36 protein-coding genes and 2 pseudogenes are annotated in these 41,090 nt (G+C 72.7%); 22 read left to right on the forward strand and 16 right to left on the reverse strand.

Annotated elements, in window-relative coordinates; genetic code table 11:
- Positions 1–580: pseudogene (locus EAD96_RS05840) on the reverse strand (1-acyl-sn-glycerol-3-phosphate acyltransferase); the annotation flags it as partial.
- The gene (locus tag EAD96_RS05845) at positions 581–1,414 is read right to left on the reverse strand and encodes a patatin-like phospholipase family protein (protein ID WP_091422409.1); all 834 of its coding nucleotides are present in this window, start codon (positions 1,412–1,414) and stop codon (positions 581–583) included.
- A 178-nt stretch (positions 1,415–1,592) separates the two neighbouring features.
- Between EAD96_RS05845 and EAD96_RS31775 the strand changes: the two genes are divergently transcribed.
- Positions 1,593–3,128 (forward strand): serine/threonine-protein kinase, encoded by a 1,536-nt coding sequence (locus EAD96_RS31775; RefSeq protein ID WP_121683536.1) that lies wholly within the window; start codon positions 1,593–1,595, stop codon positions 3,126–3,128.
- Between the two features lie 4 nt (positions 3,129–3,132).
- On the opposite strand, the gene EAD96_RS05855 is transcribed toward EAD96_RS31775, so the two are convergent.
- The 9 genes from EAD96_RS05855 to EAD96_RS05895 all read right to left on the reverse strand — a co-directional run bounded on the left by EAD96_RS05855 (position 3,133) and on the right by EAD96_RS05895 (position 12,282).
- Positions 3,133–4,191 carry a glycosyltransferase family 4 protein gene (locus EAD96_RS05855; RefSeq protein WP_233585478.1) on the reverse strand — a complete coding sequence of 353 codons (1,059 nt, stop codon included), beginning with the start codon at positions 4,189–4,191 and terminating at the stop codon, positions 3,133–3,135.
- A 134-nt stretch (positions 4,192–4,325) separates the two neighbouring features.
- Positions 4,326–4,997, reverse strand: coding sequence for a BON domain-containing protein (locus EAD96_RS05860; RefSeq protein WP_121683538.1), 672 nt, complete (start codon positions 4,995–4,997; stop codon positions 4,326–4,328).
- 135 nt (positions 4,998–5,132) lie between these two features.
- On the reverse strand, positions 5,133–6,659 hold the full coding sequence (locus EAD96_RS05865) for a S1C family serine protease (RefSeq protein ID WP_121683539.1): 1,527 nt from the start codon (positions 6,657–6,659) through the stop codon (positions 5,133–5,135).
- 62 nt (positions 6,660–6,721) lie between these two features.
- A complete protein-coding gene (locus EAD96_RS05870; RefSeq protein ID WP_121683540.1) occupies positions 6,722–8,278 on the reverse strand; it encodes a cell wall metabolism sensor histidine kinase WalK in 1,557 nt (518 codons plus the stop codon).
- The gene (locus EAD96_RS05875) at positions 8,275–8,976 is read right to left on the reverse strand and encodes a response regulator transcription factor (protein ID WP_030271847.1); all 702 of its coding nucleotides are present in this window, start codon (positions 8,974–8,976) and stop codon (positions 8,275–8,277) included. Before EAD96_RS05875 ends, EAD96_RS05870 begins: the two co-directional genes overlap by 4 nt.
- Positions 8,977–9,040: 64 nt before the next feature.
- Entirely contained in the window at positions 9,041–9,661 is a 621-nt protein-coding gene (locus EAD96_RS05880) for a PadR family transcriptional regulator (RefSeq protein ID WP_121683541.1), read from the reverse strand.
- Positions 9,658–10,488 (reverse strand): DUF4097 family beta strand repeat-containing protein, encoded by an 831-nt coding sequence (locus tag EAD96_RS05885; RefSeq protein WP_091422383.1) that lies wholly within the window; start codon positions 10,486–10,488, stop codon positions 9,658–9,660. Before EAD96_RS05885 ends, EAD96_RS05880 begins: the two co-directional genes overlap by 4 nt.
- Before the next feature lie 124 nt (positions 10,489–10,612).
- Complete coding sequence (locus EAD96_RS05890; protein WP_199733078.1) at positions 10,613–11,446, reverse strand: 1-acyl-sn-glycerol-3-phosphate acyltransferase; 834 nt, start codon at positions 11,444–11,446, stop codon at positions 10,613–10,615.
- A 59-nt stretch (positions 11,447–11,505) separates the two neighbouring features.
- A complete protein-coding gene (locus tag EAD96_RS05895; RefSeq protein WP_121683543.1) occupies positions 11,506–12,282 on the reverse strand; it encodes a GNAT family N-acetyltransferase in 777 nt (258 codons plus the stop codon).
- 174 nt (positions 12,283–12,456) lie between these two features.
- Here EAD96_RS05895 and EAD96_RS05900 point away from each other — a divergent pair, with 174 nt between their 5' ends.
- From EAD96_RS05900 to EAD96_RS05960, 13 genes are all read left to right on the forward strand, one after another.
- The gene (locus EAD96_RS05900) at positions 12,457–13,113 is read left to right on the forward strand and encodes a hypothetical protein (RefSeq protein ID WP_121683554.1); all 657 of its coding nucleotides are present in this window, start codon (positions 12,457–12,459) and stop codon (positions 13,111–13,113) included.
- A gap of 141 nt (positions 13,114–13,254) precedes the next feature.
- Positions 13,255–14,193, forward strand: a complete 939-nt coding sequence (locus EAD96_RS05905; RefSeq protein WP_120574144.1) for an ABC transporter ATP-binding protein — start codon at positions 13,255–13,257, stop codon at positions 14,191–14,193.
- A complete protein-coding gene (locus EAD96_RS05910) occupies positions 14,190–15,017 on the forward strand; it encodes an ABC transporter permease (protein ID WP_121683544.1) in 828 nt (275 codons plus the stop codon). The genes EAD96_RS05905 and EAD96_RS05910 overlap by 4 nt, the downstream gene beginning before the upstream one ends.
- 258 nt (positions 15,018–15,275) lie before the next feature.
- Positions 15,276–19,022, forward strand: coding sequence for a multifunctional oxoglutarate decarboxylase/oxoglutarate dehydrogenase thiamine pyrophosphate-binding subunit/dihydrolipoyllysine-residue succinyltransferase subunit (locus tag EAD96_RS05915; RefSeq protein ID WP_121683545.1), 3,747 nt, complete (start codon positions 15,276–15,278; stop codon positions 19,020–19,022).
- A gap of 66 nt (positions 19,023–19,088) precedes the next feature.
- Positions 19,089–19,268, forward strand: coding sequence for a DUF6104 family protein (locus tag EAD96_RS05920; RefSeq protein WP_013288341.1), 180 nt, complete (start codon positions 19,089–19,091; stop codon positions 19,266–19,268).
- Between the two features lie 168 nt (positions 19,269–19,436).
- A complete protein-coding gene (locus EAD96_RS05925) occupies positions 19,437–19,778 on the forward strand; it encodes a hypothetical protein (protein ID WP_091415352.1) in 342 nt (113 codons plus the stop codon).
- Between the two features lie 276 nt (positions 19,779–20,054).
- Positions 20,055–21,125, forward strand: coding sequence for a BMP family protein (locus tag EAD96_RS05930; protein ID WP_162959377.1), 1,071 nt, complete (start codon positions 20,055–20,057; stop codon positions 21,123–21,125).
- A 270-nt stretch (positions 21,126–21,395) separates the two neighbouring features.
- Entirely contained in the window at positions 21,396–22,904 is a 1,509-nt protein-coding gene (locus EAD96_RS05935) for an ABC transporter ATP-binding protein (protein ID WP_358193801.1), read from the forward strand.
- Positions 22,901–24,265 carry an ABC transporter permease gene (locus tag EAD96_RS05940; RefSeq protein ID WP_120571695.1) on the forward strand — a complete coding sequence of 455 codons (1,365 nt, stop codon included), beginning with the start codon at positions 22,901–22,903 and terminating at the stop codon, positions 24,263–24,265. The genes EAD96_RS05935 and EAD96_RS05940 overlap by 4 nt, the downstream gene beginning before the upstream one ends.
- A gap of 2 nt (positions 24,266–24,267) precedes the next feature.
- Positions 24,268–25,548 carry an ABC transporter permease gene (locus EAD96_RS05945; protein WP_091415370.1) on the forward strand — a complete coding sequence of 427 codons (1,281 nt, stop codon included), beginning with the start codon at positions 24,268–24,270 and terminating at the stop codon, positions 25,546–25,548.
- 105 nt (positions 25,549–25,653) lie between these two features.
- The gene (locus EAD96_RS05950; RefSeq protein WP_120573979.1) at positions 25,654–26,355 is read left to right on the forward strand and encodes a cytidine deaminase; all 702 of its coding nucleotides are present in this window, start codon (positions 25,654–25,656) and stop codon (positions 26,353–26,355) included.
- Between the two features lie 104 nt (positions 26,356–26,459).
- A complete protein-coding gene (locus EAD96_RS05955; protein ID WP_121683547.1) occupies positions 26,460–27,740 on the forward strand; it encodes a thymidine phosphorylase in 1,281 nt (426 codons plus the stop codon).
- 101 nt (positions 27,741–27,841) lie between these two features.
- Positions 27,842–28,522: a DUF4272 domain-containing protein gene (locus EAD96_RS05960; protein ID WP_091416214.1), complete on the forward strand. Its 681-nt coding sequence runs from the start codon at positions 27,842–27,844 to the stop codon at positions 28,520–28,522.
- A gap of 6 nt (positions 28,523–28,528) precedes the next feature.
- Here the strand turns inward: EAD96_RS05960 and EAD96_RS05965 are convergent, their stop codons facing one another.
- Both EAD96_RS05965 and EAD96_RS05970 read right to left on the reverse strand, forming a co-directional pair.
- Positions 28,529–29,380, reverse strand: a complete 852-nt coding sequence (locus EAD96_RS05965; protein ID WP_121683548.1) for a putative RNA methyltransferase — start codon at positions 29,378–29,380, stop codon at positions 28,529–28,531.
- Between the two features lie 3 nt (positions 29,381–29,383).
- Positions 29,384–29,872, reverse strand: coding sequence for a MarR family winged helix-turn-helix transcriptional regulator (locus EAD96_RS05970; protein ID WP_121683549.1), 489 nt, complete (start codon positions 29,870–29,872; stop codon positions 29,384–29,386).
- 57 nt (positions 29,873–29,929) lie between these two features.
- Here EAD96_RS05970 and EAD96_RS05975 point away from each other — a divergent pair, with 57 nt between their 5' ends.
- From EAD96_RS05975 to EAD96_RS05990, 4 genes are read left to right on the forward strand one after another with little or no spacing between them, the layout of a single operon-like run.
- Positions 29,930–30,556 (forward strand): YitT family protein, encoded by a 627-nt coding sequence (locus EAD96_RS05975; protein WP_120571689.1) that lies wholly within the window; start codon positions 29,930–29,932, stop codon positions 30,554–30,556.
- Positions 30,544–31,113 (forward strand): NADPH-dependent FMN reductase, encoded by a 570-nt coding sequence (locus EAD96_RS05980; RefSeq protein ID WP_121683550.1) that lies wholly within the window; start codon positions 30,544–30,546, stop codon positions 31,111–31,113. The genes EAD96_RS05975 and EAD96_RS05980 overlap by 13 nt, the downstream gene beginning before the upstream one ends.
- Entirely contained in the window at positions 31,110–31,532 is a 423-nt protein-coding gene (locus EAD96_RS05985) for a PPOX class F420-dependent oxidoreductase (protein WP_047892650.1), read from the forward strand. Before EAD96_RS05980 ends, EAD96_RS05985 begins: the two co-directional genes overlap by 4 nt.
- Before the next feature lie 50 nt (positions 31,533–31,582).
- The gene (locus EAD96_RS05990; protein WP_121683551.1) at positions 31,583–32,659 is read left to right on the forward strand and encodes an adenosine deaminase; all 1,077 of its coding nucleotides are present in this window, start codon (positions 31,583–31,585) and stop codon (positions 32,657–32,659) included.
- Here EAD96_RS05990 and EAD96_RS31460 read toward each other — a convergent pair whose 3' ends face one another.
- Complete coding sequence (locus tag EAD96_RS31460; RefSeq protein ID WP_232236649.1) at positions 32,660–33,031, reverse strand: hypothetical protein; 372 nt, start codon at positions 33,029–33,031, stop codon at positions 32,660–32,662.
- Positions 33,032–33,458: 427 nt separating this feature from the next.
- Between EAD96_RS31460 and EAD96_RS06000 the strand changes: the two genes are divergently transcribed.
- From EAD96_RS06000 to EAD96_RS06015, 4 genes are all read left to right on the forward strand, one after another.
- On the forward strand, positions 33,459–37,103 hold the full coding sequence (locus EAD96_RS06000; RefSeq protein ID WP_121683552.1) for a nitrate- and nitrite sensing domain-containing protein: 3,645 nt from the start codon (positions 33,459–33,461) through the stop codon (positions 37,101–37,103).
- Positions 37,100–37,504: a roadblock/LC7 domain-containing protein gene (locus EAD96_RS06005; RefSeq protein WP_013283992.1), complete on the forward strand. Its 405-nt coding sequence runs from the start codon at positions 37,100–37,102 to the stop codon at positions 37,502–37,504. Before EAD96_RS06000 ends, EAD96_RS06005 begins: the two co-directional genes overlap by 4 nt.
- Positions 37,505–37,604: 100 nt before the next feature.
- Positions 37,605–37,979, forward strand: a complete 375-nt coding sequence (locus EAD96_RS06010) for a DUF742 domain-containing protein (protein WP_073827018.1) — start codon at positions 37,605–37,607, stop codon at positions 37,977–37,979.
- Between the two features lies 1 nt (position 37,980).
- Positions 37,981–38,574, forward strand: coding sequence for an ATP/GTP-binding protein (locus tag EAD96_RS06015; protein WP_030501201.1), 594 nt, complete (start codon positions 37,981–37,983; stop codon positions 38,572–38,574).
- Between the two features lie 122 nt (positions 38,575–38,696).
- Here EAD96_RS06015 and EAD96_RS06020 read toward each other — a convergent pair whose 3' ends face one another.
- Both EAD96_RS06020 and EAD96_RS06025 read right to left on the reverse strand, forming a co-directional pair.
- Positions 38,697–39,917 (reverse strand): ABC transporter substrate-binding protein, encoded by a 1,221-nt coding sequence (locus EAD96_RS06020; RefSeq protein WP_121683553.1) that lies wholly within the window; start codon positions 39,915–39,917, stop codon positions 38,697–38,699.
- A gap of 121 nt (positions 39,918–40,038) precedes the next feature.
- Positions 40,039–41,090, reverse strand: a pseudogene (locus tag EAD96_RS06025) (transposase); the annotation flags it as partial.

Genomic DNA, 41,090 nt, shown 5'->3' on the forward strand with positions numbered 1-41,090 from the left:
CCACCGACCCCCGCCCGTCCGGCCCGGCCGCGATGAACCGGTTGGGCAGCCGGTTGAGCAGCACGTCGATGGCCGGATCCCACTGGAGCGTCTCCTTGAGCACGATCCGGGGTTCCCGCTTGAACCAGTTCACCAGCGCGTGGATCAGGATGAACGAGTCGCCGGGCCCGGCGTGCCGGCAGACCACCAGTTCGGGCCGGCCCGGCAGGGCGGTGTCCGGGTCGGTGCCGACCACGTCGATGCTCAGCCGCAGCGTCCACCGAGCCTGCCAGAACATGATCCGCAGGAACCAGCCGGCCAGCACGTAGTGGGCCCGCTGGAAGGCCGGTGCGCGCTTGTACGCGCCGAAGCCCGAGGCGAGCCAGAGCAGGAACAGGGCGAGCAGCGCGGCGGCGTCCCAGACCAGGTAGACGGTGCCGATCCAGAGCAGCCGCAGCGGGCGCAGCCGTCCCGGCACCAGCGGGGACGCGGCGAGCGCCAGCAGCGCCCAGCCGGGCAGCGTGGTCACCACGAGGACGGCCAGCAGCACCACTCCAGGAGCGAGCACCAGCCGGCGTAGCCAGCGGGGTGGCAGCGGCATTCAGCGCTCCAGCGCGGTGTCCAGGTATCGGCGGGAGGCAGTGTACGCCCGGCTGATCCGCCGTCCCACCGCCGCCGTGTCCCGGTACGCCCACGGGCTGTCGTCGCGCGGCTCCAGCCCGCCGGTGGGCAGCACGTGCACCTCGACGTCCTCGGGCAGTGCCGCCATCTCCCGCGCGAACCGGTGCCGGCGGGCAATCTCGAACGCCACCTGGGCGATCTCCCAGGGGCGGCGCGGCGGGCTCAGCTCGCGTTCGATCCGGCCCACCTGGAGTACGAAGATCTGCTTCGCGCCGAGCAGGACCGCCTCGCCGACCGGGATCGAGTTGACCACCCCGCCGTCGATGTAGTGCTGGCCGTCGATCTGGGTCGGGGGCAGCAGACCGGGCACCGAGGCGGACGCGAGCACCGCCGGCACCAGCGGTCCGGTGTGGAACCAGTGCTCGGCCGCACGCTCGATGTTCGCGGCGCAGCAGCGGAACGGCACGGCCAGGTCGGCGAAGGTGGTCTCCTCGCCCAGCGTGCTCTCCAGCAGGCGGTACAGCGGGCGGGGCGAGTGCAGGTGGGTACGGGCGGCGAACCGGCGCAGCTGCCGGGCGACCGAGTCGCCGTACACCTCGCTGGCCTCGGGTGACGCCCAGAGCCGGACCAGCCGGTCGGTGACCGCCTCGGTCGGGTCGGCGGCGACCAGGGCGCCGTTGACCGCGCCGATCGACGTGCCCAGCACCAGGTCGGGTTTGATCCGCGCGCGGAACAGAGCACGCAGCATCCCCACCTCGACCGCGCCGAGCACTCCCCCGCCGCCGAGCACGAACGCCACCGGACCCGCTGCCATGCGTTCATCCTGGCACGCGGCCCACAACCGGCCGGGCGGGCCGTCCCCGCTGGTCCCGGCCGTCACGGCGAGCCATCGCCGACGCACGCCTCGCGATCGGCTCCGTGGGGACTGTTGACAGGTAAGACACATTCACGCAACCTGATAGCGCTCCCGAGCCCAGGCAGGTGCGAGCTAGATGGCGACACTCCAAGCCGGCCGTCTGCTGGCCCGGCGGTACCGGCTCATCGACCGGATCGGCGCCGGTGGCATGTCGGTGATCTGGCGTGCCCGCGACGAGGTGCTCGACCGGGTGGTGGCGGTGAAGGTGCTCGCCCCCTCGCTCGCCGCCGACGCGCGGTTCCGCGACATGGTGCGCGAGGAGGCCCGCTCGGCCGCCCAGCTCGACCATCCGCACGTCACCGCCGTGCACGACTACGGCGAGACGGTGGCCCCGGACGGCTCGATCACCTCGTTCGTGGTGATGGAGCTGCTCAGCGGCGAGGAGCTGGAACACCTGCTGACCCAGGGGCCGCTGCCCTGGCCGACGGCGGTGGAGACCGGCGCGCAGGTGGCCGAGGCGCTGGCCGCGGCACACCGGCTCGGCATCGTGCACCGCGACGTGACCCCGGCCAACGTGATGATGACCGCCACCGGCGCGAAGGTGCTCGACTTCGGCATCGCCACCCGGATCGGCACGCCGGACGACGACGAGGACGGCGGGACGTTCGGCACCCCGGCGTACGTGGCCCCGGAACGGCTCGACGGCGCGCCCGCCCAGCCCGCCACCGACGTGTACTCGCTCGGCGTGCTGCTGTTCGAGACGCTCACCGGGCAGCCGCCGTACCCGGCGGAGACCTGGGAGCAACTGAGCGCGGCGCTGGCGGACAGCCCGGAGCCCACACTGGACGACGTACCGGGACTGCCCGGCCCGGTCGCGGAGATCTGCCTGCGCTGCCTGGCCCGCGACCCGCGTCGCCGGCCCACCGCGCGCCGGGTCGCCGCCGTGCTGCGCGACCAGATGCTGCCCGCGGACCCGCAGGCGGCCACCATGCTGGCGCCGACCATGACGCTGCCCGCGCTGACCTCCCCGCCGCCGGCCGGCCCGGCCGCGCCGCCGGCCCCGGACCAGGTTCCCGCCGCGCCGCCGGTCCCGGAATCGGGGCAGGTTCCCGCCGCGCCGCCGGTTCCGGAGCCGGGACAGGTCCCCGACGCGCCGCCGGTCCCGGCCGCCGCGCCGGGCCGGCGCCGGACCCTCACGCTGGCGGCCGTCGGCGTCGCAGTGGTCGCCGCGGCGGTGCTGCTGGCATCCGCTCTGACACCGGACCGGCCCGCCGACCCCCGGGTGCTGCCGACCGCCGGGCCGGTACAGCCGTCGACGACCGAACCGCCGGTGACCGAGGCGCCGGCCACCACGCCGCCGCCCGCGCCGACTACTCCGCCGTCGACAGGCGGCGCCCGCCCGCCGGCCGCCGGTCAGGCCGACGCCGCCGAACGGGTGGACGGGCTGATCGAGGCCGGGCTGACCGAGGGCCAGATCCGCGAGGACGTCGGGGTGGACCTGCGGAACCTGCTGCGCAACGCGGTCGCCGCGAACGGCGGGACCGAGGTGACCGCCGCCGTGGACCGGCTCCGCAGCAAGATCGACGAGCGTCGCCGCGAGGGCAGCATCAGCCCCGGGTACGCGCGGCGACTCGACGCCGCAGCGGCGGAACTCGTGGCCGGGCAGACCTGACGGGTCAGCCGACGGCCGGCGCGACCGTCCGGGGTGCCCGTGCGGGCTCCCGCACGGCCAGGAAGCCCCGGTAGACCGCCTCGTAGTCGGCGGCCATCCGCTCCACCGAGAAGTTCTCCGCCACGTGCGCCACGCAGTCCGCCGGGTCCAGGTCCGCCGCCGCCCGCAACGCCGCCGGCAGCTCGCCCGGGTCGTCGCAGACGAAACCGGTGACCCCGTCACGGACCAGCTCCGGCACCGCGCCCCGGCCGAGCGCCACCACCGGCGTACCGGTCGCCATCGCCTCCACCATCACCATGCCGAACGGCTCCGCCCACTGGATCGGCATGATCAGGCAGCGGGCGTCCAGCAGCATCCGCAGCGCGGTCGCCCGGTCGGCGTTCACCACGGGCGTCACGTCGTCGCCGAGCAGTGGCCGGACCACCTGCTCCAGGTAGCGGCGCTCGGCCGGCTCGTTGCACTTGCCCGCGAGCGTGAGCGGCAGCCCGGCCGCCCGGCAGGCCGCGATCGCCACGTCCGGGCCCTTGTCCGGACTGAACCGGGCCAACCAGAGCACCGGGCCCGCGCCCGGGCTGCGCTTGCGCGGGATGTCCCGCAGCGGCATCGCGTTGTGCACGGTGCCGGCCCAGGGCAGCCCCGGGTTCGCCCGGCGCTGGGTGTGCGAGATCGCGACCAGTCCCACCCCGTTGTCGGTGTTGCCGAGCACCGTGCCGTACTCGCCGACCGGGTTGCCGTGCACGGTGGCCACGGTGGGCACCCGGCGACGGCCGGCCACCATCGGGCCGATCGTGGTGTGGTCGTGGATCAGGTCGAAGCCGGCCGGGTCGACCAGGCGGTCCACGTGGGCCAGGTGCGCCAGTTCGGGCAGCGACTCGCCCATCCGCTCGTACTGGAGGTCGTCGCAGGTGGAGACGAAGTCGGCGGCGGTTCCGTGCTCGGTGCCGGCGCCGAACAACGTGACGCGGTGCCCCCGGTCGACGAGCGCGTCGACGAGGCCCGCCACCACCGTCTCCAGCCCGCCGTAGCCGGGCGGCGGCACGGACAGCCACGGCGGCACCACCATGGCGATCCGCAAGGGACCGGCCCACGCGCGCTCCGAGGACTGCTGGTTCACGGCCACGAGTCCTCCCCGTCGGTCCCCGGCGTACCCCCGCTGGGCGCGGGTTCCCGACCCGGCCCGCGGTAAACGACAACCGGTCAGCCGGCCACCACGATCCCGACGTGCACCTCCCGTACGCCGGGCAGCGCCCAGGCGGCCCGTTCCGCGTCCTCCCGCTGCCACCAGGCGCTCACCACGCCGTCGAGCACCACCGTGTCGCCGTCGACCCGGGCGTCGATCCGCTCGGTTCCGGTGCGCCGCAGCAGCAGGCTGCGCAGGTCGAGCCGCTTCTGCTCGTCGCTCGGCGGGGTCGGTGGACGCACCTCGACCAGGTTCGTCACGCCGCGTACGCCGCGCAGCCGGCGCAGCTCCCGTTCGGCGGTACGGCGCTGGAAGCCGAACTCGACCTCACCGCGCAGCATCACCCAGCCGTCGGCCACCGTCACGTCCAGCCGCTCGGCGGGCACGAAGCTGTCCCACTCCAGCGCCCGGCTCGCCGCGATCGCGATGTCGGCGTCGGTACGCAGGTCCGTGGCGGGCAGATCGACCGCCAGGTCACTGGCGACCGCCCGTACGCCGCGTACCCGGTGCGCACAGCGCTCGACGGCCCACCGCCGGGCGTAGCTGTCCACCTGCCCGGTGAGCGTGACGACGCCCCGCGACACGGTCACGCCGACCTCGGTGGCCCGGGTCTGCGCGTCCCAGTCCAGTTCGGCGAGGACGTCGCGCTGGATCTCCTGGTCGGTACGCAGGGCGGACGTGGTGGTCATGCCCCGAGCCTGCCGCCGGTACGGGTGAGGCGTGCTCACCCGTACCGGGTGAGAAACGAGGAGGGGCGGCGGGTGACGGAGCCAACCCCCTTGGCTCCGTCACCCGCCGCCCGGGAGGGAGGCAGGTCTTCGGGACTATGACGTCTCGGCGAGCGTCACGGTTGCGTTCTCGGTGGATCCGTTCCGCTTGTACTGCACCTCGACCCGGTCACCGACCTTGCCGGCCTGCACGGCGCCGACCAGGTCGTTCGAGTCGTTGATCACCTTGTCGCCGAACTTGGTGATCACGTCGCCGCGCTGGAGGCCGGCCTTCTCGGCGGGGCTGCCGGGCGTGACGGCGGCGACCAGCGCCCCGCCGTCCTCGGCGCCGTTCACGCTCACCCCGAGCGAGGGGTGGCTGATCTTCTCGCCGCGCTGGAGCTTCTCGGCCACGTCCTTGGCCTTGTTGCTCGGGATGGCGAAGCCGACGCCGATGTTTCCGGTGCTGCCCTGCCCGGCGGTGGCGATGGCGGTGTTGATGCCGATCACCTCGCCCCGGGTGTTGACGAGCGCGCCGCCGGAGTTGCCCGGGTTGATCGGGGCGTCGGTCTGGAGCAGGCCGGAGATCGAGCTGGCGCCCTGCTGCGGGTTCTGCTGGCCGCCCTCCCCCGCCTGGATGGTGCGGTCGCGGGCGCTGAGGATGCCGGCGGTGACCGAGCCCTGGAGGCCGAGCGGGCTGCCCAGGGCGAGCACCTGGTCACCGACCTGCATGGCGTCGCTGTCGCCGAACTTGGCCGCCTTCAGGTCGCTCACGCCGCTGGCCTGGACCACCGCGAGGTCGGTCTTCGGGTCGGTGCCGACGATCTTCGCGGAGGCGCTCTTGCCGTCGGCGAAGACCACCCGCACGGTGTCGCCACCGGCGCCGGCGACGACGTGGTTGTTGGTGAGCACGAACCCGTCGGCGCTGAGGATCACCCCGGAGCCCTCACCGCTGTTCGTCATGATCGTGACGATGCTGTCCTGGACGGAGGCCGCGATCTTGGGCAGGTCGGCGCTGTTGATCACCGGGGCGGCGGAGTAGGTGCGGGTGGGTCCGCCCTCGTCGAGCGCGAGGGCGAGCGCGCCGCCGGCCGCGCCGGAGCCGAGCATCAGGACCAGTGCCAGCGCGCCCGCGCCGACGAACTTCCCGGCCCGGCTGGGGCGGGCCGGCTGCTGCGGGCCCCACTGCGGCATCGGCTGGCCGGGCTGGTACGACTGGTAGCCCTGCTGCGTCTGGTACGGCTGCGCCTGGTACGAGGGCACCGGCCCACCGTGCTGCGTGGCCGGGTAGCCGGTGGCGGCCTGCTGGTTCCAGCCGCCCTGCTGGTGCTGCTGCTGCCCGTACCAGGGGTGGGGCTGCTGCGGCTGCCCCGAGGCCGGGTACGGCGGCGCGGACGGCGTCGCCGGCTGCGGCGGGTACGGCCCGGCGGGCGCGGTGTTCCCGGCGCTCTCCGCCGGGTTCGTGTGCCCGGCGGGCGTGCTGGTTCCGGCGGCCGGGGAGTCGGCCGGAACCGACGCCGCGGCCGGGGTGGTGGAGGAGTCCGACGTCCCGCTCTCGACGCGGGGCAGCTCGGCGGTGTGGTGCGACGGCTCGGCGTCGGCGGGGGCCGGCGACCGCTGCGGATCGGTCTCGTGCTCGGTCATGCCACCAGCTTTCCCCGTTGCACTGTCACCAGCCTGGAATCAGCCTGGAAGTTTTCTGAATGTCACTCGCCCGGCTCGGGCGCCTCGGGCAGCAGCGGCAGCTTCACCCGGAACGTCGCCCCGCCACCGGGCGTCTCCGCCACCTCGACGGTGCCGTGGTGCGCGGCGACGAGCGCGGCCACGATGGCCAGGCCGAGGCCGGTGCTGATCGGTCCGCCGGCCCGGCGGGTCCGCGCGGCGTCCACCCGGTAGAACCGCTCGAAGACCCGCTCGGCCTGCTCCGGGGTGAGCCCGGGACCGGTGTCCGCCACCTCCACCACGGCGAGGTTGCCCGCCTCCGACCGCAGCCGCAGCGTCACCGAGGCGTCCGGCGGGGTGTGGGTGAGCGCGTTCGTCATCAGGTTGCCGATCACCTGGCGCAGCCGGGCGTCGTCGCCGAGCACCACCAGCGGGCCGGAGCCCGGCTCCCGCTCCAGCTCGATCCGCCGGTCCGGGTCGACCACCCGGGCCGCCTCCACCGCGTCCGAGGCGAGCACCGGCAGCTCGACCGGGCTCAACGCGATCGGCCGTTCCCGGTCCATCCGGGCCAGCAGCAGCAGGTCCTCCACCAGCAGACCCATCCGGGACGCCTCGTCCTCGATGCGGCGCAGCAGGTCGGCGGTCTGCTCCGGCGCCCGGGCCGCGCCCTGCCGGTACAGCTCGGCGAAGCCCCGGATGGTGGTCAGTGGCGTGCGCAGCTCGTGCGAGGCGTCGGCGATGAACTGCCGCATCCGCTCCTCGGACCGGCGGGCCCGCGCCTCCGACGCCTGCGCGTACGCGGCGGCGTCCCGCGCGCCCATCTCGGCGCTGCGCGCCGCCGCCTCGGAGGCGGCCCGCGCGGTGAACGCGGCCTCGATCTGCGCCAGCATGGCGTTCAGTGCCCGGGACAGGCGGCCCAGCTCGGAGGTCGGGCACGACCGCCCCTCCTCCGGGTCGGGCACGCGCCGGGTCAGGTCGCCACCGGCGATGGCCGCCGCCGTCCGCTCTATCTCCACCAGCGGCTTCAGGCTGGTGCGGACGATCCCGGCGCCGACGGACGCCAGCGAGATCAGCACCGCGCCCCCGACCAGGAGGTCTATCCACACCAGTCGCCCGACCGCGGAGTCGACGCCGGTGAGGTGCTGCCCGAGCGCGATGATCCGCCCGTCGGGCAGGGCGGTGTAGAGCATCCGCCACCGGCTGCGGCCGTCCTCGGAGCGCACGGTGAACGGGTCACCCACCCGCTCCTGGTAGCCCGCGAATTCGGTGGGGAAGCGGGGCAGTTCCTCTTCGCGCAGGTTCTCGTAGCGCGTCGGCTCTTCCGGCAACTCGCCGGGTGCCATGACGGACGCCACGTAGTCCGACGGAATGGTGATCTTGATCGGGCCGCCGCCGGCCTTGTCGAGCGTGTTGGCCACCGTGTACGCGCCGCCGCGAAGCTGGTCGTCCGCCTGCCCGATCAGGTAGTTGCGCAGCAGGAACGCCGTCAGGCCGCTGATCACGACGAGCGCCACGGCCACGAGCGCGAGGACGGCGGCGACGAGCTTCAGCCGGAGCGGGACGCTGCGCAGCCTGCCCTTCGCGTCGTCGACGACGTTCACGCCGCCGGCTTGCGGAGCACGTAACCCACTCCCCTGAGCGTGTGGATCAGCCGGGGCTGGGTGTTGTCGACCTTGCGCCGCAGGTAGGAGATGTAGGACTCGACGATGTTGTCGTCACCGCGGAAGTCGTAGTTCCAGACGTGGTCGAGGATCTGCGCCTTGCTGAGCACCCGGTTGGCGTTGAGCATCAGGTACCGCAGCAGCTTGAACTCGGTCGGCGACAGCTGCACCCGCTGGCCGGCCCGGTGCACCTCGTGCGTCTCCTCGTCCAGCTCCAGGTCGGCGAAGGTGAGGCGGGACGGTGCCTGCTCGCCGGTCGCGGTACGCCGCAGCACGGCCCGGATCCGCGCGGTCAGCTCCTCCAGGCTGAACGGCTTGGTGACGTAGTCGTCGCCGCCCAGGGTCAGCCCGCGGATCTTGTCGTCGGTGGCGTCGCGCGCGGTCAGGAAGACCACCGGGGTACGGGTTCCGCCCTCGCGCAGCATCCGGATGACCTCGAAGCCGTCCAGGTCGGGCAGCATCACGTCGAGCACCACCAGATCGGGCCGGTGGTCCTTGGCGGCGTTCAGGGCGGCGCTGCCGCTGGTCGCGGTGGCCACGTCGAAGCCCGCGAAGCGCAGGCTCGCGGAGAGCAGTTCGAGGATGTTGGGATCGTCCTCGACGACGAGAAGCCGGGCCTCGGTCTGGGTAGCCGCCATGGCACCCATCATCCGCGCTCCGGCTGCGGTCGCGCTGGGTGCCGGCTGGAAACAACCTGTGAGATCAGCGGAGCAGCCGCCGCAGCCCTTCCAGCGCGCCGTCGAGCAGCCGGATCGCGGTACGGAGCTGGTTGTCGCTGAGCCGCCGGGCCCGGACCAGCGCCCCGACCTCGACGGTGAACGCGGCCAGCCGCTGGTCGAAGTCGGCGAGCAGCGGCGAGTCGTCCGGGCGGGGCGATCCCCCGTCGCCCGCCGGCCGGGCGCCGGCGGACGCCGTCCAGCCGCCCTGCCGGGTCTGCCGGGCCACTTCGCGCAGTTCCCGCTTCAGGTCGCGCACCGAGCCGCGTACCTCGGTGCGGATCTCCCCGGCCAGCGCGGAGAGATCCTCGACGGCGGCACCGATGTCGCTCTCCAGCGTCGACAGCTCGTCGGCGCGCTGCCGCAGTTCGGCGCGGCCCGCCTCGGTGATGTCGTAGACCTTGCGCCCGCCCGCGGCGGTGTGCGTGACGAGCCCTTCCGCCTCCAGTCGTTGCAGGCGCGGGTAGATGGTGCCGGCGCTGGGCGCGTACAGGCCGAGGAAGCGCTCCTCCAGCAGACGGATCAGCTCGTAGCCGTGCTTCGGGCCGTCGTCGAGCAGCTTCAGCAGGTAGAGGCGGAGCCGGCCGTGGCTGAACACGGCGGTCACGGCACGTCCTCCACATGGTCGGCGGGCGCGACCGGGCGGGCGAGCAGCGCGATGCTGCCGGAGGTCGCGGAGGCCCAGAGCCTACCCGCACCCCCACCGAGCACGCCGTGGCTGTCCTTGATCGAGCCGAGGCCGCGCCCACCGCTGTCCACCTGCGGGAAGCCGCTGGTGATCTTGCCGGAGGTGGTGTGCAGGTGCACGGTGAGGTCGCTGTCCTCGCGGACCCGCACGGTGATGCTGCCGGAGATGGCGCTGAGCCGGATCTCGCTGCCGCGCGGGTTGTCCAGGTCGCAGGTGATCGAGCCGGAGACGGCGTGGGCGCGGACCCGCTCGGGCGCGCTGTCGGCCAGGATCAGCTCACCGGAGACCGTCTCCAGGTCCAGGTCGCCGCCGATGCCGAGCGCCTCGACCGGCCCGGAGATGACCTTGGCGCTGGTGCGCCCCCGCAGCCCGCGCAGCGTGACCTGCCCGGAGGTGACGTCGACCCGGGTCTCCCGGCGCAGCCCGGAGGCGACGAGCGCGCCGCTGACCACCGACAGGGTGGCGAGCACGTCCGGCGGAACGGCTACCGACACCTCGGCCCGGATCCGGTTGCCGAACCAGGAGAAGATGCCGAGCAGGCCGGGCTTGCGCTTGTGCCGGATCGTCAGCCGCCCGTCGCGTACCTCGACGAGGAGCGGGCGGTTGCTGATCCGGGTCACGTCGACCCGGGCCGGCCCGTCGGCGCCGACCACGTTCAGCCGGCCGCTGATCAGCTCGGCGTCGAGCCGGGTGATCGGCTCGTCCAGCGTGATGCGCTGCGGGTTGTCGACCGTCCAACTGGCCATGACGCGCTCCCCTCGTCGGCGTGCCGATCCACGGCGCGCCAGGTGTTGCGAGGAGCATAACGCGATACATCGCGACTGAACAAGACACTATCGCGACTGTGTCGCGTCCCTGACGTCCCGCAGGTCAAGCCGCCAGGTCGAGCTGTGTCGCGAGCGGCGGTCGAGGGGACGGATGGATCGCGGCCTCCGCGATCCGGGCCAGCGACCTGCGGTCCGCGCCTTCGCCCGGGTGCAGCGCGGCACTCAGCGTCACCGACACGGTCAGGCCCCGGGCGGCGAGCACCCGGCGTACCGATGCCCAGAGCGTCTCCTCGCCGAGGAAGGCGGGCAGCGTGCTCGGATCGCCCGCGTACCGGTAGCCGATGCGCAACGGCACCACCGGCGCGCCCGCCGCCACGGCGGCCTCGAACATCGCCGGGCGGAAGCCGCCGCTCGGGCGGCAGTCCGTGGCGGCGCCGCACCAGGTCGTACCCTCCGGGAACACCGCCACCGACCGCCCGGATCGCAGCGCGCCGGCCACCTGAGCGACGGTGGCCGGCAGGTCACGCGGCCGGGACCGGTCCACGAAGACGGTGCCCGCCGCGGCGGCCAGGGCGCCCACCAGCGGCCAGCGCCGGACCTCGCGTTTCGCCAGCATCCGGGCCGGCGACACGGCGAGCACCGCCAGGACGTCCAGCCAGGAGACGTGGTTGGCGACCAGCAGCGCGCGCCCGCGCGGCGCCCGCCCGCGGACCAGCAGCCGGACCCCGAGGGTACGCAGCGTCCACAGCGCCCAGCCGCGCAACGCGGCCCGGCCCCGGGCGGCGGGCAGCAGCGGCAGCAGGACGGCCAGACCCGTCCCGGCCAGCAGCATGCCGAGTACGCCGAGCAGCCGTCCCGCCCGGCGCAGCCGCGACACGTCCGGGGCGGCGGGCGGCGGCAGGCAGTCCGGCCCGCAGCCCGAGGCGGGCCGCCACAGACCCGCCCCGTCGACACCGGCGCCCGGGCCCGCGCCGACCTTGGGAACGGCGACGGCGGTCACGACCCGGCCTCGCCGAGGAAGTGCCGCAGGTAGCGCGGGTTCATCCGGTCCAGCGAGAACAACACGTAGAAGTCGGCGCAGCCGAAGTCCCTGTCGTACGCGGGCTCGCCGGCCACCCAGGCGCCGAGCCGCAGGTAGCCGCGCAGCAGCGGCGGCACGAGCGCCCGGCGTTGCGCCGGGGTGAGCGCGGCGAGGTCGGCGGCCGGCGCCTCGGCGAACCAGGGCCGGCGCGGGGTGACCCGCAGCAGCGGCGGGGCGAGGTGCCGGGCGGTGACCTCGGCCCACACCTGCGCGGCGGCGGTCCCGCCGTCCGCGACCGGCACCGAGGCGCAGCCACCGAGCCAGCGGACACCGCGCAGGTGCAGGTAGCGGCAGATCCCGGCCCACATGAGGTTGATCACGGCACCGGTGCGGTGGTCCGGGTGGACGCAGGAGCGGCCCGCCTCGACCAGGTCGTCGCGGAGCGGGGCCAGCGGGCCCAGGTCGAACTCGGCGTCGGCGTAACGGCGGTCGGTGCGGCCGGGCGGCAGCAGCCGGTACGTGCCGACGACCTCGCCGGTGCCCTCGCGCAGCACCACCAGGTGGTCGCAGTACGCGTCGAACTCGTCGGTGTCGAGTCCGGTCGCGGCGGTCGGCACGGTGGCGCCGAGTTCGCCGGCGAACACCTCGTGGCGCAGGCGTTGCGCGGCCGCGACCAGTGCCGGGTCGTCGGCGATCAGCAGGGTGTAACCGCTGGTCGTGAGCGGTGCGCCAGCGGCGTGCAGGACAGCCATGACTCCTGTGTAGGTGCCCCGGGTTGCCACCGGACGGGACGAGGGGTGTCGATCCGGTGAACGACGGCCGGCGGTGGTGTGCGAACCGGGACGGCCGGGGCGGGAGCGGCGTGTGCGAGGCTGCCGGGCGGACCGCCCGCGACGGCGCCGGCGGCGGTGGACCCGGAGGTGCACATGCTGGTCGAGGCCCGCTTCCAGGGACCGGACGGCTCCGGCAACGGCGGCTGGAGCGCCGGGATCTTCGCCGCGCTGATCGACGACCGGGGCCCGGTGGAGGTCACGTTGCGCCGGCCGCCGCCGCTGGACACCCCGCTGACCGCAGCCGACGGCGAGGTACGCGACCCGGACGGCCGCCTGGTCGCCCAGGTACGCCGGGTCGAGCCGGTCGACGCGGTGGTGCCGCCGGTGGACCCGGCGACGGCGGCCGAGGCCGCGCGGGCGTACCCCGGTCTGGTCGACCACCCGTTCCCCCGCTGCTACGTCTGCGGACCCGCGAACCCGGACGGGCTGCGGATCTTCCCGGGGCGGCTGCCGGACGGGCGGACCGCCGCGCCGTTCCGCGCGCCGGCCGCTGTGGTGCCCGCGACGGTGTGGGCGGCGCTGGACTGCCCGGGCGGCTGGGCGGTGCTGGCGCCCGGCCGGCCGTACGTGCTGGGGCGGATCGCCGCGCAGGTCACGGCGCTGCCACGGCCCGGCGACGAGTGCGTGGTGACCGGCCTCGCCGTCGGCGGCGAGGGACGCAAGGCCGAGGTGCACACCAGCCTGTACGGTTCGGACGGCGCGCTGCTCGGCCGCGCCCGGGCCACCTGGGTGGCGCTGCCGACGGCCTGATCTCCTCCCTGAGGAGGACGGCGCGTACGCGTCCCGCCTGATTGACCCCCTTGCGCCGGGTTGGAAGGCTGTTGCGGGGCGCCCCCGCAACGGCGCCCCCACCGGCGCGCGTCGAGCCCGCCGGGGCAGGAGAGGAGAATGATGTCCGACGGGCAGCCACGCCCCAGTGCCGGGACCGGCCAGATCATCGTGTCCGGCCTGACCAAGCAATACAAGACCGTCCGCGCGGTGGACAACCTGTCGTTCACGGTCGAGCCGGGCCGGGTCACCGGCTTCCTCGGCCCCAACGGCGCCGGTAAGACGACCACGCTGCGCATGCTGCTGAACCTGGTGACGCCGAGCGCCGGCACGGCCACCATCGGCGGCAGCCGGTACGCCGACCTGACCGACCCGCTGCGTACTGTCGGCGCGGTGCTGGAGGCGTCCAGCGCGCACAAGGGCCGCACCGGCATCAACCACCTGCGGGTGATCTGCGCGGCGGCGGGCCTGCCGAAGGAGCGCGCCGACGAGGCGCTCGCCCTGGTCGGGCTCTCGCCCGCGGCGAAGCGCAAGTTCAAGGGCTACTCGCTCGGCATGAAGCAGCGGCTCGGCATCGCGGCCGCGATGCTCGGCAACCCGCAGGTGCTGATCCTGGACGAGCCGGCCAACGGCCTGGACCCGGAGGGCATCCGCTGGATGCGCGGCTTCCTCAAGGGGCTGGCCGCCGAGGGGCGTACGGTGCTGGTCTCCAGCCACCTGCTCTCCGAGATGCAGCTGCTCGCCGACGACGTGGTGATCATCGCGGCCGGCAAGCTGGTCCGGCAGGGTCCGGTCGACCAGGTGATGGCCTCGATGACGCACGACGTGCAGGTACGGGTGCGTACCCCGCAGGCCGACGAACTGGCCGCGGCGCTGCGCGAGCAGTCGGCCACCGTCGACACCGACCCGCACGGCGCGCTGCTGGTGACCGGCGTGGACGCGCCGACCGTGGGCCGGGTCGCGCTGGCCGCCAAGGTCGAGCTGCACGAGCTGACCACCGAGCGCCCCGACCTCGAAGGGGTCTTCCTGGAGCTGACGGCCGGAAAGGCGGAGATCCGATGACGCTGGTCCGATCCGAACTGCTCAAGATCCGTACCACCAGCACCTGGTGGATCTTCGGGCTGATCAGCCTGGCGCTGTGGGCGCTCACGCTGTTCTTCAACTGGTTGCAGACCGAGGCGCTGGCCGGCGGGGACTTCGGCGAGGTGCCGGCCGACCAGTCCGACCAGTTGCAGGCCATCTCGGCCGCCGACAACCTGGCCGCCAACCTCTACACCAACGGCCAGTTCTTCGGGCTGCTCATCGTGCTGCTGCTGGGCATCGTGGTGGTGACCAGCGAGTTCTTCCACCAGACGGTGACCACCACGTTCCTCACGGCGCCGCACCGCACCGCGGTGATGCTGGCCAAGTTGGCCGCGGCCGGCGTGCTGGCGCTGCTGTTCTGGCTCGTCACCACCGTGCTGAACCTGATCATCTCGCCGCTGATCCTCAACTCGGTGGACGTCGGCTCGCAGCTCGGCAGCGGCGCCGTCTGGCGGGCGATCGCGCTCAACGGCCTGGCCTACCTGCTCTGGTCGGTGCTCGGCGTCGGGCTCGGCGTGCTGATCCGCAGCCAGATCGGCGCCACGGTGACCGGCATCCTGTTCTACCTGGGCGGCGCGATCGGCGCGGTCATCGTCCTCAGCCTCCTCGCGGCACGGTACGGCGACTGGATCAACAAGCTCCAGCTGCTGGTCCCGTCGCTGGCCTCCGGGCTCATGGTGGGCGGCGACACGGACATCCCGGGCAACCCGCCGCAGTGGGCCGGCGCCCTCGTGCTGATCGGATACGCGGTGGTGGCCGGCGCGATCGGCGTGGCCACGATCCGCAAGCGCGACATCTCCTGACCTCGTGGTCGGGGCGGACCCCGGTCGATGACGGACGTCGTCGGCCGGGGTCCTGCTCGTCTAGCAGGAGTCGGCGGATCACGCAGCGTTTGCCGAACTTCTGGCATCTTCTGTGAAACGGACCACCAGCCGGAGGCGAGAATGCCTGCGCGCAGCGCACGGCGTAGCCTTGGCATCGGTTTACCCAGCGTCGGCAACCGGGGGTCACCGGGGGCCACCGTGACATTCACAACCGCGTGAAAGAGGCGATTAGCGGCCGTGTCGACCCAGCAGACTTCGCAGGAGAACCCACTGGCGGGTTTCGGCCCGAACGAGTGGATCGTCGAGGAGATGTACCAGCGATACCTCGCCGACCCCTCGAGCGTCGATTCGGCCTGGCACGACTTCTTCGCCGACTACCGGCCGGCCCCGGGCGCCGCCACGCCGCGCCCGGACGGGCAGGCCAAGCCGGCCGCGAAGCCGGAGCCGGCCGAGCAGCAGGAAGCAGTGGCCACGGTCAAGGAGCAGCCCGCCGCCAAGGCGGAGCCGAAGGCCGCCCCCAAGGCCGCGCCCGCCCCGGCCAAGCCCGCCGCCAAGCCGGCGGCGAAGGCCCCTGAGCCGGCCAAGAAGTCCGCCCCGGCCAAGCCGGCCGCCAAGGCGCCGACCGCGAGCGCCGCGGGCACCACGCCGCTGCGCGGCGTCGCCGCCAAGATCGTGCAGAACATGGACGCGTCGCTGTCGGTCCCGACCGCCACGAGCGTGCGCGCCGTCCCGGCCAAGCTGCTCGTCGACAACCGCATCGTGATCAACAACCACCTGACCCGCGGTCGCGGTGGCAAGGTCAGCTTCACCCACCTGATCGGGTACGCGCTCGTCCGTGCGGTCGTCGAGCACCCGGAGATGAACAACTCCTTCGCCGAGGTCGACGGCAAGCCGGCGATGGTCCGCCCGGAGCACGTCAACCTGGGCATCGCGATCGACCTGGTCAAGCCGGACGGCTCGCGCAACCTGGTGGTGCCGTCCATCAAGGGCTGCGAGCAGATGGACTTCCGGCAGTTCTGGCAGGCGTACGAGGACGTGGTCCGGCGCGCCCGCCGCAACGAGCTGACCATGGAGGACTACTCCGGCACCACGATCTCGCTGACCAACCCGGGCGGCATCGGCACCGTGCACTCCATCCCGCGCCTGATGCAGGGGCAGAGCGCCATCATCGGCGTCGGCGCGATGGAATACCCGGCCCCCTACCAGGGCATGAGCGAGGCCACGCTGGCCGAGAACGCGGTCAGCAAGGTCATCACGCTGACCAGCACGTACGACCACCGGATCATCCAGGGCGCGCAGTCCGGCGAGTTCCTGAAGGTCATGCACGAGCTGCTGCTCGGCGAGCGCGGCTTCTACGACGGCATCTTCACCTCGCTGCGGATCCCGTACGAGCCGGTGCGCTGGATGCGCGACGTGGCCGTCGACAGCGAGGGCCAGATCAACAAGACCGCGCGGGTGCACGAGCTGATCCACGCGTACCGGGTCCGCGGCCACCTGATGGCCGACACCGACCCGCTGGAGTTCAAGATCCGCAAGCACCCGGACCTGGACGTGCTCCAGCACGGGCTCACGCTGTGGGACCTCGACCGCGTCTTCCCGGTCAACGGCTTCGCCGGTCAGCAGCGGATGAAGCTGCGCTCGATCCTCGGCGTGCTGCGCGACTCGTACTGCCGCCGGGTCGGCATCGAGTACATGCACATCCAGGACCCGGAGGAGCGGCGCTGGATCCAGGAGCGGGTCGAGCGCAAGTACGAGAAGCCCAGCTCCGACGAGCAGAAGCACGTGCTGAACAGGCTCAACGCCGCCGAGGCGTTCGAGACGTTCCTGCAGACCAAGTACGTCGGCCAGAAGCGCTTCTCGCTGGAGGGCGGCGAGTCGCTGATCCCGCTGCTCGGCGAGGTGCTGGAGTGCTCCGCCGAGGCCGGGCTGGACGAGGTCGTCATCGGCATGGCCCACCGCGGCCGGCTCAACGTGCTGGCGAACATCGTCGGCAAGCCGTACGAGAAGATCTTCTCCGAGTTCGAGGGGCACCTCGACCCGCGGTCCACGCAGGGCTCGGGCGACGTGAAGTACCACCTCGGCCAGAACGGCAAGTTCACCACCCCGGACGGCGAGCACGCGGTCAAGGTGTCGGTGGTGGCGAACCCGTCGCACCTGGAGGCCGTCGACCCGGTGCTGGAGGGGATAGTCCGGGCCAAGCAGGACCGGATCGACCTCAAGCTGGAGGGCTACACCGTGCTGCCGCTGGCGGTGCACGGTGACGCCGCCTTCGCCGGCCAGGGCGTGGTCGCCGAGACGCTCAACCTCTCCCAGCTGCGCGGCTACCGCACCGGCGGCACCGTGCACGTGGTCGTCAACAACCAGGTCGGCTTCACCACCGCCCCGGAGTACAGCCGGTCCAGCCTCTACAGCACCGACGTGGCCCGGATGATCCAGGCGCCGATCTTCCACGTGAACGGCGACGACCCGGAGGCCGTGGTCCGGGTGGCCCGGCTCGCGTTCGAGTACCGGCAGGCGTTCAACAAGGACGTCGTGATCGACATGGTCTGCTACCGCCGGCGCGGGCACAACGAGGGCGACGACCCGTCGATGTCCAACCCGCAGATGTACAAGATCATCGACTCGAAGCGGTCGGTCCGGAAGCTCTACACCGAGGAGCTGATCGGGCGCGGCGACATCACCGTGGAGGACGCGGAGGAGCTGCTGCGCGACTACCAGTCGCAGCTGGAGCGGGTCTTCAAGGCCACCCGGGACGCCGCGACCACCCCGCGTCAGCTCAGCCGCCCGGCGCGGGAGGACGAGCCGGAGCCGCAGGTCGACACCGCCACCGACGCCGCCGTGGTCAAGGCGATCGGCGAGGCGCACGTCAACCTGCCGGAGGGCTTCACCCCGCACAAGCGGATCCAGCAGCTGCTGGAGCGGCGTCGCAAGATGTCCGTCGAGGGCGGCATCGACTGGGGCTTCGCCGAGATCATCGCGTTCGGCACGCTGCTGCACGACGGCGTCACCGTCCGGCTCGCCGGGCAGGACTCGCGTCGCGGCACGTTCGTCCAGCGGCACGCCTCGGTGGTCGACGCCAAGACCGGCGAGGACTACCTGCCGCTGAAGTCGCTCACCGCCGACGGCGAGCGGTCGCGCTTCTTCGTCCACGACTCGCTGCTCTCCGAGTACGCGGCCATGGGCTTCGAGTACGGCTACTCGGTGGAGAACATCAACGCGCTGGTGGCCTGGGAGGCCCAGTTCGGTGACTTCGTCAACGGCGCCCAGTCGGTGATCGACGAGTTCATCTCCTCCGGCGAGGTGAAGTGGGGTCAGCGCTCCGCGGTGACCCTGCTGCTGCCGCACGGCCACGAGGGCCAGGGCCCGGACCACACCTCCGGCCGCCCGGAGCGGTTCCTCCAGCTCTGCGCCGAGGACAACATGCGGGTGGCCATCCCGACCACCCCGGCGAACTACTTCCACCTGCTGCGCCGCCAGGCCCTGTCGCCCAAGCGCAAGCCGCTGGTGGTGTTCACGCCGAAGTCGCTGCTGCGGCACAAGCTCTGCGTGTCGCCGGTGGAGGACTTCACCACCGGGACGTTCCAGCCTGTGCTGGCCGACACCGCGGCTCCGGCGCCGGAGCAGGTCAAGCGGGTGCTGCTCTGCTCGGGCAAGGTCTACTACGACCTGTTCCAGGCCCGGCAGGAGCGGGGCGTCACCGACACCGCGATCCTCCGGATGGAGCAGCTCTACCCGCTGCCCGTCGAGGAGGTCCGGGCCGCGCTGGCGCAGTACCCGAACGCCGAGGACTTCGCCTGGGTCCAGGAGGAGCCGGCCAACCAGGGCGCCTGGTCGTTCGTCGCGCTCAACCTGCTGGAGCACCTGCCCGAGGTGCGGCTGCGGCGCATCTCCCGCCCCGCCGCCGCCGCTCCGGCGGTCGGCTCGGCGAAGATGCACGAGGTCGAGCAGAACGCGCTGATCGAGGCGGCTCTCCCCCGCCCGTGACACCACCGGCAGCGGCCCGTCCCGACCCGGGGCGGGCCGCTGCCGTACGACGACGAGAGGAACACCGTGTACTTCACCGACCGTGGCATCGAGGAGCTGGTCGAGCGCCGTGGCGACGAGCAGGTCAGCATGGAGTGGCTGGGCGAGCGGCTGCGTGACTTCATCGACCTGAACCCGGAGTTCGAGACCCCGATCGAGCGGTTCGCCACGTGGCTGGCCCGCCTCGACGACCCGGACGACGACTGACCCCCCTCTCTCCCGCGATCTTGCAGAAATGGCCCACCTCGTGTCCGGTTAGTGGCGTCTGCCGGGGCGGCAACTGCAAGATCGCGGGGAAGGGGAGTGGGTCACGGTATGACGGCGGTCGGCGGGGTGACTACTACGTTGCGTCGTTGATGGGGGAGGATGGGGCGCGTGGAAGCTCTTCGACTGATTCTTCTCTACGTCCATCTGATCGGCTTCGCGCTGCTGCTCGGTGGTGCGATCGCCCAGTACGTCACCGGCCGGCTGCGGATCAATGCGGCCATGCTCTGGGGCGCGATCATCCAGATCCTCACCGGCATCGGGCTGTCCGCTCCGCTGCGGGACGGGGACGAGCCGGCCCCGGCGAAACTTGTTACCAAGTTGGTGCTCGCGCTGCTCATCTTCGTCATGGTCTTCTTCTCCCGGAAGCGGGAGAGCGTCAACCGTGGCCACTTCCTCGCGATCGTCGGGTTGACGCTGGTCAACGCGGCCGTCGCGGTGTTCTGGCGTTAGTTCGCCGCAAGTCGGGGAAGCTCGGGAAAACGGACGTTCGCGACACCGCCACGCACGCCTACCGGCCGGATAAGTGACGTGCCCCACGCAAGGGTTACACCGGGGTAACGGACGCTCAACAGTCGTGCACGATTGTCGGCCGGTGGGTGGGCGCGGGCGTACGCTCCCGTCCGTAACGTGGGACGCCGGCGGCACACCGCAGGCCGGCGAAGGGCTGCACGCCGCGCACGACGCGGTGTGCAAGGGGAAGGAGACGTCTTGCGCTCTGTGCGTGGGATGCGGATCGCCTCCGTCATTGCGGCGGGTGGACTCGTGCTGGGCGCTGCCGCGTGTGGTGAGGCTCCGGACGACGACAACAACGCCGGCGGCGACGGCGGCAAGAAGTTCAGCGCCTGCATGGTGACCGACGTCGGCGGCGTCGACGACAAGTCCTTCAACGCCTCGGCCTGGAAGGGCCTGCAGGAGGCGAAGAAGGAGAACGACAAGATCGACATCAAGTACGTCCAGTCGAAGGCCGAGGCGGACTACGAGGTCAACCTGACCGGGTTCGTCAACCAGAAGTGCGACTTCATCCTGGCCGTCGGTGGCCTGATGTCGGACGCCACCAAGGCGGCGGCTGAGAAGAACCCGAACCAGCAGTTCGCCATCGTCGACGCCAACCCGGGTGTGTCGAACGTCTACCCGATGCAGTTCGACACCGCGCAGGCGGGCTTCCAGGCCGGCTACCTGGCCGCCGGGATGAGCAAGTCCGGCAAGGTCGGCACCTACGGCGGTCTGCCGATCCCGCCGGTCACCATCTTCATGGACGGCTTCGCCGACGGCGTGGCGTACTACAACAAGGCCAAGAGCAAGAACGTCCAGGTGCTGGGCTGGGACAAGGCCACCCAGAAGGGCTCCTTCGCCAACTCGTTCGAGAAGCAGGACGAGGGCAAGAAGGTCTCCGACGCGCTCGTCGCGCAGGGCGCCGACATCGTGATGCCGGTCGCCGGTGGCGCCGGTCTCGGCACCACCTCCGCGGCCAAGGCCTCGGGCGGCAAGTACTCGGTCGTCTGGGTGGACATCGACGGCTGCGAGAGCACCCCGGACTGCTCGGCGATCCTGACCACCGTGGTCAAGAACATCCCGGACGCCGTCAAGGAGGCCGCGCTGAAGGCCGCCGGTGGCGAGAAGCTCGAGGCCACCCCGGGCTTCGTCGGCACGCTGGCCAACGACGGCGTCTCGATCGCCCCGTACCACGACTTCGACAGCAAGGTCCCGGCGGACCTGAAGGCCGAGGTCGACAAGATCAAGGCGGACATCGCCGCCGGCACCATCACCGTCACCTCGAAGGCCCAGCCGACCAAGTGACAGCCCCGCCGGCCACCGCGGTGCCATCATCGGCAGCGAGGGCCGGCGGGCACCAGCTCTGACGATCCGGCCGTCCCGGCGCCACGGGGAAGGTACCCCCGGTGCCGGGGCGGCCGATCACCTTGAATCCCCCGGAACATCCCCACCCGGCGTGGTGGCGGCGCAGCAGGTCGCTACGCTGCACCATCGCTCGCACTCCAGGAGGTTGCGCTGAGACTCGAACTGCGCGGCATCACCAAACGGTTCGGTGATCTGGTCGCCAACGACCACATCGACCTGACGGTGGAGCCTGGAGAGATCCACGCCCTGCTCGGCGAGAACGGCGCCGGCAAGTCGACCCTGATGAACGTGCTCTACGGCCTCTACCAGCCGGACGAGGGCGAGATCCTGGTCGACGGCAAGCCGCTGAAGCTGAAGGGCCCGTCGGACGCGATCGCCGCCGGGATCGGGATGGTGCACCAGCACTTCATGCTGGTGCCGGTCTTCACCGTGGCCGAGAACGTGATGCTCGGCGCCGAGCAGGTCAGGGGGCCCTTCGCCGGCATCCTCGACCGGCGGCGCGCCCGGCGCGAGGTCGCCGAGGTCTCCGAGCGGTACAACCTGCGGGTCGACCCGGACGCGGTGATCGAGGACCTGCCGGTCGGCATCCAGCAGCGGGTGGAGATCGTCAAGGCCCTCACCCGCGACGTCGACCTGCTGATCCTCGACGAGCCCACGGCCGTGCTCACGCCGCAGGAGACCGAGGAACTGCTCACCGTCATGCGGTCGCTCAAGGCCGCCGGCAAGTCGATCGTGTTCATCACCCACAAGCTGGGCGAGGTGAAGGCCATCGCCGACCGGATCACCGTGATCCGGCGCGGGAAGACGGTCGGCACCGCCGAGCCGAGCGCCAGCCGGGACGAGCTGGCCGCGCTGATGGTGGGACGCAGCGTCCGGCTGACCGTGGACAAGAAACCGGCCACCCCTGGTAAGCCGATCCTGGAGGTCGCCGGCCTGGTCGTGGACGACGACCGGCAGGTACGCGCGGTCGACGGCGTCGACCTGACCGTGCACGCCGGTGAGGTGCTCGGCGTGGCGGGCGTGCAGGGCAACGGCCAGACCGAGCTGATCGAGGCGATCATGGGCCTGCGCCCGGTGCTCGCCGGCACGATCAGCCTCGACGGCGAACCGACGCACGGCTGGTCGACCAAGAAGGTGCTCCGCGCCGGCGTCGGCTACGTGCCGGAGGACCGCAGCGTGGACGGCCTGGTCAAGGAGTTCTCCGTGGCGGAGAACCTGGTGCTGGACATCTACGACCGGCCGCCGTTCGGCAAGGGCCTGTCGCTCAAGCCCGACGCCATCGCGAAGTCGGCGCGGGAGCGGATCGAGCAGTTCGACGTCCGCACCTCCTCGGCCGACGCGGCGGTCGGCACGCTCTCCGGCGGCAACCAGCAGAAGGTGATCGTGGCCCGGGAACTGTCCCGGCCGCTGAAGCTCTTCATCGCCGCCCAGCCCACCCGGGGCGTGGACGTCGGCTCGATCGAGTTCATCCACAGCCGGGTCATCCGCGAGCGGGACATCGGCACCGCGGTCATGGTGGTCTCCAGCGAACTGGACGAGGTGATCGGCCTGGCCGACCGGATCGCGGTCATGTACCGCGGCCGGATCATCGGCATCGTCGGCCCGGACACCCCGCGCGAGGAGATCGGCCTGTTGATGGCCGGCATCACCCCGGACGCCGCCACCCCGGACGCCGCCACCGCGACCGAGGACGGCCCTGGCAACGAGGACGAGGCATGACCAACCCGAACCCCGACTCGGGCTCACCGGACAAGGAGCCGGCGACCGAGGCGCAGGAGTCGCTGAGCGAGGCCCGGGCGACGCCGACGCAGCCGGCCGGTGACACCGAGCAGACGGTGCCCGCCACCGCGACCGCGAAGAAGCCGGCTCCGGGCGGAGAGTCCCGCCCGAGCATGGGCCGGATGTTCCTGGACAACCTCTGGGCGTCCAACACGTTCACCGTGACGGTGCTCGCGGTGCTGCTGGCCATGGTGGTCGGCGCGGTGCTGATCATCGTGTCCGACCCGGAGGTGCTCGCCACCTACAGCTACATCACGGCCCGTCCCACGGACGCGCTGAACGCCAGCTGGACGGTGGTCAGCGAGGCGTACGCGAACCTGTTCAAGGGCGCGATCTTCGACCCGGAGGCGGTCGGCTTCACCGCCGCCCTCAGCCCGATCTCGGAGACGCTCACCTACGCCGCGCCGCTCGTCTTCACCGGCCTGTCGGTGGCGCTCGCCTTCCGCGGCGGCCTGTTCAACATCGGCGCCCAGGGCCAGGCGACGATCGCCGTCATCCTGGCCGCCGTGGCCGGCTTCGCGCTGCCGCTGCCGCCCGTCGTGCACCTGCTGGTGGCGCTGATCGCCGGCGCGCTCGGCGGCGCGCTCTGGGGCTTCATCCCCGGCATCCTGAAGGCACGGGCCGGCGCGCACGAGGTGATCAACACGATCATGCTCAACTACGTGGCGGTCTACTTCCTGTCCTGGATCATCGTCCAGAACGGGGTGCAGAACCCGAACCGGTCGGACGCCATCAGCAAGCCGGTCGACTCCTCCGCGCAGTTGCCCCGCCTGCTCGGCGACGACCTGCGGGTGCACGCCGGCATCCTGCTCGCGGTGGCGGCCACCTGGTTCATCGCCTGGCTGCTCAACCGCTCCACGCTCGGCTTCGAGCTGCGGGCCGTGGGCGCGAACCCGGACGCGGCCCGCACCGCCGGCATCAGCGTGACCAAGACGTACGTGCTGGTGATGGTGTTCGCGGGCATGCTGGCCGGCCTGGGCGGCTCGACCATGGTGCTCGGCACCACAGCGACCGCGCTGACCCCGCTGGTGATCGCGCAGATCGGCTTCGACGGCATCCTGGTCGCGCTGCTCGGCCGCGTGAAGCCGTGGGGTGTGCTGCTGGCCGCGCTGCTGTTCGGCGCGCTCCAGGCCGGTGGCAACCGGATGCAGTCGTACTCCGGCATCTCGCTGGAACTGGTCACCGTGCTCCAGGCGCTCATCGTCATCTTCATCGCCGCGCCTGCCCTGGTGAAGACGATCTTCCAGCTCCGGGCGGCCCGCGCCGCCCGGTTGCAGACGAGCCTCGCGAAGGGCTGGTGAGCATGTCCACCACCGCTGTCCCCGAGGTCGCCGTTACCGCGGTCGACGAGGGTTTCTGGACCCGCAACCGGAAGATCGGCGCGGTCCTGCTGGCGCTCGGCGTGCTCGCGGCGGTGCTGTTCGGCGCGCTCGCGACCGACCAGCACGCGCGGTTCACGCTCAGCGAGACCGAGGGCGGGGCCGCCCTGGAGATCAACGGTACGGTCGGCGCGATCCTGTTCGGGCTGATCACCGCCGCGGCCGGAGGGGCGCTGCTGGCCGGTGTGCCGAAGCGCTGGTTCACGCTGCTGCTCGGCGCCGGGCTGGTCGCCTTCGTGCTGAGCTTCCTGTGCTGGCAGGTCTCCGCCGCGCCCGAGGGCCGCAACTTCATGCCGCTGGTGAACGTCGTCCGCGGCACGTTCATCCTGGCCCTGCCGCTGATCTTCGGTGCGCTCGCCGGTGTGCTCTGCGAGCGTTCCGGCGTGGTGAACGTGGCGATCGAGGGCCAGCTCCTGATGGGCGCCTTCTCCGGCGCGCTGTTCGGCAGCATGTCCGGCAGCGTCTGGGTGGGCCTGGTGGCCGCCGCCATCGGCGGCGCGTTCATCTCGTTCCTGCTGGCCGTGTTCTCCATCCGCTACCTGGTCGACCAGGTGGTCATGGGCATCGTGCTCAACCTGCTCGCGGTCGGCATCACCGGCTTCCTCTACGAGCGGCTGATGCAGACCGACGCGGCGAAGTACAACAGCGCGCCCCGGTTCGGCAACTGGGAGATCCCGCTGCTGTCCGACATCCCGCTGCTCGGTCCGGCGCTGTTCCGGGGCAACATCTTCCTCTACCTCGGCCTGCTGCTGGTGCTCGTCATCCACCTGGCGCTGTTCCGTACCCGGTGGGGCCTGCGGACGCGGTCGGTGGGCGAGCACCCGACCGCCGCGGACACGCTGGGCGTGAAGGTGCTGCGGCTGCGCTACCGCAACGTGATCCTGGCCGGTCTGGTGGCCGGTGTCGGCGGTGCCTCGTACACGCTGGCGCTCTACTCGTTCACCAAGAACATGATCGGCGGTAAGGGCTTCATCGCCCTGGCCGCGCTGATCTTCGGCCGGTGGAGCCCGACCGGCGCGCTGCTCGCGGCGCTGTTCTTCGGCTTCGCCGACCAGCTCGCCACCTACCTGGGCGCGATCGGCAGCAGCATCCCGAGCCAGTTCCTGGCGATGCTGCCGTACCTGGCGACGATCCTGGCCGTGGCCGGGCTGGTCGGCAAGGTCCGGGCGCCGGCCGCCGACGGCAAGCCGTACATCAAGGGCTGACCGCCCGCGGCGACACCGTGCCCGGCGGGGCGACCCGCCGGGCATCGTCGTCTCCGGCCGCGCTCGCGACCGATCGGGCGTGAATTGGGCAGAATGGGAGTCGTGATGGAGATCGACTGGGAGCGGTTGCGTACCGCCGCCACCGAGGTGATGCGGCACGCCTACGTGCCGTACTCGAAGTTCCCGGTGGGTGCCGCCGCGCTCGTCGACGACGGCCGGGTCGTCGTCGGCTGCAACGTGGAGAACGCCGGGTACGGCGTCACGCTCTGTGCCGAGTGCGGCGTGGTCTCGCAGCTGCACGCGACCGGCGGGGGCCGGATCGTGGCGCTGTCCTGCGTCGACGCCACCGGTGAGCCGCTGATGCCGTGCGGCCGGTGCCGGCAGCTGCTCTGGGAGCAGGGCGGCCCGGAGTGCCTGGTCGAGGCGAAGGGCGGCCCGCTGCGGATGGCGGAGCTGCTGCCGCACGCCTTCGACGTGGCCGACATCGAGGCGGTGACCGGCGAGCATCCGGTGCCTGTGGTGCCGGACCGGCTGGCCGCCTGGCGGGGCCGGGGCACCGTGTTCGTGCACCCCGACCTGTCCGCCGGGCAGCAGGTCTGGACGACGTACTGGGAGCGGTCGTCCGGTGACACCGCGGACGCCGAGACCGGTGTGCTGGAGGAGGGCTCGACCTGGGACGACCCGGCCGGGGCGATCGAGTGGGGGCTGGCTCGGACGCCGCGCGTGGTGGTGGTGGACGCCTCGGGCACGATCTTCTGGGCTGGTGAGGGTGAGCCTCCTTCGGAGATTCCGGTTCGTTGGGGTTGAGACCGGGTTGCGTCGGGTTAAGTCCGGCCCCGGCCTGGCGTGGTCATCGTTCGCGGGGTGCGTGCGACCGCGACGATTGTCTATCTATTGATGGGAACTCAAAGGTGAGTGCTTTTACGGCGGTTGACGTCATCCGGGCGAAGCGGGACGGGGGTGTGCTGAGCGACGGGCAGATCGACTGGGTGGTCGACGCGTACACCAAGGGTCTGGTCGCCGACGAGCAGATGTCGGCGCTGGCCATGGCGATCCTGCTGCGCGGCATGACCGCGCCGGAGATCGCCCGGTGGACGGCCGCCATGATCGCCAGCGGCGAGCGGCTCGACCTGTCGCCGGTGTCCCGGCCGACCGTGGACAAGCACTCCACCGGCGGCGTCGGTGACAAGATCACGCTGCCGCTGACCCCGCTGGTGGCCGCGTGCGGCGCGGCGGTGCCGCAGCTGTCCGGCCGGGGCCTGGGCCACACCGGCGGCACGCTGGACAAGCTGGAGTCGATCCCGGGCTGGCGGGCGGCGCTCACCAACGACGAGTTCATCGCCCAGCTCCGCGACGTGGGCGCGGTGATCTGCGCGGCCGGCGACGGGCTCGCCCCGGCCGACCGCAAGCTGTACGCGCTGCGCGACGTCACCGGCACTGTCGAGGCGATCCCGCTGATCGCCAGCTCGATCATGAGCAAGAAGATCGCCGAGGGGACCGGCGCGCTGGTGCTCGACGTGAAGGTCGGCTCCGGCGCCTTCATGAAGAACGTCGACGACGCCCGCGAGCTGGCCCGAACCATGGTCGAGCTGGGCGGTGCGCACGGCGTGCGGACCGTCGCCCTGCTCACCGACATGTCCACCCCGCTCGGCCTGGCCGTGGGCAACGCGGTCGAGGTGACCGAGTCGGTGGAGGTGCTCGCCGGTGGCGGTCCGGCCGACGTGGTGGAGCTGACGCTGGCGCTGGCCCGGGAGATGCTCGACGCGGCCGGCCTGCCGGACGCCGACCCGGCCGCGGCGCTGCGGGACGGCCGGGCGATGGACTCCTGGCGCACGATGATCCGGGCGCAGGGCGGTGACCCGGACGCCCCGATGCCCGTCGCGAACGAGGTCGAGGTGGTGACCGCGGCCGAGGACGGGTGGGTCGCCGAGGTCGACGCGTACGCCATCGGGGTCGCGGCCTGGCGGCTCGGCGCGGGCCGGGCCCGCAAGGAGGACCCGGTGAGCATCCCGGCCGGCGTGGTGCTGCACCGGCGTCCCGGTGACCGGGTGCGCGCCGGTGACCCGCTGTTCGAGCTGCGCGCCGAGCACGCCGAGCGGATCCCGGCCGCGCTGACCGAGGCGCGCCGGGCGGTACGGATCGCGCCGGACGCACCGGAGACGACGCCGCTCGTCGTCGAGCGGATCGGCTGACCGGGACCGCCCATGGTGCCGGCCTGGCCGGAGCCGCTATCCTCCCAGGCCAGGGGGGATCGGCCGGCGACGAGCCGAGGTGAGCAGACAGGGGCTTGACCGTGCGCGTACCCGCTCCCGATCCCCGGGCCGTCCGGGAGGCGAGCCTGGACGAGTTGTCCCGGCTGGGTCTTCCGCTGCCGCCACCGCAGTTCCCGCTGGTGTGGGAGCCGGGCGACGAGATCGAACTGCGTCCGACCCCGGAGATCGAGGCGCGGATCGCGGTGCTGCACGTGATCCTGGCCCGCTGCTTCGGGATGCCCGCGCAGGCGGCGACGGGCTGGCTGCTGGAGTCGCACCTGGTCGACTCGGTGACGCCGCCGGAGTGGCAGTTCGTGATGGGCGGCCGGGGCGACCACAGGTCGTTCGTGCTGCACCACGACGCCTTGTTCTCGCTGGCCTGGGTGCTCGGACTGGCCAAGGAGCTGGACCCGACGGTGCCGGTGGACGAGCGGCTGGTCGAGCGGATGCCGAACCTGGTCGCGGGGGAGACGTTCGGCCAGTGGCGGGCCCGGATCCTGGCCGCGCCGCAGCATCCCGGTGACGCCGCGGCCCTGCTCGACCTGCACTACTGCCTGGACTGGGCGTACCTGGAGACCGAGAAGGCCGGCGGCGCGCTGCCGGGGCTGGTGGACGCGAACGCGATCGGGCAGCGCCGGTGGGCGCTGGAGTGGGCGGTGGTGCTGCGTGGGCCGTACCACGACGAACCGCCGGGCTGGGAAGAGGTCGACCTCTCCACCTGAGGCGGGTCAGCGCGGGCGGTGCACGCCGAGCCGGACCGAGAGCGTGACCGGCACCGGCTCGGGCAGCGCGGCGATGCGCGCGGCGAGCCGTTGCGGGTCGGCGTGCCAGGCGCTCGGTCCCATCCCGACGAGCGTGGTCACCTCGGCGCGGGTGAGCGCGAGCCGGGCCCGGTGCCCGGTCGCGGACTCCTCGGCGAAGTGGCCACCGAGGCTGCCGGCGACCCGGTCGGCCTTGTCCGGGTCCACCCGCAGCAGGTCCAGCGCGTCGACGAGTTCGGCGAGATGGTCGGCGGCCGGGGTGACCACCAGCAGCGCGCCGCCGGGGTCGAGCACCCGGTGGAACTCGGGGCCGTTGCGCGGCGCGAACACGTTCAGCAGCACGGCGGTGGACCGGTCGGCCAGCGGCAGCCGCTGCCACGTGTCGGCCAGCGCGGCGGCGGCCCGCGGGTGCGCCCGGGCCGCGCGGCGCAGCGCCGGCTTGGAGACGTCCAGGGCCAGGCCGGCGGCGTCCGGCAGCGCCGCCAGCACCGCCGCGAGGTAGTGCCCGGTGCCGGCGCCGGCATCGACCACCAGGGGGTACGGGTCGGAGCCCGCGACGCGTACCGCGGTGCCGGCGAGCGCGGCGGCGACGGTGTCGTAGTGGCCGGCGGCGAGGAAGCCGGCGCGGGCGGCGACCATCTCGGCGCTGTCCCCGGTGTGCGGGGCGCGACCGGCGAGCAGGTTCACGTATCCCTGCCGGGCGATGTCGAAGCTGTGCCCGCGCGGACAGCGCAGCGCGCGTGCGGTGCCGGCGGTGGCCTCGGCGAGCGGTTCGGCGCAGACCGGGCAGCGCAGCCGGGCGAGGACGCGGTCGTCCACGGCTCAGCCCTCCGCCGCTTCCGGGCGGCCGGTGGGACGGCCGGTGAGGTGGTCGATCACCCGTTGGCTGAGCGTGCCGAGCGCGGCCACCTCGGCCGGGGTGAGTCGGTCGATCAGGTGCCGGCGGACGGCGGCCACGTGCCCGGGCGCGGCGGCTTCGACGGCCCGGCGCCCGGCCGGGGTGAGCACGACGACCGAGCCGCGGCCGTCGGTGGCGCACTCCTCCCGGCTGACCAGGCCGCGTTGCTGCATCCGGGAGATGTGGTGGGACAGGCGGCTGCGGGACCAGAGCATCCGGTCGGCGAGTTCGCTGAGCCGGAGTCGTTGTTCAGGGGTCTCGGACAGGTCGCTCAGGACGTCGTAGTCCGGCTCGGAGAGGCCGGCGTCCTGCATCAGCTCCCGGGCCAGTTCCAGGTCGAGCAGGCGGCGCATGCGGCGGTAGCCGCGCCACGCGCGGTTCTCCTGCTCGTCCAGCCAGCGCGGTTCGTCCATGCGCCGATCCTACCGGTGTTGTTGACATGTCACCAAGTTGCGGCCTAGGTTGATGACATGTCAACCAAACTGCCGTCCCGGCTGGTGCGGCTGCTCACCGGCCTGGCTCTGTTCGGCGTCAGCGTCGCGCTGATGGTCCGCGCCGACCTCGGGCTCGCCTCCTGGGACGTGTTGCACCAGGGTCTCGCCGACCGCACCGGCCTGCCGATGGGCCTGCTGGTCAACGGCGTGGCGCTGCTGGTGCTGCTGCTGTGGATCCCGCTGCGGCAGCGTCCGGGCGTCGGCACCGTGGCGAACGTCGCGCTCGTCGGCCTGGCTCTCGACGCGACGCTGGCCCTGCTGCCGCCGGTCGACCCGCTCGCCGGCCGGATCGGCCTGCTGGCCGCGGGCGTCCTGCTCAACGGCCTCGCCACCGCGCTCTACCTCGGCGCCCGGCTCGGCCCCGGCCCGCGGGACGGGTTGATGACCGGCCTGGCCGCCCGTGGCCTGCCGCTCGGCCCGGCCCGCACCGGGATCGAGGTGACGGTGCTGGCGGTCGGGTGGCTGCTCGGCGGCGCCGTCGGCCCCGGCACCCTGCTCTACGCGATCGGCATCGGGCCGATCGTCGCCTGGTTCGTTCCCCGACTCACCACGCCGGCCCCGGCCGCCGCCCCGACAGGAGTGACCTCACCATGCCCCGCCTGAACGTCGTCGTCGCCAGCACCCGCCCCGGCCGGGTCGGCCGCCGCATCGGTGACTGGTTCACCGAGGCCGCCGTCCGCCACGCCGGCTTCGACGAGGTACGCCTCCTCGACCTGGCCGAGATCGGGTTGCCCTTCCACGACGAGCCGCACCACCCGTCCGAGCGGGTCTACCTGCACGAGCACACCCGCGCCTGGAGCGCCGAGATCGACGCCGGAGACGCCTTCGTCCTGGTGATGCCGGAGTACAACTACGGCTTCAGCGCCCCGCTGAAGAACGCGATCGACTACCTCTACCACGAGTGGCAGCACAAGCCGGTGGGCTTCGTCAGCTACGGCATGACCTCCGGCGGTCTGCGCGCGGTGCAGATGATCAAGCAGGTGGTGACCACGCTGAACATGACCCCGGTCAACGACCAGGTGGTCGTCTTCCTGCGGCAGGCGCTGGACGAGTCGGGCGAGCTGCGACCCGACCCGGGCCGGGAGGAGGCCGCCGCGCTCATGCTCGACCAGCTCGCCCGGCTGGCCGCCGCGCTCGCGCCGCTGCGGGTGAACGCGTGAGCGCCGTGAGCGCCCGGCTCTGGGAGCTGTTCGGCGAGCGCGGGCGCGGGGTGCTCGTCACGCTGCGCCGGGACGGCCGTCCCCAGCTGTCCAACCTCGACTACCTGGCCGAGCCGGGCCTGATCCGCTGCTCCACCACCGGGGACCGGGCGAAGGTGCGCAACCTGCGCCGCGATCCCCGGGCCAGCTTCCACGTGACCACCGCCGACGGCGGGGCGTACGCGGTCGCCGAGGGCACCGTGACGCTCACCCCGCCGGCCGCCGCCACCGACGACGCCACGGTCGACGAACTGGTCGAGGTGTACCGGCGGATCCGGGGCGAGCACCCGGACTGGGCCGACTACCGGGCCGCCATGGTGGCCGACGGGCGGGTGGTGCTGCGGCTCGCGGTGGAACGGGTGTACGGCTGGCGGCCCTGACCGGCCCGGTCCACCGCCGCGCCCGTACCGGGGGTGACTAGGGTCTGAGCATGGTCGCAATCTCGTACGAGGACATCGTCAAGGTCCCGAAGGCGCTGCTGCACGATCACCTCGACGGCGGCCTGCGGCCCGCGACGATCGTCGAACTGGCCGCCGAGGTCGGCCACGAACTGCCCACCACCGACCCGGCGGCGCTCGGCGTCTGGTTCACCGAGGCGGCGAACTCCGGCTCGCTGGAGCGCTACCTGGAGACGTTCGCGCACACGGTGGCGGTCATGCAGACCGCCACCGCGTTGCGCCGGGTCGCCCGCGAGTGCGCGCTGGACCTGGCCGCCGACGGTGTGGTCTACGCCGAGGTGCGGTTCGCGCCGGAGCAGCACCTGGAGCAGAACCTGACCCTGGACGAGGTGGTCGACGCGGTGGTCACCGGGTTCCGGGAGGGCAGCGCGCTGGCCGCCGAGGCGGGCAGCCCGATCCGGATCGGCACGCTGCTGACCGCGATGCGGCACGCGGCCCGCTCGCAGGAGATCGCCGAGCTGGCCGTACGGCACCGCGACACCGGGGTGGTCGGCTTCGACATCGCCGGCGCCGAGGCGGGCTTCCCGCCCACCCGGCACCTGGACGCGTTCGAGTACCTCCAGCGGGAGAACTTCCACTTCACCATCCACGCCGGCGAGGCGTTCGGCCTGCCGTCCATCTGGCAGGCGATCCAGTGGTGCGGCGCCGACCGGCTCGGCCACGGCGTACGCATCGTCGACGACATCACCCCGGGCAACCCGCCGGTGCTGGGCCGGCTGGCCGCGTACGTGCGGGACAAGCGCATCCCGCTGGAGCTGTGCCCGTCGTCGAACGTGCAGACCGGTGCCGCGGCCTCGATCGCCGACCACCCGATCGGGCTGCTGCGCGACCTGCGGTTCCGGGTGACGGTGAACACCGACAACCGGCTGATGAGCGGCACCTCGATGTCGCGGGAGATGGCGCTGCTGGTGGAGGCCTTCGGCTACGGCTGGAAGGAACTCCAGTGGTTCACCATCAACGCGATGAAGAGCGCGTTCATCCCGTTCGACGAGCGGCTGCGGATCATCGACGAGGTGATCAAGCCGGCGTACGCCGAGATGATCGGCTGATCACGACTGGCGGGGGTGGCCGGAGAGCAGTGCGGCCACCCCGCGCAGCACCTGCCCGGCCCGGGCCGCCTCGGCGCCCAGCCCGGTCTGCCGGCGCAGCACGGCCGGCTCGGCGCGCAGCAGCGCGACTCCGCGCCGGAGCAGCACCCGGGGCGCCTTGCGCTGCTCGGCGAGGTCCCGGGCGAGGCGGCGCAGGAACGTCGCCCCGCGCGGGCGGCGCAACGCGTACGCCCCGGCGAGCAGCCCGAGTCGCCGGCACTCGGCCACGATCTCGGCCGCGAAGATCCCCTCGGCGACGAAGATTGGCGATCCGTCGACATCGAATGGCCGGGTGGCTACCCGACGGTCTGCGCCGATCGCATAAACCGGCACTTCGGCCTTGCCCTCACGAGCCAGTCGGGCGATTGTTTGCACCGCCGTGTCCGCATCCCAGGACAAGGGGGACTCCCAATCCACCTGTCCGTTTCGACGCGGACACGTAGGGTCATCGCCGTCCTTGTAGAAGTCGTCCAGGCAGAGCACCGGAAGTCCGGTTCGCTGGGCTATGTATGACTTTCCCGACCCGGAGGGGCCGGCGAGCAAGACGACGCGGTGCGGGTGTTCCATTACCTTCAGTGACTCCGGCCAGACGGATTGCTATCAAATTGCATCAACATCTCATCACACCTCCGGTGAGGGACAACCTGGTCTTTCTCTTTGCGGAGCGGCGTGATGGAATCTCGGAGGTCCGACCCGCCGGGTCGGTCGCTCGGCGTTGCCCTCAGGGTGGCGCGGGGCGCGGTAATGCGAGGGCGGTGACGTGAGCAAACGGCCAACGACGGCGGGCTCCTTCCTGTCGCGGCTGCGCCGGCCGATGAGTCGGCTGCGCGACATGCCGATCTGGTCCAAGCTCGGTCTGATCATGATCGTGCCGACCATCGCCACGGTCGTGGTGGGCACCAGTGGTCTCGTCGACCACCTGGAGACGCTCAACAATGCCAACCGGGCGGGGGATCTGGCCAATCTGATCGGCTACTCGGGTGACCTGGTCGACAGCGTGCAGGACGAGCGGGTCGGTGCCGTGCTCTTCCTCGGCGCGAAGGAGTTCCAGACCCGGGCGCAGTACCAGGAGGGTTACAACCGCGCCAACCAGCGGGTGGACCAGAGGAAGTCGTCCTACCTGCGGCAGCGTGGCGAGATCGACGACCTGCCCCGCAACTTCGTCGGGCTGCTGGACACGATCGACACCCAGCTCAAGGATCTGCCGGCGACCCGCAGCCAGGTGCTGAACGGCAAGCTCAAGATCAATGACGCCGACCAGGCGTACCGGCAGCTGATCGAGGACCTGCTGGCGATCCGCGACTCGGCCACCCAGCTCGCCGGCGACAACGACCTGAGCGACCGGATGCGCGCGGCGGCCGCCGTGGCCCGGCAGAAGGAATACCTGACCCAGCGCCGGGTCGTGGTCCACCAGGCGCTCACCCAGAACCAGTACACCGCCGCGCTGCGCGAGCAGTTCATCGCCAGCGGCACCGGCCAGTCGCAGTCGCTGGCGACCTTCCAGGCCGTCGCCACCGAGCCCGACAAGCTGTTCTACGAGCAGACCGTCTCCGGGCCCGACCTGCGCAAGGCCGACCGCTTCACCAGTTTCATCTCGGGCAACAACAGCGGCTCGATGGAGAACGCCCCGTTCGGGTCGGACCAGTGGGACCAGACCATGGTCGCCAACGCCGAACTGATCCGGACCGTGGAGGCCCGGCTCGACGGCAACGTGGTCCGGCAGGCCGACGCACTGCGTTCGGACACCCAGCGCCAGGTGTTCCTGGAGACCGGCCTGCTGCTCACCATGCTGCTGCTGGCCATCCTGTTCGCGTACCTGGTGGCCCGCTCCATGGCCCGCTCGCTGCGCGACCTGCGCCAGGGCGCCCTGGCGGTGGCCCAGTACGGGCTGCCGCAGGCGGTCGCCCGGCTGCGCGACCCGCAGGTGACCGGCCAGCTCTCCCCGGTGCAACTGGCGAACCAGATCGCCGAGCCGCTGCCGGTGCGCAGCAAGGACGAGTTCGGCCAGGTGACCGAGGCGTTCAACGCCGTCCACCTGGAGGCCGTCCGGACCGCCGCCGAGCAGGCCGCCCTGCGGGCGTCGGTCGCGACCATGTTCGTCAACCTGGCCCGCCGTTCGCAGATCCTGGTCGACCGGCTGATCGGCCACCTCGACCGGCTGGAGCGCGGCGAGGAGGACCCGGACCGCCTGGCCGAGCTGTTCCAGCTCGACCACCTGGCCACCCGGATGCGCCGCAACGACGAGAACCTGCTGGTCCTCGCCGGCGCGGACTCCACCCGTGTGCAGCGCGAGCCCGCCGCCCTGATCGACGTGCTCCGCGCCGCCCAGTCCGAGGTCGAGCACTACACCCGGATCGAGTTCGGCGTGATCGACCGGGACATCGAGGTCGCCGCCCACGCGGTCAACGACCTGGTGCACCTGGTCGCCGAGCTGTTCGACAACGCCACCGCCTTCTCCCCGCCGGACTCGCAGGTCATGGTGGAGGCCCGGCGGGTCGGTGACCGCGCCTCGCTCTACGTGGAGGACCGGGGCATCGGCATCAGCCCGGAGCAGCTCCGTGACCTCAACGAGCGGCTGGCCACGCCGCCGCAGGTGGACGTCGCGGTCTCCCGGATGATGGGCCTGGTCGTGGTCGCGCGGCTGGCCGCCCGGCACGGGGTCCGGGTCGAGCTGCGACCGGGCGCCGACCGGGGCACCGTCGCCGACGTGACGATGCCGACCTCGGTCCTGGTGCCGCGTGCCCTGGCCGGCCGTGGTCCGGGCGCGCCGGCCCTGCCGCCCGCCGCCCCGCAGCAGAGCGGACCGACGCCGGCCTTCGGCGCCCTGGCCGCCTTCGGCAACAACAACCCGCCGGGTCTGCCCCCGGCGCCGCACCCGGGCTCCTCGGGCAACCAGGTCACGCTCGGCGGCCGCGCCTTCGACCCGGCGCCGCGCAACGGCTCGGGCACCCCGGCGAACGCCGGTGGCGGCCGGGCCATGCCGGCCTGGTCCGACCTGACCGGCGCCAACCCGTCCGGTGGGGACGGCGGTTTCGGCTCCCGGCCCTCGAACGGCCAGGGATTCGAGCCGCTGCCGCAGCGGCGCAACCCGGGCGAGGGCGACCCGGGCACCAGCGGCCAGCAGCCGGCGATCCCGCGCCAGCTGCCGAGCAGCCCGGAGGCGCGGCCCTACAGCCCGCCGCCGGTCTCCGCGCCGCCGGTCCCGCCGGTGTCCGCGCCGCCGCTGCCCCCGGTCTCCGGCGCACCGGTCTCCGGCAACCCGTACCGCCCGGTCTCGGCCGCACCGGTCTCCGGCGACCCGTTCTCGGGCCGTCCGGTCTCCGCGGCGCCGGTCTCCGGCGACCCGCTGCCGTACCGTCCGGTCTCGGCCGCCCCGGTCTCCGGGCATCCCGCGTCGGCCGCTCCGATCTCCGGGCAGCCCGCCGCCGGACACCCGGCCTCCGCGCCGCCGGCGAACCAGCCGCAGACGCGCCCGATGCCCGCGCCGGGTGTCAGCGCACCGCCGGTCTGGCCCCCGGTCGCGCCGACGCCCGCGCCGGCGCCGGAACGGCGGACGAGCGGCATGGACATGACCACCGAGCTGCCCCGGGTGCCGCGCACGGAGATGCCGGCCACCCCGCGGCCGACGGCCGGCCAGCCGTCCGCCGCTCCGGCCGCGAGCCGGCCGTCCGAGACCCGGCCCGCCACCCCGGCGGCACCGGCGTCGCGGCCGGCCACGCCGCAGCAGGCGGGCAACCGCCAGCGGTACGCGGACGAGACGATGGAGCTGCCGATCTTCCGGGAGCTGGAGTCGGCGTGGTTCCGCACCCGCCGGCCCGGGCCCAACGAGGAGTCGGCGGCACCGGCCGCGACGACGAACGGCGGCGCCGCCACCCAGCAGTTCGCCAAGGTGGACACGGCCGGCCGGCCCGTGCCGCAGACGACACCCGCAACGACAGGTAACACACCGATGGCACACACTCCGACGGCCGGCGGAGCACCGCGTGACAACGGCGCGGCGAACGGGAACACCCGTCCCGCGTACACCGGCGGGTTGCCCACCCGGCAGCCGTCCGCGTCGCCGCAGGGCTCCTCCCCGTGGCAGACCGCGGCCGACGACGGCTGGCGTGCCGCCTCGGCGGCCACCGAGGTGCCGGTCGCGGAGACCACCCAGAAGGGCCTGCCGAAGCGGACGCCGATGGCGCAGCTCGTGCCGGGCAGCATCGACAAGCCTTCCGCGTCGGTGCAGCGACGTACACCGGAGGGGGTCCGGGGTCTGCTCTCGGCCTACCATCGGGGCGTGCAGCGCGGGCGTAACACCGACAGCAACACGACCGGCCCGGAGGGCACTCCGGGCGGGCAGCAGTCCTCGCAGTCTGACTCAGGCCCGGTGGCCGGGAGCGGGCAGAAGGAGCAACAAGGATGACTACTACGCAGGATCTCGGATGGCTGCTCGCCAACTTCGCCGACCGGGTGCCCGGTGTGGCGCACGCGGTCGCGGTCTCGGCCGACGGCCTGCTTCTCGCCTCGTCCCGTGACCTTCCGCGGGACCGCGCCGACCAGCTCGCCGCGATCGCGTCCGGTCTGGTCAGCCTCACCCAGGGCGCGGCCCGCTGCTTCGAGGGCGGGGCGGTGTTGCAGACAGTCGTCGAGATGGACAACGGCTTCCTGTTCCTGATGTCCATCTCGGACGGATCGTCGTTCGCGGTGCTGGCGGCGCGGAGCTGCGACGTGGGTCAGGTCGGGTACGAGATGGCCCTGCTCGTGGACCGGGTGGGCGATGCCCTGACGCCGCAGCCGCGCACGGCTGTGGGGATGATGGGCTGAATGACGCGCTGGCCGGTGGGTCAGGTGCGGGAACAACAACGACAGCGACGGATGTCACCGGGGCGAGCCGGTGCCGGGTACGAGGGAGGTGAGCGGCGACATGGATCGTGACGAGCCGACCGGCGCGTTGGTCCGGCCGTACGCCGTCACCCGCGGTCGTACCCGTCCCCGGCTCGACATCGCCCTGGAGGCACTCGTCGAGACGACGGTGCGCGGCCGAGCGGTTGCCACTGGCAATGGTGGCCACGGTCGTGAACACCAGTACATCGCCGCGTTGTGTGACGGACGTGTGCAGTCGCTCGCCGAGATCGCGGCGCGGATGCAGCTTCCGCTCGGCGTGGCCCGGGTGCTCATCGCCGACATGGCGACGGACGGCCTGGTCGCGGTCCACGAGCCGACCATTTTGGACGACTCCGACGACGCGGTGGGCACTGAACTGCTGGAGAGGGTGCTGAGTGGACTTCGCAGGCTCTGACATGTCGCACCGGCCGCCGGCCCCGAGCGGCCGAGTGACGTCGGCGAAGATCGTTATCGCCGGTGGGTTCGGCGTCGGCAAGACGACGCTGGTCGGCTCGGTCTCCGAGATCACGCCGCTGACCACCGAGGCGATCATGACCTCCGCCGGTGTCGGCGTCGACGACACCCGGCAGGTGCCGGGCAAGACGACGACCACGGTGGCGATGGACTTCGGTCGTATCTCGATCGACCGGGATCTGATCCTGTACCTGTTCGGTACGCCGGGTCAGACGCGGTTCTGGTTCATGTGGGACGAGTTGGTCCGGGGTGCGATCGGCGCGGTGGTGCTCGTCGACACCCGACGGCTCGCCGACTGCTTCGCCGCCATCGACTTCTTCGAGCACCGGCGGCTGCCGTACCTGGTGGCCATCAACTGCTTCGACGGCATGCAGTACCACGATCCGCAGGACGTCCGGGACGCGCTGGCGATCTCCCGCGACGTGCCGGTGGTGCCGTGCGACGCCCGTAACCGGGAGTCCACGAAGCACGTACTGATCTCGCTGGTCGAGTACGTGCTCACCATGCGGCGCTCGCGGGCCGTCGCGCCCGCCTGACCGACGCGGAAGCGCCCGGCGGCCTCAGGGCCACCGGGCGCTTCCTGCCGTCCGGGGTCGGACACGGTACGCGATCAGCCGGTGACCCTCCACGCGGGAGGCTCACCGGCTGTCGTCCGAGGTCAGGCGAAGCGGGTCCAGGTGCCCCGGAACACCTGGTACACGGAGAGCGAGTCGGGCTCCATGCCGCCGTGCCGGTCGGCGCGGAACGCGTACCCGCCGGCGATTCCCTCGACCGTCTGCGCCTGGAGGAGGGCCCGCAGCCGGCCCCGGTCGAGGCTCGTCGCCATCCGCGCCGACGTGGCGACGAGCTGGAGCGCGTCCGAGGCGTACGGGGCGAAGTCCGGGCTGACGCCGTGCCGCTGCGTGTAGCGGTTGACGAAGTCCCGGCGGGCCAGCTGCGCCGTCGTGGTGGCGGTGGCCGCGGAGACGTCCAGGCAGGCCGGGTGCACCGCGTACGCGCCCTCCACGGCGGCGGCGTTCGCCCCCTGGACGGTGTCGTCGGCGACCGCGCCGGCGTCGAAGAAGATCGGGCCACGGTGGCCGGCGGCGCGCAGTTCCCGCGCCGCGACACCGGAGTCGGGTGCGGTACCCCAGACCACCACGCCGTCCCGCTGGCTGCCGGCGACGCGCTCGGCGGCGGCACGGAAGCGGCGGCCGGACGCCGGCAGGCGGACCGTGCGGGCCAGGTCGGTGCTGCTGCCGGCGAGCGCCTCCCGCATCGCCCGCACACCCGAGTCGCCGTGCAGCCCGTCGGCGGCGAGCACTGACACCCGCCGGATCCGCTTGGACTCGAACAGCTCCACCAGGCGGCGCGCCATGTCGACGGCGTCCGGGGTGAGCTTGTAGGTGAACGTGCGCTCCTCCAGCGGCAGCGTGATGCGGTCACCGTAGCCGAGCGACAGGAAGGGCGTCTTGACGCGCTGGGCGGCCGCCGCGAGGGCCATCGAGGTCTCGCCGAGCACGCCGCCGATGAGCGCCTGCGCCCCGAGCCGGGTGAGGTCGGCGGCGTGGCGTGCGGCGACCTCGGGATTGCTGCCGTTGTCCAGGATCTGGAGCCGGACCGACCGGACCAGGTTCCCGACCGGTAAGCCGGTGCGGTTCAGCGAGTCGGCGGTGAGCTGCAGGGCCTGCCGCTGGGCGACGCCGAGCAGCGCCCCGGCGCCGGTCAGCTCCAGACTCGCGCCGACGATCAGGTCCTGGTCGCTCGGCGCGCTGCTGGACGGGCCGTCGTCCGGCCGCTGGCCCTGAGGCGCGCAGCCGGCGAGCAGCAGGCTCCCGGCAGCGGCGGCGAGAACGCCCCGCCGGGTGAGCACAGTGGAGTCGAACGCCGGTGTCGCCAATGGAATCGCCTTCCCACCCCGGCGAACAGGCGCCGCCGCTGGTCCGCCGGGTATGTTCCCGGCCGGTCCAGCCCAGCGTCAAATCGCCCCGGTGTGGGATGAAACACCCCGGTGGGCCCGGTCAGGAGCGGTAGCCCGCCGAGCGGTACTCGTACTCCCGGTCGTCGTCGCGGTCACCGGTGTCGCGGGTGAAGTCCCAGCCGCCAGCCGCCTCACGGCCCGGACGGCCGCCCACGGCGAAGCCGCCGATCTCCTGGCCGCGCCGCCAGCCCCGGAAGTATCCGGTGGTGTTCTCGGCGAGGCTCGCCGCGTTCCGGACGATCCGCAGCGGACGCTCCTCGCGCAGCGGGGAGCCCGGCACCAGGTTGGCCTGCGGCACGCGCTTCGGCAGCCCGGCCTTGGTCTCCGCGCCGACGGCCGGGCGGGCCGCCTGCTCGGCCGCCTGCCAGCCGGTGTCGGCGGTGCTCGACCACTCCAGGTCGGCCTCGTCGCCGTGCCCGACGAACCAGGCGGACTTGGCCTGGGCGAAGATCAGCAGGTCGCCGTCACCCTCGTCGGAGACCGGCGGCGGCCGGTGCTCCTTCGGGGCGGGACGCCGCTCGGGCTCGGCGGGAAGCGGGACGCGACCCGGGTCGCCCTGGTCGACCAGACGCAGCGGGGGCGCCTCCAGACCGGGGTCGGCCGGCCGGCCCATCTCGTCGCGCAGCGCGCGGTCGGCGAGCGGCGGCGGCTCCACCAGCCGCAGCATCGGCGGCTCCTGCGGCAGGTCGTCGGCGAGCCACGGCGGCGTGACCCGGCCGGGGTCGCTCGGCGCGTCCACGCCCCGCCCGTACGAGTAGGTGGTGCCCTCCCGCTCCCGCGCGGTGTCGTCCTCGTTGTTCACCAGCGGCCAGTTCGCCCGGGATCCCGGCGGCGCCTCCGGCGCGGGCGGACGCGGGGCCGGCACCGGGATGCTGAGGTCGGTGGCGCTGAACCCACCGGTCGGCGGTTCCGGGGTCTGGTTCGTCTTGGGCCGGGGCGGGATGACGGTGCGCTGCCGCTCGGCCCGCGCCTTGTTGATCGCCGCGGTGGTGAGCGTCGGGCGGAACGGCTCGCCGGCCTCGGCCGGCGGCACGGCGCCGCGTGGGGACGGGGCGATCGGCGTGATCCCGGGAGGCGGCGGGGGCGGCGCGG

Origin of the sequence: Micromonospora sp. BL1 (assembly GCF_003667485.1) — a bacterium.
GTDB lineage: Bacteria > Actinomycetota > Actinomycetes > Mycobacteriales > Micromonosporaceae > Micromonospora > Micromonospora tulbaghiae.

Excerpts from the sequence above, each read along its gene's own strand:
- EAD96_RS05900 (WP_121683554.1), top strand. The coding sequence starts at position 12,457 with ATGCTGGTCGAGGCCCGCTTCCAGGGACCGGACGGCTCCGGCAACGGC.
- EAD96_RS05895 (WP_121683543.1), bottom strand. The coding sequence starts at position 12,282 with ATGGCTGTCCTGCACGCCGCTGGCGCACCGCTCACGACCAGCGGTTAC.
- EAD96_RS05885 (WP_091422383.1), bottom strand. The coding sequence starts at position 10,488 with ATGGCCAGTTGGACGGTCGACAACCCGCAGCGCATCACGCTGGACGAG.
- EAD96_RS05950 (WP_120573979.1), top strand. The coding sequence starts at position 25,654 with ATGGAGATCGACTGGGAGCGGTTGCGTACCGCCGCCACCGAGGTGATG.
- EAD96_RS05940 (WP_120571695.1), top strand. The coding sequence starts at position 22,901 with ATGACCAACCCGAACCCCGACTCGGGCTCACCGGACAAGGAGCCGGCG.
- EAD96_RS05910 (WP_121683544.1), top strand. The coding sequence starts at position 14,190 with ATGACGCTGGTCCGATCCGAACTGCTCAAGATCCGTACCACCAGCACC.
- EAD96_RS05905 (WP_120574144.1), top strand. The coding sequence starts at position 13,255 with ATGTCCGACGGGCAGCCACGCCCCAGTGCCGGGACCGGCCAGATCATC.
- EAD96_RS05930 (WP_162959377.1), top strand. The coding sequence starts at position 20,055 with ATGCGGATCGCCTCCGTCATTGCGGCGGGTGGACTCGTGCTGGGCGCT.
- EAD96_RS06005 (WP_013283992.1), top strand. The coding sequence starts at position 37,100 with ATGACTACTACGCAGGATCTCGGATGGCTGCTCGCCAACTTCGCCGAC.
- EAD96_RS05990 (WP_121683551.1), top strand. The coding sequence starts at position 31,583 with ATGGTCGCAATCTCGTACGAGGACATCGTCAAGGTCCCGAAGGCGCTG.
- EAD96_RS05875 (WP_030271847.1), bottom strand. The coding sequence starts at position 8,976 with ATGGCGGCTACCCAGACCGAGGCCCGGCTTCTCGTCGTCGAGGACGAT.
- EAD96_RS05945 (WP_091415370.1), top strand. The coding sequence starts at position 24,268 with ATGTCCACCACCGCTGTCCCCGAGGTCGCCGTTACCGCGGTCGACGAG.
- EAD96_RS05970 (WP_121683549.1), bottom strand. The coding sequence starts at position 29,872 with ATGGACGAACCGCGCTGGCTGGACGAGCAGGAGAACCGCGCGTGGCGC.
- EAD96_RS05980 (WP_121683550.1), top strand. The coding sequence starts at position 30,544 with ATGCCCCGCCTGAACGTCGTCGTCGCCAGCACCCGCCCCGGCCGGGTC.
- EAD96_RS05855 (WP_233585478.1), bottom strand. The coding sequence starts at position 4,191 with ATGGTGGTGCCGCCGTGGCTGTCCGTGCCGCCGCCCGGCTACGGCGGG.
- EAD96_RS05865 (WP_121683539.1), bottom strand. The coding sequence starts at position 6,659 with ATGACCGAGCACGAGACCGATCCGCAGCGGTCGCCGGCCCCCGCCGAC.
- EAD96_RS05975 (WP_120571689.1), top strand. The coding sequence starts at position 29,930 with ATGTCAACCAAACTGCCGTCCCGGCTGGTGCGGCTGCTCACCGGCCTG.
- EAD96_RS31775 (WP_121683536.1), top strand. The coding sequence starts at position 1,593 with ATGGCGACACTCCAAGCCGGCCGTCTGCTGGCCCGGCGGTACCGGCTC.
- EAD96_RS05845 (WP_091422409.1), bottom strand. The coding sequence starts at position 1,414 with ATGGCAGCGGGTCCGGTGGCGTTCGTGCTCGGCGGCGGGGGAGTGCTC.
- EAD96_RS06010 (WP_073827018.1), top strand. The coding sequence starts at position 37,605 with ATGGATCGTGACGAGCCGACCGGCGCGTTGGTCCGGCCGTACGCCGTC.
- EAD96_RS05860 (WP_121683538.1), bottom strand. The coding sequence starts at position 4,997 with ATGACCACCACGTCCGCCCTGCGTACCGACCAGGAGATCCAGCGCGAC.
- EAD96_RS06015 (WP_030501201.1), top strand. The coding sequence starts at position 37,981 with ATGTCGCACCGGCCGCCGGCCCCGAGCGGCCGAGTGACGTCGGCGAAG.